This is a genomic window from Streptomyces sp. 184 (genome assembly GCF_045781775.1).
Lineage (GTDB): Bacteria > Actinomycetota > Actinomycetes > Streptomycetales > Streptomycetaceae > Streptomyces.
The window spans coordinates 3,439,370-3,496,426 of sequence record NZ_CP123230.1 but is presented as its reverse complement, the minus strand read 5'-3'; the positions used below and the strand labels follow the sequence as shown (position 1 = coordinate 3,496,426).

Sequence of the window (57,057 nt, the reverse complement as noted above, 5' to 3'; positions counted from 1 at the left end):
TCGGGGGTGGGGGCAGGGGTGGAGGCGGGCGCGGCGGTACGGGTCCGGCGCCGGCGCACCAGGACGTAGGCGAGCAGCGCCGCGAGCAGCACGGCCGCCCCGGTCACGCCCAGCGGCACGGCGGGCGAGGTGGACGACGAGCCGGCCGGCTCCGGGGCGTCCGCGGCACCCGCCTTCTTCGCCGGGCCGGCCGGCTCCGCGCTCGGGCCGGGGTCGCTGCCCAGGTCGGGCAGCGCGGGGAGTTCGGCGTCGGCGTCCAGCGCGACGGCGACGGAGACGGGGTCCATCGCGGTGCCCGCCTCGTACATGCCGCCGAAGGCCCGCGCGCCCTCGGCGGTCAGCTTCGCGGGCGCCTCGGCGACGGCGACGAGGCCGTCCTTCGCCGTCAGCCGCCCGGCCGGGAAGGTGACGACGGGGATGGCCTCGGCCGTGTCCCCGTCGCCGGCGACGTCCGCGACGAGCGTGCCCCTGCCGTCCTCGACGGTCACGGAGACACCGCTCAGCCGCAGGTCGAGGCGCTCGCCGGTGAAGCGCAGGGTGCCGGCGAAGTCGGCGCTGAGCCGCTGCTCCTTCGCGTCGTACGCGCCCTCCGCGCGTCCGAAGCGGAACAGCGCCCCGCCGTCCTCCGCACCGCCGCCGAGCCGCCAGCTCCCCTGCGCCACGGGGCCCGTGACGTAGTCGCGGAAGGTGCGGCGTACGCCCCAGTCGACGGCGCCGTCGACGATCTCGCCGCCGGCCGCCTTCCCTTCGCCCCTGTCGCGCTTCTCGCCGCCGTCCTCGGGCTTCCCCGACGGCGGCGGGTCGTCACCGGACCCGGAACCGGAACCGGAACCGGAGGACGATGCCCGTACATCGACGGAGAGGCTGACCGGGTCGAGCGCGGTGCCGGCCGGGTAGTAGCCGGCGAAGGCGCGTTCGCCCTCGGCGGTCAGGGCGGCGGGCACGCCGTCGAGCACGACGGGGCTGCCGCCCCCGCGCATGTCGAGCCCGCCGAGGTCGAGGCTGGCCAGCGCCGCCTGGCTGGACGTGCTCATCCGCCCCGTCTTGCGGTCCTTGCCGGCGACGTCGGCGTGCAGGGTGCCGCGGCCGTCGGCGATGCGGACGGTGAAGCCGCGCAGGGTCATGTCGAGGCGGTGGGTGCCGTTCTCCTCGTGCCCGGTGAAGCGCACACCTCCGCCGAACGCGGCGGTGAGCGCGCCGGTTTCCGGGTCGTACGAACCGGTGGCGGAGTGGAAGCGGAATCCGGAGGCGGCGCCGTCGAGGAGGGTCCACTCGCCCTGCGCGATGGGGCCGGTGACGTAGGTGAGGAACGACTCCTTGATGCCCCAGTCGAGCCGGCCACCGTCGACGGTGCGCGCCGCCGCCTGGGCGGGCGGCGCGGCGGCGACGTCGGCGCCCACGGCGAGCGTGCCGGTGAGCAACGTGGCCGCGGCGACGGCGACGAGGCGCCGTCGCGATGGCAAGGCGGCGGCGGCCAGGGCACGCAGGTGCCGCAGCATGGATCCCCTCCCGAGCTGGTTTCTTAGGTGAGGCTAACCTAAGCTATCGCCGAGCAGGCCGGAAGCCCCCGGCCGTGCGAGCCCTCTGGAACGCCGAAGGTGGAACCGGTGCCGCGAACTCCCCGTATCTCCCGCACCCTTGTGGCCGCCGCCGCCCTGGCGATCGCCCTGGCCGGCTGCGGAGGCACCTCCGGCGCGGACTCCGGCGACGCCGCCGGGAGCGCGGGTGGCGGTACGGGCCGGGAAGCACCGGCCGACCGCGTCGAGCCGATCACCGACAAGGCCGTACCGAAGCTGCCCGCGAGGGTGCGGTCCGCCGACGGGCGCGACGTCACGGTGGCCGCCGCGGACCGGATCGTGCCGCTCAGCGGCTCGGTCTCCGAACTGGTCTTCTCGCTCGGCCTCGGCGGCCGCGTCGTCGCCCGCGACGTCACCGCCACCTTCGAGCAGGCGAGCGACCTGCCGGTGGTGACGCAGGCGCACGACGTCTCCGCGGAGAGCGTGCTGTCGCTGGAGCCGGACGTGGTGCTGGCCGAGGAGACCACGGGCCCGGCGGAGGCGATCGACCAGATACGGGCCGCGGGCGTGCCCCTCGTCGTCCTCGACCCCGCGCAGGATCTCGACGACGTCGGCAGCCGCATCGACGCCGTGGCCGCCGCGCTCGGCGTCGCCGGGGAAGGCGCGAAGCTGCGCGAACGCACCGAGGAGCGGATCGGCGCCGCCCGCCGGGACATCCCGTCCGGCGGCGAGAAGCCGCGGGTGGCGTTCCTGTACGTCCGGGGGTCGGCGTCCGTGTACATGCTGGGCGGCGCGCGCTCCGGCGCCGCCTCGCTGATCGAGGCGGCGGGCGGCGTCGACGCCGGCAAGGAGTCCGGTCTCGACAAGGACTTCACCCCGATCACGAGCGAGGCGCTGGCGAAGGCGGCCCCGGACGTGCTGCTGGTGATGACGAAGGGACTGGAGTCCGTCGGCGGGGTCGACGGGCTCGTGCAACTGCCGGGTGTCGCGCAGACACCGGCGGCGATGGACCGGCGGATCGCGTCGGTGGACGACGGCGTGCTGCTGAACTACGGGCCGCGCACGGACGCGGTGCTGCGGAGCCTGGTGGCGCAGATCCACGGCCCGGGCGAGGGGCGATGACGTCCTCCGCGCAACTGCCGCCGGGCGGCGGCGGGATCGGCGACGTGGCAGACGAACTGTCCGAGGAGGAGCCGGTCCACGGCGAGCGATCCGGGCGCACGGATGCCGCGCGGCCCGCCGCGGCGAAACGGCACGGGCCACCGGCGACGAGCCGGACCGCCGGCGCCGCACCCGGTGCGGGCCCGCGGGCCGCCGCGGACACCCCGCGCCCGTACCGTACGGGCCCCGCGAGCCGGCCCGCGCCGGCGAAGTCCGCCCCGCCCGCCGCCGTACGCGGCCGGGCCACCGTCCTCACCGCGGCACTCGCCGCCGCGCTCCTGGCCGCCGCCGTACTCGCCGCCGGCGTCGGCGCGTACCACATCTCCCCCGGCGACGTCCTCTCCTCCACCGCCCACCGCCTGCACCTCGGCGGCGACAGCCTCGGCCGCGTCGGCGAGAGCGTGCTGTGGAACGTCCGGCTCCCCCGGGTCGTGCTCGCCCTGCTCGTCGGCGCGTCGCTCGGCTGCGCCGGCGCGCTGATGCAGGGCGTGTTCGGCAACCCGCTGGCCGAGCCCGGCGTCATCGGCATCTCGATGGGCGCCGCGGTCGGCGCGGTCGCGGCCATCGCGCTGGGCATCGACGTCCTGGGCAACTGGACCGTCTCCGCCTTCGCGTTCGTCTCCGGGCTCGCCACCGTGCTGGTCGTCTACGCCCTCTCCCGCTCCGGCGGCCGCACCGAGGTCGTCACGCTCATCCTCACCGGCATCGCCGTCAACGCCTTCGCGGGCGCGCTCATCGGCCTGTTCATCTTCTTCGCCGACAACGCGCAGGTCACGCAGATCACCTTCTGGCAGCTCGGCTCGCTCTCCCAGGCGACGTGGCCGAAGGTGCTCGCCGTGCTGCCCTGCGCGGTCGTCGGCCTGACCGTCGCGCCGCTGTACGCGCGCAAGCTGGACCTGCTCGCCCTCGGCGAACGGCCCGCGCGGCACCTCGGGGTGGACGTGGAGCGGCTGCGGATCGTGCTGGTGCTCGTGGTCGCGCTGCTGACGGCCGCCGCGGTGGCGGTGGCGGGCGTCATCACGTTCGTCGGGCTGCTGGTGCCGCACCTGCTGCGGATGGCGGCGGGGCCCGGGCACCGGTTCCTGGTGCCGGGCAGCGCGCTCGGCGGGGCGCTGGTGCTGGTCGTCGCGGACCTCGCGGCGCGTACCGTCGCGGAGCCGGCGGAGCTGCCGCTCGGCGTGCTGACGGCGCTGGTGGGCAGCCCGTTCTTCTTCTGGCTGCTGCGCAGGACCCGCCGCCGGCAGGGGGGCTGGGCATGATCCGCACGCTGCTCGGCGCCCGCGCGGACCGACGGCTGCCGGAGCCCCTGCCGGCGGGCGCCGTCGCCGCCGAGGCGCGGGACCTGGTCGTCTGGCTCGGGGGCAGGGCGGTGCTCGACGGCGTCGGGCTGACCGCGCGGGCCGGCCGGCTCACCGCACTCGTCGGGCCGAACGGCGCCGGGAAGTCGACGCTCCTCGCCGCGCTGGCCGGCGACCTCCCGCCGGCGGCCGGCGAGGTGCTGGTCGGCGGCCGGGACGTGGCGGCGTGGGCGCCCGCGGAGCTGGCGCTGCGCCGGTCCGTACTGCCGCAATCCGCCTCCCTGGCCTTCCCGTTCCCCGTCGCGGACGTCGTACGGATGGGCCGCGCACCCTGGACCGGCACGCCGGCGGAGGACGCCGACGACGAGGCCGTGGCGTGGGCGCTGGCCGTGACGGAGACCGCCGGCTTCGCCGAGCGGTCCTTCGCCGAGCTGTCCGGCGGCGAGCGCGCCCGCGTCGCCCTCGCGCGCGTCCTGGCCCAGCGGGCGGGGCTGCTGCTGCTCGACGAGCCGACCGCCGCGCTCGACCTGCGCCACCAGGAGCTGGTGCTGCGGCTGGCCCGGGAGCGGGCCGCCGCGGGCGACGCGGTCGTGGTCGTCCTGCACGACCTGGACCTCGCGGCGGCGTACGCGGACGAGGTCACCGTGCTGGCGGGCGGCCGGGTCGCGGCCTCGGGCCCACCGGCGGAGGTCTTCGACGGCCCGCTGCTCAGCGAGGTCTACCGGCACCCGGTCGAGATCCTGGAGCACCCCCGTACCGGCGCGATCCTGGTGGTCCCCCGCCGCGAGCCGTGACCGGCCGCCCGCCCGCGCCGGCGGGAACGCCGCCCCGGGGGTTCAGTCCGGCCGTGCGCATCCGCCCGCGTGCCGGGCCCCGGCGCCCTGCCACGGACCGGGCCGGGACGGGGCGCTCCGGGCCGCGGGCCGGCCCAAGGCCCGTGCGGCCCCCCGCCGTTACTACCCGGGTGCCCCGCCGCCGGTCACCGGCTTCGCGTACCGGTGGCACGGCACCGAGACCGGACCGTCCGGGCCCTCCGCCCGGTAGTCGACCGGCCCCTCGTCCGCCCAGCCCTGCCGGGCGTAGAACCGGCGCGCTCGCGCGTTGCCCGTCACGACCGCGAGCCAGACCCGCCGGTAGCCTCGCGCGGCCACCCGCCGCTCCCCCTCCGCGAGCAGCAGCGCGGCCACGCCCGTGCCCCGGTGCTCCGCGGCCACGAAGAGCTGCTCGACCTCGTCCCCCACGACGGTCACGAACCCCGCGATGCCGCCGCCGGCTTCCGCGACCGCCGTGTCCGGCACCCGCGCCGCCGCCCGGGCGGCGAACGACTCCGGCGTGCGCATCGCCACCAGCTCGTCCGAGACATGCCCCAGGTGGGCGTCCCGCCAGGCGCTCTGCCAGAGGCGCGCCACCTCCGCCGCGTCCCCGGGGCGTGCGGGCCGCAGCGTCGGCTGCGCGTCGTGCGTCGTCATGTCCCCCACGCTAACCGCGGGCTACGACATCCGCCCCCGCGGCCCGCGCCGAAGATCGCCGGCGCGACGTACGGTGGCCCCAGCGGCGGCGAAAGGACACGACCCCATGGCATCCCCCGGCAGCGGGACTCCCGACGCGGACTCCCCCGACGGCGCGCCCGTCCACGCCTTCGCCGACCCGGCCGGGCTGGAGTCCTGGCTCGACGAGCACCACGGCCTTCAGTCCGGGATGTGGCTCAAGGTCGCCAAGAAGGGCTCGGGCATCGACTCCGTGACGATGGCCGAGGTGGACGACATCGTGCTGTGCTACGGCTGGATCACCGGCCTGCGCAGGCGGTACGACGACGACCGCTTCCTCCGGAAGATCACGCCGCGCCGGCCGCGCAGCCAGTGGTCGCGGGTGAACGTGGACCGGGTCGAGGTACTGACGGCGGCCGGGCGGATGCGCGAGCCGGGGCTCGCCGCGGTACGGGCCGCGCAGGCGGACGGGCGGTGGGAGGCGGCGTACGCGTCGCAGAAGGACGCCGAGGTGCCGGCCGACCTGGCGGCGGCCCTGGCGGGCAGCCCGCGGGCGGCGGCGTTCTTCGACGGGCTCGGGAAGACGGACCGCTACCTGGTGATCCTGCGGCTGCTGCGCGCGCGGACGGCCGAGAACCGGGCGGTGCAGCTGGCGCGGGTGATGGCGATGCTGGACGCCGGGCAGCGCCCGTAGCGCGGCGGGCAACGCGACGGGCACGGCGCAGCGGGAACGACGGGGCGGACGCGGCGCGGCGGGCACCCAACGGCGGGCGCGGCGCGAACGGCCGGGCCGGGGTCAGGACTTGTGCGCGACCCCGCCGTAGACGTCCGTGGGCTCCGGATCCGTGTCGCCCTCGGGCCGCCATAGGGGGCAGGAGACTATCCCCGGTTCGATCAGCTCCAGACCGTCGTAGTACACGCTGATCTCGTCCGGCGTGCGCAGCACGTAGGGGACGGCGCCGGTGTCGTCGTAGCCCTGCTGGGCTTCCTGGAGCGCCTTGTCGGTCGCCGTGCTGTCGTAGTGCACGAAGTAGCTGCCGGAGGGCAGGGCGGCCTGGAGGCGGCGCACGATGGACTTGGCCTCTTCGTAGTCCCGGATATGGCCGAGGATCCCCATGAGCATCAGGGCAACCGGCCGGGAGAAGTCGAGCGTCTTGCGCGCCTGCTCCAGGATCGTTTCGGGCTTGTGCAGGTCGGCGTCGACATAAGTGGTCACACCCTCGCGGGTGCTGGTCAGCAGGGCCTGTGCGTGGCGCAGTACTAAGGGGTCGTTGTCGACGTAGACGATGCGCGACTCGGGTGCGAGGCGCTGGGCCACCTGGTGGGTGTTGTCGTATGTCGGCAGGCCGGTGCCGATGTCGAGGAACTGGCGGATGCCGCCCTCGCCGGCGACATGGGTCACGGTGCGGATCAGGTAGTCGCGCGACGCCCGGGCCATCGTCTCGATGTTCGGGGCGATCTGGCGGTACTCGTCGCCGGCCTGGCGGTCGACCGCGTAGTTGTCCTTCCCGCCCATCCAGTAGTTCCAGATCCGGGCCGAGTGCGGCACGGTCGTGTCGATCTTGGAAAGTGCCCCCTCGGCGGGGGTGGACTGGCCTTCTGCCATCGAGTATCTCCTGCCCTGCGGCGCGCGCTTGCCGCCGTCCAACGTACTGTCACTTCGCGGTCGTACGAGGCCGTTTCGCCGGGTCCGCGCGGTGGGGCGGACCGGGGCGGACGAAAGGTGTCCGCCCCGGTCCCTCCCCCGCTGTCGGCGGGTGGTCGGCCGGTCCGTCAGGTGTCCGGTCGGTCAGGCGACCGGTCCGTCAGTCGACGAGGTAGTCGGCGTGGCCCGCCTTGGCGCCCTCCAGGAAGGCGACCATCTCCTCGCGGGTGTAGACGAGGGCCGGGCCGGTCGGGTCGGTGGACTGGCGCAGCGCGATGCTGCCGTCGGGCAGGCGCTTGGCCTCGACGCAGCTCCCGCCGTTGGTGCCGCTCCAGGGCTTCTGCCAGCCCTCGGTGCCGAGTTCGGTCGCCGGGACGCCGCTGCGGAAGGTTGGGGGGTCGGCTCGCATGGTCAGTACTCCTTACGCATCTCCACCAGGCGTGACCTGGTCCGGTCCACCGGATCGGCCTGGACGGCCATCCGGTCGAGTGTTTCCAGATACCCGACGACGTCGTCGGCTTGGTCCACGTAGACCGCGCCGGTGAGGTTCTCCGTGTAGACGATGTCGGGCAGTTCGGTGAAGCCGAAGCGGAAGTAGTGGAACGGACCGAACGCGCCCGGGTGCGGCCCGGCCGAGAACGGCATGATCTGCAACTTCACGTTCGGCAGTTCGATCGCTTCGATCAGGCGGTCTATCTGGGCCCGCATCACGTCCCGCCCGCCGACGGGCCGGCGCAGCACCGACTCCTCCAGCACGGCCCACATCGCGGGCGGCCTGGGTGTGGTCAGCAGGTCCGCGCGGGTCGTCCGCAGCGTCACGCGCCGCTCGATGCCCTCGTCCGTCTCGTTCGGAAAGCCGATGCGGAAGAGGGTGCGGGCGTAGTCCGGGGTCTGGAGCAGCCCGGGGACGTAGTGCGGCTCGTAGATGCGGATGACGGTGGCGTCGCTCTCCAGGCTCACGTACGCCCGGAACCAGTCGGGAAGGACGTTGCGGTACTTGTACCACCACCCCGGTTGGTTGGCCTCCTTGGCCATCCTCAGGAAGTCGTCGGTCTCGGCGCTGGAGACGCCGTAGGTGCGCAGCAGCTCGCGCACATAGGGGATGCGGAGGCCGACCTCCGCCTTCTCCATCCGCCGCACCGTCAGCGGCGTGACGTCGATGGCCTCCGCGGCCTGGTCGAAGCTGACCTTCGCCTGCTCCCGCAGGTGCCGCAGCCGTTTGCCCAGGACCATGCGCAGCACGGTCGGGGCGCTGCCGCCACCCGAGCGTGTTTCGCTCACGTCCTTACCTCCCGGCACGGCTACTTCCCCGGGAGTGTGTCACGGCCCGCCTGAGTGGGACAGGGGGGTCGCACACATTCTGAAATTATCAGGGCGATGCTTGCGGACTGCCGTTGTCGACCGCCATAGTGAGGTGACCTGCCCGCCATGCCGACCGCGCTCACGCCCCCACCGCGGTCCGGTCGCACGGCAGTTGGCGACTCCGGGACCCGTCGGCCGACCACCGCCGGGAGGGGGCACATCCTCGACCGCGTACGAACCTTCCGAGGAGCGCATCGTGAGCAGCAGACTGGGCCTCGGCCTGGGGCACGAACGCCATCCGTTGCTGGGCAAGCTCGTGCTGGACCGGACCTCCGGCCGCACCGGCGTGCTCCGCGCCATCTGCCCCGAGCCCGAGACCCGCTCGGTGTGGTCGGGCCCCGTACTGCGCCAGGTCGCCGGACCGCGGATGGCGTGGCTGGTCCCGGTCGGCGGCGGGGTCGAGTGGACGACGACACCGGACGCCATCGAGGAGACTTCCGCCTGAGCGCGGGCGTCCGGGAGCGAGTTCCGGCGGTCTCGGCCGCGTCCCGGGGGGCGCGGCCGGGTGTGGTGTCCGGTGAAGCGGCGTTCGGTGAAGCGGTGTTCGGGGAGCGCGGCATCCGGTGAGCGTGCCGTCCGGGGGCGGCGAACGGCTCAGAGGTGCCAGACGACGGGAAGACCCGCGCTCGCACCCTCGTCGGTGTAGTCGTGGACGACGTCGAGGAGTTCGGCCATACGGGCCTGCCAGGCGACGTTCACCGGCAGCTGCTCCAACTCGGCGAGCAGGCGGGCGTAGTCGGCGCACTCGATGACGTGGAACAGGTCGGTGCCGCTGCGCCAGATCGTCCAGGAGGTGGCGCCGGCGGCGCGGATGGCCGCGGTCAGCTCCTCGGGGACCTCGCGGTGGGCGGCCTCGTACTCCTCGATGCGGTCGGCGCGGACCTTCGTGCGCAGGGCGACCCTCACCGGCCGGGCTCCGGGGCGCGCAGGCGCAGTCCCTGCATGCCGCCGTCGACGGCCAGTGCCGTGCCGGTGACCGAGGCGGCGGCCGGGCTCGCGAGGTAGGCGATGGCCGCGGCGACCTCCCCCGCGGTGACCAGGCGGCCCATCGGCTGGCGGGCCTGGAGCGCGGCGCGCTCGGCGGCGGGGTCGGGGGCCTGCTCCAGCAGCCGGCCGACCCAGGGGGTGTCCGCCGTGCCGGGGTTCACGCAGTTGACCCGGATCCCCTCGCGTACGTGGTCGGCGGCCATCGCGAGCGTCAGCGACAGCACCGCGCCCTTGGTGGCGGAGTACAGGGCGCGCTGCGGGAGGCCGGCGGTGGCGGCGATGGAGCAGGTGTTGACGATCGCCGGGTGTGCGGAGCGGCGCAGGTGGCGCAGTGCGGCGCGGGTGGTGCGTACGACGCCGAGCAGGTTGACGTCCAGGACGCGGTGCCACTCGGCGTCGTCGTTGTCCTCGACGGTGCCGGCGGCGCCGATGCCGGCGTTGTTGACCAGGACGTCGATGCCGCGCAGGGCGCCGGCCGCGTCGCTGACGGCGGCGGTGACGGAGGCGTCGTCGGAGACGTCCGCGCGGTGACCGCGCAGGGGTTGCGGTACGTCGTCGGCGTTGAGGTCGAGGACGGCGACCTGGGCGCCGCGTTCGGCCAGCAGCCGCGCGGTGGCCAGCCCGATCCCCGAAGCCCCGCCGGTCACGACAGCCTTGAGCCCGTCGAAGTCCTTCATCCTGAAATGGCCTCCTGTCATCCGATGACTCTCCCGGCGGGCACGGGCCCGTCAGGAGGGGCACCCGTTAGTACGCAACACGATCTGCATATTTACCAGATCGATCGACTCCTGCGACACCCCGCGGAACGAAGATCGATGCCTTCGGCGGCAATTGATCGGATCTCTGCTAGCCGAGGCGGCGGGGTGGGCGGGGCGGGTCACGAAGGTGCGCCGACGGACTTTCCGAGGGTGTGCAGGCACAGGCTCAGCGCGTTGTGCTTGGTGTCGCCGCCGCGGTTGCGCTGCCAGGCGACGTACAGCAGCGACCAGAGCACCTGGACGATCCAGTCGGTGTCCAACCGGGTGTCCAGCGCGCCTTCTTCGCGGCCGCGGTCGACGAGCCGGGCGAGCGCGCGGTCGGCCTCGGTCTCCTCCTCCCAGCTCTCCCAGTTCCAGGTCGCGGCCATCGACTCGTCGAAGATGATCGCGAGGCTCTCGCCGAGTTCGAAGTACTCCTGGCAGACCCGCTCCAGCGCGGTGAGCGCGGGGCCGTCGTCGGGGCGGGCGCGGTGGGTGGCGGCGCCGATCTTGTCGAGGACGTCCGCGCCGATGGCGGACACGAGGTCGGAGCGCTCGGCGAAGTAGCGGTGCACCGTGGTCCGCCCGACGCCGGCCGCCGCCGCCACGTCGGCCAGCGAGGCCGCCGGGTTCTGGGCGAGCACCGAGGTGCCGGCGTCGAGGATGGCGCGCCGTGTCCGGGCCCGCGCTCCGGTGCTGCTCACTGCGGTGTCCATGCCCATACCGTACCGCCCTCCCCAGAATGGAACGCGATTGACGAGAATGGAACATGAGTGTTCTACTTCCGGGCATGAGTGTTCCGGAAAGTGTGCGCATCCTCTGGTCGTTCGCCAGGCCCCACCGGCGGGTCCTGGCCCTCGGCCTGCTGCTGGCGCTCGCCGGCTCCGCCCTCGGCCTCGCGTCCCCGATGGTGACGAAGTGGGTGCTCGACTCCCTCGCCGACGACGCCTCGCTCACCGGCCCGGTCGTCACGCTCCTGGTGCTGATGGTCGTCGGCGCGGTCGTCGGGCACCGGCAGTGGGTGCTCCTCGGCACGGTCGGCGAGCGCGTGGTGCTGGACGCGCGCGAGTCGATGGTGCGCCGCTTCTTCCGGGCCACGGTGCCGGGCGTGACCGCCCGGCCGCCCGGCGAGCTGGTATCCCGGGCCGTCTCCGACACGACGCTGCTGCACGCCTCCGCCTCGGGCGCGATCGTCGGCCTGGTCAACGGGGTGGTCATGCTGGTCGGCACGCTGGCGATGATGGCCGTGCTCGACCTCGCGCTGCTCGCGACCACCGTCGCGGCCGTGGTCGTCGTCGTGGTGCTCTTCGCCACGCTCATGCCCGGCATCGCGCGGGCGCAGGAGCAGGCGCAGGAGCACGTGGGCAGGCTCGGCGGGCGGCTCGAAGGGGCGCTGCGCGCCGTGCGGACGGTCAAGGCCGGCGGCGCCGAGGAGCGCCAGGCCGACCGGATAGCGCAGGACGCCCGTGCCGCGCGCGACCACGGGCTCAAGGCGATCCGGCTGGAGGCGACGGTCTGGGTGATCGCCTGGACGGGCATCGAGCTGGCGATCATCCTGGTGCTCGGCATCGGCGCGTGGCGCGTGGACGCCGGGACCCTGGAGGTCTCCGGGCTCATCGCCTTCCTGCTCTACGCCTTCGGGCTGATGGGACCGGTGACCGAGCTGAGCGAGCACACGTCGGAACTCCAGTCGGGCATCGCGGCGGCCAGGCGCATCCGCGCGGTGGACGAGCTGACCACCGAGGACGAGTCGGCCGGCGCGGCGGGCAGCCCGTCACGGAAGGCCGCCACGCCCCCCGGCGCGGCGGACGAACGGGCGGAGAAGGGCTCGGGCGCAGGTGCCGTGCTCGAACTGCGCGGCGTCACCGCCGGGTACGGGCCGGGCCGCGAGCCCGCGGTGCGCGGTATCGACCTCGCGGTGCCGCGCCGGGGGCACACCGCGATCGTGGGCCCCTCCGGCGCCGGCAAGACGACGCTGCTCTCGCTGGTCCTGCGGTTCCTGGAGCCGCAGGAGGGTCTGCTGACGCTCGACGGGCGGCCGTACCGCGAGCTGAGCCACAGCGCGATCCGCTCCCGGCTGGCGTACGTGGAGCAGGACACCCCGGTCGTCCCGGGCACCATCCGCGACAACCTGGTGTTCTCCCGCCCCGACGCCACCGAGGAGGGCCTGCGCCGGGTGCTGCACGACGTGCGGCTTGCGGAGAAGGTCGACAGCCTCGACGACGGGCTGGACACCGAGCTGTCCTCGACCGCCGTCTCCGGCGGCGAGCGCCAGCGCATCGCGCTGGCCCGCGCGCTGCTGCGCGAGCCCGACGTGCTGCTGCTGGACGAGGCCACCGCCCAGCTCGACGCGCTCACCGAGGCCGCGGTCCACGAGTGCATACGCACCCGGGCGCGGGCCGGCGCCGTCGTCACGATCGCGCACCGGCTGTCGACCGTGATCGACGCGGACACCATCGTGGTGATGGAGTCCGGCCGGATCCGCGCCCGCGGCACCCACGGCGAACTGGTCGCCGCCGACGCGCTCTACCGCGATCTCGTGGAGGCCCTGCGCATCGCCTCGGGGGTGTCAGGGGCCGCTGCGCCCGCCGGTCACGCAGCGGCCCCCGCCACCGTCGCCGCTCCCGCTGCGCCTCAGCGCACCGGGTAGGCGTCGACGATGGTCTGGTCGACGGTCCGGCCTTCGGCGGCCGAGCCCTCGACACGTACCGAGACGGCGTCGCCCGCGCGCAGCCGCACCCCGGGCGCCACTGCCGCCACCGACCCGTCGGGCAGCGGCACGGCCAGCATGCGGTGCCAGCGCTCACCGGAGTCGGTGGACACCCACAGCCGCAGCTTCCCGTGCTCCTTGCGCCAGTCGCTCGGGCTCTCGGAGGACACCAGCCGGGCCCCCAGCACCAGCGGCACGCCGGCGCGCAGGGTGCCGTCGTCGCGGGTCGGCGGCCGGTAGTCGACGGTGAGCAGTCGCGGCTTGACGGCCGGCCCGCCGGGCTGCTCCGGCCCGCGGGAGGGGAAGGTCCAACTGGTCTGCGTGCGGCTGCCGATCGGCAGCCGCGCCGTGTCCGGGTGCGCGGTGTGCTCCAGGCGGAACGTCGCGGCCTGTGAGGGGATGTCGAAGTACGAGCTGTCGGGGTTGCGCGGCTGCACCTCGGTGCCGTTGCGGTACAGCCGCAGGCTCTGGTCGCCGAACGCGCTGCGGTCCGGCTCCTGGCCGCTGTGCTCGCCGTCGCTGAGGTCGACGGGCACGGAGAGGCTGGTGTCGTAGTGGTTGCCGGCGACCACCGCCGGTGCCACGCCGCCGAACCACACGGGCGCGTGCCGCTCCCCGTGCTCGTACGCCGTCATCGGCTCGCACAGCGAGAAGCCGCCCGCAGACGGCACGCCCAGGCAGTGCTTCCAGCGCACCTCCGGGCCGGCCGTGACCAGTTCGGTCCTGCGCTGCGGCACGTCCAACTCCTCGCTCATGGAGTAGGAGGCGCGGATCCGGGTGGAGTAGGCGGCACGCGACTCGACGTACCGGTCGGGGCGGCCGAGCAGCGAGCGGTAGTCGGCCGTCAGCCGGGCGAGGTCGCGGACCTCGGCGCGGGAGACGTCGTAGACGGGCGGGTCGGCGACCTTCTCGCCGCCGAGCACCAGCTCGTACGCGTCCGCCTGCCGGCCGCGCTCCGGGCCCGTCGCGTCCAGCCGCCAGCGCGTCTCGAACGCCACGGTGCCGCTGTCGACCGGGCCGGTCGGCTGGAGGAACACCCGTCCGTCGGCGACCTCTTCGCCGCTGGCATAGATGCCGTCCCCGATGCCGTTGCCCTTGGCGGCGTCGCCCCGCTGGTAGTGGACGGAGACGTGCCGGGCCTCGGTCTTCGCCCCCGCGACCCGCGCGGGCCGCAGTTGCTTCGCCTTGCGGGCGTCGATGGTGTACTCGATGTCGCCGTCGAGCATGACCTCCGGCGAGCCGGCGAACGCGACCGTGGCCGGGGAGCCGTCGCGCGCCGGGGTCTCCACCTTCGCCATCACGCTGAGCGACCCGGGCAGCATTCTGGCCGTGCCCTGCCCGTTCCCGTCCAGGTGCACGGTCTGGGAGCCGCCGCCGCTCACCGGGCGGTACTCGTCCATGTTGCCGAGCCACACGGTGCCGCCGGCCCAGGGCTCGCCGTGCCGGTCGAGCACGGTGAGCCGGATGTCGTGCCGGGGCGGTTCGAGGTAGGCGTTGAACGGCAGGGTGACGGTGTCGCCGCCGCCGTCGCGCTCGACCACGACCCCGCCCGCGTAGACGCGCGGCGGCACCGTGCCGGGGGTGAGGGTGGCCGTGATCGTCCGCGTCTCGCCGGGTGCCACGGTGACCCGGGCGGGGCTGACGGTCAGGAGGTCCTCGGGCGCCTCGCCGCCGTAGACGTCGCGGGCGTTGTCGGAGAGGTCCAGGTGCTCGGGCTCGGTGCCGTTGTTGGTGACGGAGACCTCGACGGACCGCGGCTCGGAGCCGTCGGGGTGGCGGAGGTAGCCGAAGTCGACGTTGCCGCGGTCGAACTCCAGGGTGTCGGAGACGGCGCCGGGCAGGTCGAGCATGCCCGCGCCGGTGTACTGCGACTGCGTCTTGCCGGCGTCCCCGTCGGCGGTGGTCATGAGCGCGGTCTTGACCCGCTCCCAGTTCCAGCCGGGGTGCTTCTCCAGCAGCAGTGCGGCGGCGCCGGCGACGTGCGGCGCGGCCTGCGAGGTACCTTCCTTCTCGGTGTACGGATCGGCCGTGCCGCCGCCGGAGCGGGCGCCCGCGATGCCGCTGCCGGGTGCCATCAGGTCGGGCTTGGCGCGGAACGTGGCGTGGGTCGGCCCGACGCTGGAGAAGAACGCCGCCTTGCCGCTGCGGACCGCGGCGCCGACGGTCAGCGCGCTGCGCGCGATGCCCGGCGACTGGATGGAGCCGCCGAACGGGCCCGAGTTGCCCGCCGCCGCGACGAAGAGGGTGCCGGCGTCCGCGGTGAGCGCGTCCAGCGCGAGGGCGACCGGGTCGTCGCCCTCCCCCGGCTGCGCGCCCAGGCTGAGGTTCGCCACCTCGGCGCCCTGCGCGGTGGCCCACTCCATGCCCGCGATGACCCAGGACGACTGCCCCCGGCCCGCGTCGTCCAGCACCCGGGCGTTGAGCAGCCGGGCGCCGTGGGCGACGCCGCGGCGGGCGCCGTCGGCCGCCGCGCCGGTGCCGGCGACGATCGAGGCGACGTGCGTGCCGTGGCCGTGCGGGTCGCCGGTGGAGCCGCTGCCGGTGAAGTCCTCGGCGGCGGCCACCTGGCCGCGCAGGTCGGGGTGGTCGGCGTCGATGCCGGAGTCGAGTACGGCGACGTCGATCCCGGCGCCGCTCAGGCCGCTGCCCCACGCCTCGGGGGCGCCGATCATGCCGAGGTTCCAGTCGAGTTCGGTCGCCCGGACCTCGCGGTCCAGCCACACCCGCGTCACCCCGGCCGCGGCCCGGGGCCCGGCGGGGTCGGTGAGCCGGTCGGCGAACGCGGCGGCGGCGTCCTTGGGTACGGCGACGGCGGTGGCGTCGATGCTGGGCAGCCTGCGGGCGTCGCCGGCCGCGTCCAGCGCGGCCAGCGGGCGGGGGCCGCGGACGATCAGCGGGAGGGTGCCGGTGGCGGCGTCGCCGTAGTCCATCGCGGCCAGCGCGGTGACGTTGAACAGCTCGATGTCCAGGACGCCGGGCACCAGGCCGGCCACCTCGTCGGGGATGACGTACACGTCGCCGCCCTCGTGCAGGGTCGTGAACGACGTGCGTCCCGCGGCGCCTTCGGCGGGCGCGACGGAGACGGTGGGACGGCCGTCGGCGAGGGGGCCGAGGGTGACGGTGTCGCCCGTCACGAGCGTGACCTCGGTGCCCGGTTCCGCCCGGGCCGCGGCACCGTCGTCGGGGCCGGACGAGGGGTCGGCAGTGGCCCCTGGGGCGGACGTGGTTGCCAAGTCGGATGCCGCCGGGTGTGACACTGACGATTCCGGCAGCGCTGTGGCTAGAGAGGGCACGGTGGCCAGCAAGGAGGCGAGGCAGCCGAGCACGGCGACGCGGATGGGCAGATAACGCCGGGGCGAACGATGCATGACTTGGGTTGTAACCCGCTCGTCCGCCGCCCAGGAAGCGGTTTCTGCTGGCGACTTGTCGCCATGTCGGCCATTGGCCAGACAGGGCGTACGGCGGCGGAGACCCGTGCGGAAGGAGCGTGAGAGACGGTGCTGGAGCCGGCGGGTGTCGAACCGACGGAGGAACGCGTGTACCGGCTGCTGGTCGGGCTGCACGGCGCGGACGCGCAGACCGTGGCGGGCGAGCTGGGCCTCGACCGGCCGCGGGCGGAGTCACTGCTGACCTCGCTGCACGAGAAGGGGCTGGTCAGCGGCCCGGAGCAACGCCCGGGCGGATCGGGTCACTTCGTGCCCGTGGCGCCCGACGTGGCGCTGGGGCCGCGGCTGCTGCGCGGGCAGGAGGCGCTGGAGCGGGCCAGACGCGGGGTGACGGAGCTGACCGAGGAGTTCCGGGCGGGCGGCCGGCGCCGCGACGGGCGGCAGCTCGTCGAGGTCGTCACCGGCGTGGCCGCGATCCGGCAGCAGATACGCGACCTCGCGTACGGCTCGCGGAGGGAGGTGCTGGCGCTGTGCAAGGCCGGGCACGTGGCGATGCCTTCGGAGGACAACGACGAGGAGTTCGAGATGCTCGCCAAGGGCGTGCGCTACCGCGTGATCTACGAGCGCGCCCTGCTGGAGGAGCCCGGGATGCTGGGCAACGTCGCCCTCGGCGTCCGCGCGGGCGAGGCGGCGCGGGCGGCGAGCGCGCTGCCGGTGCGGCTGATGATCGCGGACGGGGCGCTGGCGCTGTGCCCGCTGGTGCCGAGCGCGGACAGCAGGTTCGGCGAGCCGACGGTGGCGGTGGTACGCAGCAGCGCGCTGCTGGACGCGCTCATCGCGCTCTTCGAGAGCCAGTGGGCCGCGGCGTCCCCGCTGCACGTGACCGGGGCGGGCGAGCTGGCCGGGCTCGGCGACGGCGCCGGAGCGGCGGGCCCGGCGCTGGCGGAGGACGAGCGCTATCTGCTGTCGCTGGTGGTGGCGGGGCTCGCGGACAAGGCGATCGCGACGCAGCTCGGCATCAGCCAGCGCACGGTGCAGCGCCGGCTGCGGGACATGATGGGCCGGGTGGGGGCGGACACGCGGGCGCAGTTGGTGTGGCAGGCGGCCCGCCGCGACTGGCTGCCGTGACGGCGGCGGCCGGATGCGGGCGTGACGGCGCGGGCGGCTGAGGGCGGGACCCGTACCGTACGGCGACGCACGGCTCACGTGTGCCCGTAGGGCTCACGTGTGCCCGTACGGCGGGAGTGGCCTGCCCGGAGACCTCCCGGACAGGGCTGCCCACCCCGCACCGGTGCGGCCGGATCGCTCCGGCCGCACCGGTGGCGGCGGGTGTCACCTCAGCGCGTAGGCCCGCTTCACCGTCTGGTCGACGCTGTTGCCGGCGTCGTCCCACGCCTTGACGCGCAGCGAGACGAAGCCGCCGTCGTCACCCACCGGGGGGTGCCGCAGCCAGACGCGGTAGCCGCCGTCCCACCAGCGCATCACCACGGCGTCCCGCCAGTTGGCGCCGTCGTCGAAGGAGGCGGAGACCTCCATCTTCCTGATGCGCCGCCCGTCGATGCCGTCCTGGTGGCGCGCCATGACGTCGAACGACGCGAGCCGCCCGCCGGGCGCGGCGCCCCGCGCGTCGGTCGCCACGTCGTAGTCCAACTGCACCAGCGGCAGCAGTTGCTGCTTGCCCGCCGCCGGGCGGTCGGCGGCGAACGACCAACTGGTGCGCGTGCTCACCGACGTGCGCCACTCCGGGGTGGTCCGGTCGACCGCGAGGTCCAGCCGGTACCTGCCCTTCCCGCCGTCGCCGCCCGCGGGGAACGTGCCCCAGGCGACGCGGTCTTCGGCCAGCTTCTCGCCGTCGCGGTAGAGCGCCGCCGACGCCTTGTCCGCCGGGGTGCCGTCCCAGTCACCGCCGTCCAGGCGGCTGTAGTGGCCGTCCTGGGAGTCGGCGAACTCCGGGATGCGGATGGTGAGCTGGTCGCCCTCGCGGTACGAGGTCAGCCCGGCCACGCCGCGGGGGATCGCGGGCCGTACCACGGGCGCGAACCAGGTCTCCCTGACCTGCTGGCCGGCCCGGTAGGTGCGGGCCTCCTGGATCATGCCGCCGGCCAGCGGGTTGAAGGTGTCGTAGGTGTAGCGGTGGTGGACGTTGTGGCGCCAGAGGGTGTCGCCGGCGCTCACGTACTCGGTGCGCTCGTGCGGGGTGGGCACGTGCCGCTGGTACTGGTTGATCGCCGTCCCCATCCACGGCCGCCAGCCGAAGCGCTGCTCCTTCGTCCAGGGGTTGCCGCCGGAGTCGCGGTAAGCGGTCCGGACGGTGGCGGTGTTCGAGCCGTTCACCCGGTGCACCACCCGCTCGGGCACCCGCTGCTCGGCCACCTGCATCACGTCGTACAGGTACGGGCTCGCGGGCGTGCCGCGCAGTTCGACCGTCGCCCGGCCCGCGGCCAGCGCCGCGCGCAACTCCCTGCCCACGTCGTAGCGGACCATCGCGCCCACCGCGGGCAGCCGGTCGCCGCCGGGCCGCCACACGCTCCAGCCGGGCGTGCCCTCCGGGCAGACGACGATGACGTAACGCGCCCCCGCGGCGGCGGCGCGGCGGACCGCGTTCTCGTCCTGCGGGGAGGCGCCGTCGACCAGCACGGCGGCGTCGGAGAGGTCGGTGCCGGCCGGGCCGCCGTCGTCGGCGAGGGCCGCGAAGTCGGCCTCCGTGCCCGCGCCGGCGTCGACCAGCGGCAGCCGCCGGGTGCCGTCCAGGGCCGGGGAGCGGCCCATCAGCCGTACGGCGTCGATGTCCTTGCGCCCGTGCGACCCGGACCCGCGGACGGTGCCGGTCAGCATCGGGGCCTCCAACTGCCAGCGGGAGGAGACCTCGAAGACGCCCTCGCGGGCCTTGCCGGTCGGCGTCACGTAGAGCTTGCGGCCGTCGACGCTGAACTCCATGTGCCCGTGGGAGATGCTGCGGCTGCCGAACTCGCGGTGGCTGTAGAAGCTCATGACGGCTTCCTGCACCGCCGGCTTCGGGGTCTCGATCCTCACCTCGTTGGCCTCGCGGGCGTCGAGGACGACCTCCAGGTCGCGGTCCACCTTGAGCTGCGGGTCGACGACGAGGCTGTCGACGCTGCCGCCGGGGATCTTGTCGGAGATCACCGCGTGCAGGAAGTAGTCGCCCTCCGGCACCCGGACGGTCAGCGACCGGCCCTCGGGGATGTACTTGACGACGTCGTAGCGGTCGTCCTGGCCGAAGAGCGTGACGGGGTTGACGAAGGCGGGCTGCCCGGAGCGGTCGATGCCGCGCAGCGTGACGGTGCGCGTGGGTGCCTCGCGGACGGCGCCGATGGTGGTGTGGGCGACGGTCTCGCCGGCGGTGGCGGTGACGTACCCGCCGTAGCGGCCGGGGCGCAGCCCCGCCGGGTCGAGGGTGACGGGGACGGTCGCGGTGCCGCCCGCGGCGATCTCGACGGTGCCGCCGTCCGGCAGGCCCACGGCGTCGGCCGGGACCGGCTCGCCGTTCGCGGCGCGCAGCGAGGCGTCGAGCGTCAGGGTCACGGCCGCGTCGGAGGCGTTGGTGTACGTGATCTCGCGCCGGACCGGCTCGCCGCCCTCGTCGACTCCGCCGAAGCCGAGGGTGCCGGTGGCGTACACCTGCTGGGCGTCGGCGCGCGCGGCGTCCACGCGCCCGCCGCCCTGCTCGTAGACCGTCAGGTCGTCGTGCCGCCGCGCGGTGCTGACCAGGGCGTCCTTGAGCTGCTGCGCGGTCCAGTCGGGGTGGCGCTGGGCGAGCAGCGCGGCGGCGCCGGCGACGTGCGGCGCGGCCATGGAGGTGCCGGAGGCGGCGGTGTAGAGGTCGTCGACGGGCGTGCCCATGGCGGTGCCGGCCGCGCGGGCGGCGACGATGTCCACGCCGGGCGCGGTGATGTCGGGCTTGACCGCGAGGTCGCCGAAGCGGGGGCCGCGGCTGGAGAAGTCGGCCAGCGACTCGTCGCGGTCGACGGCGCCGACGGTGAGCGCGGCGTCGGCGGAGCCGGGCGAGCCGACGGTGGCCGAGCCCGGTCCCGAGTTGCCGGCCGAGGCGACGAAGAGCGTGCCGGTCTCGGCGGTGAGCCGGTTCAGGCCGAGGCTCAGCGCGTCGGTGCCGTCGGTGGGCGCGTCGGTGCCCAGGCTCATGTTGACGACGTCGGCGCCGGCGCCCGCGGCCCACTCCATGCCGGCGAGCACCTGCGACTCGGAGCCGAAGCCGTCGTCGCCGAGGACCTTGCCGACCAGCAGCCGGGCGCCGGGCGCGACGCCCTTGCGGGAGCCGTCGGAGCCGGCGCCGGTGCCGGCGACGGTGGCCGCGACATGCGTGCCGTGGCCGAAGGCGTCGCCGGTGGTGGGGCTGTCGGAGAAGTTGCGGGCCTCGGCGACCTTGCCGACGAGGTCCGGGTGTTCGGCGTCGATGCCGGTGTCCAGCACGGCGACGGTGACGCCCTTGCCGTCGTGGCCGCCCTGCCAGACCTCGGGCGCGCCGATCTGCGCGACGCTGCGGTCGAGCGAGGCGCTGACCCTGCCGTCCAGCCAGATGCGCTCGATGCCGCCGGCGAGCTTCGGCGCCGCCGCCGTCCGGGCACTCGCGCGGTCGTCGTCGACGGCCTCCCAGAAGCGGTCGGCCTTGTCCTTGCCGGCCTCGACGGCCCGGGCGTTCAGGCTCGGCAGCGCGGCGCCCGCGCGCACCCCGGGCAGTTCCGCGGCGTCGGCGGCGCGGGCGCCCCGGGCGTACGACACGATCAGCGGGAGCCGCTTGCCGTGCTCGTCGCCGTAGCCCTGTGCGACCAGTTCGGTGATGTTGAAGAGGTCGCGGTCCACGGCGCCGGAGCCCACGTAGGGCACCGCGTCGGTGGGGATGACGTGCAGATCGCCGTCGATTTCGAGCTGCTCGAAGCCGCCGCCCGCGTCGGCGCCGGCGCGCGGCGTCACGGTGGCGGCCTGCCGGCCGTCGGGGAAGCGCTCAAGCCGTACGCGGTCGCCGGTGACGAGCGTGACGGTGCTGAGCGAGGAACCTGACGCCTGCTCCGCGACCGCCGCGCCGCCGGGTGAGGCGGCTGCTTGGGTCGCGGATGGCGCCAGGGTGACCAGGAGCGCGCCCGCGGTGGCGAGCGCCGGCAGCTTTACTCGTCGTAGATGCACGGGGCAAGCTTTCGGTCCCTACCGGCCGGCTGTCACGATCTCTGCGGTGCCGGGCTTGCGACATGTCGCCTGTACGACAACGACCGCCCGGCCGCGGACGGGTGGGCCGGCGCCGGGTTCAGCCGGCGCCGTAGCGGCTGCCGGGGCCGTGGACCGCGGGCTCGAAGTGGGCGAGCAGCGCGGCCAGTACGGCCTCCGGCCGCTCGACGGGCGCGAGGTGGCCGGTGCGGGGCAGTTCGACGAGGGCGGCCTCGGCGATGCCGTCGGCCAGGGCGCGGGCGTGCGCGGGCGGGGTCGCCACGTCGTGCCGGCCGGCGACGACGAGGGTGGGTGCGGTGATGCGGTGGAGGTCCGGGCGCAGGTCGAGGGCGGCGAGCGCGTCGCAGCAGGCGGCGTACGCGGCCGGGTCGGCGGCCCGCAGGGCGGCCGTCAGGGTCCGTACGGCCGGGGCGCCGCCGGCCGCGAACTCCGGGGTGAACCAGCGCTCCGCGGCGGTGTCGGCGAGCGGGGCCGTGCCCTTGGCGCGGACCAGGGCGGCACGTTCGCGCCAGCGGGCCGGCGGCCCGAAGCGGGCCGAGGTGCAGACCAGGGCGAGCGCGTCGATGCGGTCGGGGCGGTGCGCGGCGAGCCAGGTGCCGACGGCGCCGCCGAGCGAGATGCCCGCGTAGTGGAAGCGGTCGACGCCGAGGGCGTCCGCGATACCGAGGACGAGGCGGGCGAGTTGCGCCACGGTGCCGCCGGCGCCGAACGGACCGGCCGGCGAGCGGCCGTGCCCGGGCAGGTCCCAGCGCACCACGCGGAACACCTGGGCGAGCGCGGGCACCTGCGCGTCCCAGACGGCGGTGGACGTGCCGAGGGACGGTCCGAGGACGAGCACGGGCCGGCCGGCGGGGCCTTCGACGCGGTGGTGCAGCAGGGTCGCGGTGGTGACGCGGCTCCCGGTCCCGGGTGCCCGGCGGCCGGCGCCGCCCCCGTTCCGTACCCCGGTCACGTCCGTACCCCGGTCACGTTCCGGCCGTACTCAACGGGGCCCGGGAAGCGCGCGGATGTCAAGGAAGACCGTCTCCTTCTCTCCCTGGAGGTGCACGTCGAAGCGGTACGTCCGCTCCCCCTCGGCGCGCGCGAGCAGCGTCGCGCGCAGTTCTCCGGGCAGCGCGGCCACCGGGTCCCCGGCGGGCGGGCCGGCGAGGTAGGCGCGGGTGTACAGGTGGTGGGTCAGGCCGCGGGCGAAGACGCAGACCGCGAGGTACGGCCGGGCCGCGGGCGGCGGCAGCGTACGCACCGTCCAGTGGCCGTCCGCGTCGGTGGCCACGCGCGCGAAGCCGGTGAAGTCCACGCCGTTGCGGCCGAGGAACCCGCCGGTGACGGGGTCGCGGCGCAGCGATCCGGGCCGGCCGGCGAGCGAGCCGCCGGGGGTGGCCTGCCAGAACTCCAGCAGCGCGTCCGGCACCGGTGCGCCGGCGCCGTCGTGGACGCGGCCGTGGACGGTGACGGTGTCCGGGTGCCCGGCGGGGGCGACGTCGCCGCCGCCGGGGAACGGCAGCGCGTAGCCGTAGAAGGGGCCCACGGTCTGGGACGGGGTGGGCTCGTGCATCAGCGGCCGGCCTCCCCCGGCTCGGCCCAGGTGGCGGCGGGCCCGTCGAGGACGACGTCCCAGCGGTAGCCGAGGGACCACTCGGGCACGGACAGCGCGTGGTCGTACGTCGCGACGAGCCGGGCGCGGGCGGCGGGGTCGGTGACGGACTGGAGGATCGGGTCGTAGCGGAAGAGGGGGTCGCCGGGGAAGTACATCTGGGTCACCAGGCGCTGGGTGAAGGCGCTGCCGAAGAAGGAGAAGTGCAGGTGGGCGGGGCGCCAGGCGTTCTCGTGGTTGCGCCAGGGGTACGCGCCGGGCCGGACGGTGGTGAAGCGGTAGCCGCCTTCGTCGTCGGTGAGGCAGCGGCCGACGCCGGTGAAGTGCGGGTCCAGAGGCGCCGGGTGGCGGTCGCGCCGGTGCGCGTACCGGCCGGCCGCGTTGGCCTGCCACACCTCCACGAGCTGCCCGCGCACCGGCCGGCCCCGCCGGTCCCGTACGCGCCCGGTGACGGTGATCCGCTCGCCCAGCGGCTCGCCGGGGTGCTGCCGGGTGAGGTCGGCGTCCGGCTCGGTGACGTCGGTGGCGCCGAAGACGGGGCCGTGCAGTTCGGCGGCGTCGGGGTCGGCGAGCGGCAGCGGCGCGCGGCGGGGGTGGCGCAGGACGGTGCTGCGGTACGGGGCGAAGTCGCGGGCCGGGTGGCGGGGGGCGGGAGCGCCGGCGGCCACGGCGGCGGCGGTGGCCCGGTGGGCGGCGGTGATCTCGTCCGAGACCTGACGCTGGGTCAAGGGTGCTCCGGCGGCCACGGGTGTGCACCTCCCGGGGGCGAGGCGAGGGCCGGCTCCGGCGCGGCTCCCCGGCTGGCGGGGCCGCGCGTTCGCCTGGCGCACGACTGTTCACTTCGGGCTACCCGCCGAGTCTCCGTGCTCGCCCCACCCCTGTCAACGCCCCCGCGTCCGCCGGGTCTTCCCGCCGCGGCGCGCGCCGTGCTCGCGGTACAGCTCCTGGAGCAGCGCCACCGCGGCGTGGGTCGCCGGGTGCGGGTCGTGGCGGCGCCAGACGAGGTGCACCGCGACCGGCGGGGCGTCGCGTACGGGCCGGTAGGCGATGCCGACGCGGCGGTACTGCGCCACGGTGCTCTCCGGGGTGATGCCGACGCGGCGGCCGGTGGCGATGTCCGCCAGCCAGTCGTCGACGTCCCGGGTGTACTCCACCGCCGGCCGCTCCGCCTCCGGCCACATCGCGGCGGTGGTGGTGCCGGTGCGGCGGTCGACGAGCACGGTGCGCTCGCGGACATCGGCCAGGGCCAGGGTGCGGCGGCGGGCGAAGGGGTCGTCGGCGGCCATCGCGCAGTAGCGGCGCTCGTGGCCGACGACTGCGTGGGCGTAGCGCCGCTCGTCGGTGCCGGTGCGGACGATGGCCAGGTCGCAGAGTCCTTCGGCGAGGCCGCCGGTGGCCGAGTTGGTGCGGATCAGGTGCAGCTCCACGTCCGGGTGGCGGTCGGCCCAGCGGCGCTGGAACTCCGCGGTGTGCCGGCCGGCCGCCGACCAGGCGTGCCCGATACGCAGCCGGGTGTGGCCGGTGGTGGCCTCGGCAACGAGGTCGTCGGCCTCGGCGAGCAGGTGCCGCGCACGGGCGAGGACCTGGACGCCGGCGGTGGTCGGGGTGACGCTGCGGCTGGTGCGGTGGAGCAGCCGGACGCCGAGGACCCGCTCCAGCGACAGCAGGGTGCGGGAGGCCGCGGCCTGGGAGACGCCCAGCTCGATGGCGGCGTCGGTGAAGCTGCCGGTGTCGACGATGGCGACCAGGCAGCGCAGGTGCCGTAGCTCCAGATCCATGACTTCAGCGTATAGAACGCGCTTCGCATGCATTTTGCGCATACGAACCGGCGGCGCATGCTCCGTGCCATGACCGCGGACCCGCAGCCCGTCACCGCCGCCCGCCCGCGCGCGGGCCCGCCGGGGGACCCGCCCGGGAGCGCGCCGCCCGCGGGCCGCGCGGCCGGCGTCGCGATGATGCTCGGCAGCGGGCTGTCGAACCAGACCGGCGCCGCCGTCGCCGCGCTGGCGTTCCCCGTCGTCGGCCCGGCGGGGGTCGTCGCCGTACGGCAGTGGGTGGCCGGCGCCGTGCTGCTGGCGGCGGGCCGGCCGCGGATGCGCACGTTCACCCGGGAGCAGTGGTGGCCGGTGCTGGGCCTGGCCGCGGTGTTCGCGGTCATGAACCTCTCCCTGTACACCGCGATCGGCCGGATCGGCCTCGGCCTCGCGGTGACGCTGGAGTTCCTCGGCCCGCTGGCCGTGGCGCTCGCCGCCACCCGGCGCCGTGCGGACCTGGTGTGCGCGCTGGCCGCCGGCGCGGCCGTCGTCGTCCTCACCCGCCCGCGCCCCGCCGCCGACTACGCGGGCGTCGCGCTCGCCCTGCTCGCCGCGGTCTGCTGGGCCTGCTACATCCTGCTGGGCCGCACGGTCGGCCGCCGGCTGCCCGGCGTCCAGGGCCCGGCGGCGGCAGCGGCCGTGTCCGCCCTGGCGTACGTCCCCGTCGGCGCCGTCGTGCTGGCCCACCGCCCGCCGACCGCCGCGGCGATCGGCTACGCCGTCACCGCCGGCGTCCTCTCCTCCGCCGTCCCCTTCCTCGCCGACCTGCTCGCCCTGCGCCGAGTCCCGGCCCGGCTGTTCGGCACGTTCATGAGCGTCAACCCGGTGCTGGCGGCGCTGGTCGGACTGATCGTGCTGGACGAGAGTCCGGGCCCGTACGAGTGGGCGGCGATCACGGTCATCGTCACCGCGAACGCCGTCGTCGTCACCCGTCGCTGACAGGCGCCCGGCCAACGGCCGGTGGTGTGCGCCGCCTTGGCATCCGGCCCGTACGTCGTCATGCTCGCCCCCGGCGGCCGGGCACGTCTCCGGCCGCCGGAGTGACGTGCACCAGCGAGAGGAGCGGCACATGTTTCGCAGGACATCGACGCTCGCACGCACCGCGCTGCTCGCGGCCGCGGTCGTGGTCATCCCCTTCACCGCCCTGGGGGCGGCCGCCGCGCCGCAGCAGGGAGCGGCCGCGGACCGGGCCCCCGCGGCGGGCGGCACCCGCACCACCCAGGATCCGCGGGACTCCGGCGACCCCAACACCTCCGAGCGGGCGCGCGACGTGGTCTTCGCCATCCACGGCGGCGCCGGGACCCTCAGGCGCGAGGACATGACCCCCGAGCTGGAGCGGGAGTACCGCGCCAAGCTCACCGAGGCGGTGCGCACCGGGCAGCGGGCGCTGGCGGACGGGGAGTCCAGCGTCGCGGCCGTCGAGGCCGCGATCAACGTGCTGGAGGACTCGCCGCTGTTCAACGCCGGGAAGGGCGCGGTCTTCACCACCGACGCGGAGAACGAGCTGGACGCCTCCCTCATGGACGGCGCGACCCTCGACACCGGCGCGGTCACCGGCGTGACCCACATCAAGAACCCGATCTCGCTGGCGCGGGAGATGATGGAGCACTCCCGGCACGTGCTGATGAGCGGCGAGGGCGCCGAGCGCTTCGCCCAGCACCGCGGCATGGACCTGGTCACCCAGGACTACTTCTTCACCGAGCGGCGCTGGGAGTCCCTGATGGCCGCCAAGGGCGGCGAGTCGGACTTCGACTTCGGCGAGACCGGCACGGTCGGCGCCGTCGGCATCGACGGCAACGGCGACCTGGCGGCCGGCACGTCGACCGGCGGGCTGACGAACAAGCCCGTCGGCCGCATCGGGGACTCGCCGATCGTGGGCGCGGGCACGTACGCGAAGAACGGCAACATCGCGGCGTCGGCGACCGGCACCGGCGAGCTGTTCATCCGCGAGGCCGTCACCCACACCATCTCCGCGCAGGTCGAGTACCTGGGCCGGTCGGTGGCCAAGGCGTCCGGGGCGGCGATCGACAGGACCGAGAAGCTCGGCGGAGACGACACCGGCGGGGTGATCGCGCTGGACTCCCGCAGGAACCTGGCGTTCACCTTCAACACCTCCGGCATGTACCGGGGTTACGCCACCGCCGACGGCGAGATCGTGGTCAAGATCTTCGCCGACGAGTGACGGCCGGGGCGGCGGGGGCTTGTCTCCCGCCGCCCGCTGCACCAGCCTGGTGCCCGCTGTGCCGGCCGCGCCCGGTCCCCGCGACGGGCCGGACAGCGCAACCCCCCACCGGCCAGGAGGCTTTCATGCGCCAGGGCAAGCACCCGACACCGCAGGACCGGCCCCGTCCCCGTCCCCGTCCGTTACGGGCCCGGGTGCTCGGCGCCGCGACCGCGCTGTGCGTCCCCGTCGCCCTCGCCGGCGGCGCGACCGCGGCCCCGGCTGCTGCTCCCGCTCCCGCTCCGCCGCCCGGCCCCGCCGCGCCGGACGGCGCCGTCCCGCCGCTGGGCGGCACCCCGCCGCGTACGGACGCCGCGGCGCCGCCCGCGCTCACCACGACCACCACCGGCCGCGAGGACGACGGCGTGCTCCTCACCACCCCGGCCCCGGTCGGCGGCGACCTCGCGGGCGCGGCGATCTACGACAACGCCGGCGAGCTGGTGTGGTGGAAGGAGGGCCCGTACATGAACCTGGAGCCCGTCACCTTCCGCGGCGAGCCGGCGCTGAGCGTGTACGACAACACCGACATCGGCGGCGAGTACCTCCTGCTGAACTCCTCCTACCAGGAGATCGCCTCGTACCGGATGAACGGCCACTTCACCGACAGCCACGAGTTCGAGACCAGCCCAGACGGCTCCCGCGTACTGCTGCTCGGCTTCTCCTTCGTCACCCGCGACCTCACCGCGTACGGCGGCAAGGCCGACGCGCAGGTCATCGACGCCGTCATCCAGGAGCAGGACGCGACCACCGGCGAGGTGCTCTTCGAGTGGAGCGCGCTGGACCACATCCCGCTGACGGAGACCCAGGAACCGCTCACCGAGGCGCTGGTGGACCCCGTCCATGCCAACTCCCTGGCGTACGACACGGACGGCGACCTGCTCATGAGCGCCCGGCACACCAGCACCGTCTACAAGATCGACCGGGAGTCCGGCGCCGTGCGCTGGCGCCTCGGCGGCGCGGCGAACGACTTCGCCTTCGCCGGCCCCGGGCAGCGGCCCAGCTACCAGCACGACGCGCGCAGGCTGCCGGACGGGCGGCTGATGCTCTTCGACAACGGCAACAGGAGCGACCCGCAGCGCTCCCGCGGCGCCGTGTACGAGCTGGACGAGCAGGCGATGACCGCCCGGCTGACCGACGACGTGCAGACCCCCGAGCCGGTCTTCACGCTCTTCGCCGGCTCCGCCCGGCAGACGGACAACGGCAACGTCCTGCTCGGCTACGGCAGTTCCGGGACGATGGTGGAGTTCGAAGGCGGCGAGCCGGTGTTCACGGGGACGTTCCCGCAGGGCACGTACAGCTACCGGGCCGTACGCACGGACTGGACGGGCACGCCCGCCACCGGGCCCCGGGTGGAGTGGCGCGAGCCGGGCACGGTCGCGATGAGCTGGAACGGCGCCACGGAGGTCGACACCTGGCGGATCGAGACCGGCCCGTCCCGCAGGACGCTGACCGCGGCGGACACCGTCGGCAAGAGCGGCTTCGTCACGACGGCGGAGGTCGCGGTGCCGGCCGGCGCACAGGTGGTCCGGGTCAGCGCGGTGGACGCGGACGGGAAGGTGCTGGCGAGCCGGACGCTGGCCGCGGACGGTACGGGCTGACGGCGTCAGCGGCTCGTACAGCACGGCGTCGGGGCCGGGGCCTCGAACGGGACCAGCGTCTCCGTCGCCGCCGGGATCGCCGCGAGCACCAGCCGCCCGTCGAGCCACTGCGGGCGCACGTGCCCGCGGGTGACCATCCGGGCGTCCCCCGGCGGGCCGTCCGGCGCGCCGAGCAGCACGACCCGCTCGATCGCCGAGGCGCCCAGCAGCTCCCCGACCGTCATGGTCCCGGTCAGTGCCTCCGCCCCCGGGTACAGCACCGCGCGGCCGACGCTGCGCGCGGCGTGCTCGGCGGCGGCACGGGCCGCCGCCGCGGCGGCCTCGCCGGGGCCGTGGCGGGTGCCGCCGGGCAGCCCCGCGACGGCGTGGCCGCGCGCGGTGAGCCAGCGCCACGCGGCGGCCGCGTCGGCGGCGCCGGCGAGCGCGAGGGAGACGGCGATACGGGGCCGCTCGCCCGCCACCAGGTGGGTGCAGCCGTACGTGGTGCGCGGCAGCCGCAGTTCGCCGGCGAGCGCGTGCAGCAGATGGTCCGCCTCGCGCAGCTCGGTCAGTCCGGGGTCGGCGCCGAGGACGTAGCCGCCGCTCATGCGCGGTGGCGGGTCGCGGTACGGGCGGCGGGGTGCGCGGCGCCGGGATCGCCGCCCGGCCGGCGGTGGTGGTCGTGGTGGCGGTGTCCGTGGCCCATGACGCCCTCCCAGTCGTGCCGGGTGCCGAGTCCTGACGCGGCGGCTGCTGCCGAGGGTCGGTCCGCAAGGTGAACGCCGCACGACCCGGCGGTGATCGCCGAAGGGCCGTACGGCGGCGGCTTCGCGGGAAGGGCGCAGGGGTACGCCGCCGCGGGCGCGGCGGCGTACCGGACGCGGCCTGACGACGGTCAGCCGCCGTCAGCCGCCGGTCAGCCGCCGGGGACGGTGTCCTGGTGGCTCACGCCGCCGGCGCGGTACGCCGCGACCTGCTCGGCGACCTGGGCAGGGGTCAGCGTCTGGTCCTTGGCGAAGTAGACGTAGTCGACCTGCTGGTCGTAGGCGCGCGGGGTGGTGCTGCCGGCGAGGCCGCCCGAGATGATCCAGTGGTTGAGGTTGATCGACATCGGCGTCTCCGGCAGGTACGGCTCGCCGTGCACGGCGAACGGCTGCCCGTCCACGTAGTAGTCGATGGAGTCGCCGTCGACGGTGATCACGAGGTCGTGCCAGCCGGCGTAGCTCTGCCGTGCCGCGGTGTGGGTGTTGACCGCCTCCCAGGGGTCGGGCCGGTAGGTCTCCCAGGAGGTGGCGTACAGGATGTGGGACGACTCGCCCCAGCCGCCGTTGGGCAGGTACTCGAAGTCCAGCTCGCCGTAGTCCGGGTCCATCGGCGCGTCGAGCGGGGTGATGGTGAAGAACGTCTGCACCATCTGGTCGCCGTCCGGGCCGGAGACGGGGGCGTCGCTGAAGCGCACCCGGGCGGCGTACGTGCCCTGCTGGAACTTGCGCTGGTGGTACAGCTCCGTCTGCCGGGTGCCGGCGGCCGTGCCGTCGGTCGAGGTACGCAGGTTGAGCACGGCAGCGGCGCCGTCGCCGGGGAAGGTGACCTGCTCGGGCGCCCAGCCGACGCCGGGCGCACCGGGGCCGCCGCCGCCGGAGCGCACGGTCCAGCCGCGCTGGCCGAGGCGGGCGTCGGTGTGGCCGGTGTAGTCGAAGTCGTCGAAGAGGGCGGGCCCGTTCGGGTCGGGGGGATCGCCCGGATCGCCGGGGTCGTTGCCTTCGGGGGCGGTGCCCCACAGCAGGGTGCCGCCGCGCTGCACGGTGACCTTGCTCCAGTCCGCGTACGCCGTCTGCGCGGCGCCGAAGGAGTAGTCGTCGCTCTGGTTGAGCGGCTGCCAGTCCGTGCGGTGGAAGCGCAGTTGCAGGTCGCCGCTGTTCGCACCGGGAGCGAGCGAGCCGGCGCCCGCGGTGAAGCCGATCTCCAGGTAGCGGTCGGCGGTGGCCGTGGGGGCGGCCAGGGAGCCGAAGGTGCCGGTGACGTTGGCGCAGCCGCGCACGGCCCAGGAGCAGGCGAAGCGGTAGCCGGGCGCGCCGGCGTCGGCCTTGAAGTAGTAGCGGATCGTCAGGCCGCTCAGCGGCACGCTCGTGTCGCCGGTGTTGGTGAGCTTCAGCCACGGCTCGGCCTGCTCGCTGCCGGTGGTGCCCGCGTGGTACTGGGCGGTGAGGTTCCCGGCGGCAGCGTCGGGCGCGCCGGCGGCGGCCGGGGCGGAGACGGCCCCGGCGGCCAGCAGTCCGACGGCGGCGAGGAGAGCGGAGGTGGTGCGCAGCCGCGCGGTCGCGCGCGGAGTCTTGGTCACGGTCGTTCCTCCTTCGTGGGGGTGTACCCGGGGGTGGTGACCGGCGCCGCCGCGCGGCGCCGGAAGTCGGCGAGGTCACGCTCGTGCGACCAGGCGGTCTCGGCCAGGGCGGCCAGCCGCGGGAAGGCGAGGTGGTCGACGTGCGCGGGGGTGGGCGCGTACTCGGTCCAGAGCTGCGCCTGGGTGCCCAGCACGCGGGCGGCGGCGGCCGGTTCCCAGTCGGCGGGAGCCGGCTCGCCCGCGTAGACGTCGGCGAGGGTGACAGTGCCTGGCTGCTGCCCGGGCGGCTCGGCGGGGTCGTCGGACTGGGGGTAGTCGAGGTAGGTGGAGCGGTGCGGGGTCATGACGACGTCGTGGCCGCGGCGGGCGGCGGCCAGGCCGTGGGCGGCGTCGCGCCAGGGCATGACGGTGAACTCGCGCGGCAGCAGCGGCGCGGCGCCGGCCTCCGCCCAGCAGACGGGGACGCGGCCGTGGTCGAGGAGGAGGCGGCCGGCCCGGCGCAGGAACCAGCCGTGCAGGTCGCGCGGCCCGGCGAGGCCGGCGGCGCGGGCGCGTGCACGGGCGGCCGGGGCGGTCTCCCACTCGGCGGTCGGGCACTCGTCGCCGCCGATGTGGACGTACGGGGAGTCGAAGAGGTCGAGGACCGTACCGAACACGGTGCGCAGGAAGTCGAAGACCTCGTCGTGGACGCCGAAGACGCTCTCGCACACCCCCCAGCGCTCCCAGACCTCCAGCCGCCGTCCGGGCACGTTGCCCAGGTGCGGATACGCGGCGAGGGCGGCCCGCGCGTGGCCGGGCAGCTCGATCTCGGGCATGACGGTGACCCCGCGCTCCGCGGCGTAGGCGACGAGGGAGCGCAGCTCGGCCGCCCGGTACGAGCCGCCGTGCGGTACACCGTCGCCGGCGGTCTGCCTGCGCCGGCCGCCGACCTCGGTGAGCAGCGGATAGCCCGCGACCGGCAGCCGCCAGCCCTGGTCGTCGGTGAGGTGCAGATGGAGGACGTTGAGCTTGTAGCCGGCGCAGCGGTCGACGAAGTCGCGGAGGTAGCCCACGGGCAGGAAGTGCCGGGCGACGTCGAGCAGGACACCGCGCCAGCCGAACCGCGGCCGGTCGCTGACCTGGACGCACGGCAGGCTCTCGCCGCCGGCCGCGGCGGCGAGCTGCCGCAGGGTCTGCACGCCGTGCAGCAGGCCGGCCGGGCGCGGGGCGCGCAGGAGCACGCCGTCGCGGCCGACGGTCAGCCCGTAGCCCTCCTCGCCGAGGCCGCGCAGAGCGGGGTCGAGAGCCAGGACGAAGGTGCCGTCCGGGGTGACGGGCAGGTCGAGGCCGAGGTAGCCGCGGAGCAGGGCGGCGGCCCGCTGGGCGCCGTCGCCGGCGCGCAGGGCGGTCCCGGGGCCGAGCGGGAAGCGGCCGGGCAGGCGCACCAGCCGGTGCGGGCGGGGAATCAGCACGTCCGTCCCCTCCCGTCAGCCCTTGACCGCGCCGGTGGCGAAGCCGGCGGCGACGCGGCGTTGCAGGACCAGGAACAGCACCAGCGCGGGCAGCGCGAAGAGGGTCGCGGCGGCCATGGTGGCGCCCCAGTCGGTGCCGAAGGTGTTGCTGAACGACGAGAGCCAGACGGGCAGCGTCCGGTCGTCCTGGTCGGTGACGATGAGCATGTTGGCGAAGGCGAACTCGTTCCAGGCGGTGATGAAGCCGAACAGCGAGGTCGCCAGCAGCCCGGGGGCGAGCAGTGGGAACGTCACGCGGCGGAAGGCCCCGGCCCGCGTGCAGCCGTCGACCTGCGCCGCCTCCTCCAGTTCGACGGGCACGCCGGCGAGGAACCCGCGCAGCACGATGACGGTGAAGGGCAGGGTGACCATGAAGTAGACGAGGGTCAGCATCGACAGCCGGTCCAGCATGCCGGTGTCGCGGGCGATGACGTAGACGGGGACGAGCATGGCCTCCCAGGGCGCCATCTGGGCGATGAAGACCATCAGCACGAAGGCGCGCCGGCCGCGCCAGCGCATGCGGGCGACGGCGAAGGCGGCGCCGAGCGCGACGAGCAGCGAGAGCAGCACGGCGCTCACGGTCACCAGCAGGCTGTTGCGCCAGAACTGCGCGAATCCGTCGGCGCCGACGGCGGTGCGGAAGTGCTCCAGCGTGAGGTCGGTGGGCAGGAAGACGGGTGTCTCGGCGGTGATGTCGGCGGTGGGCTTGAAGGCGGTGACGGCCATCCAGTAGACGGGGAAGAGGGTGAGGGCGAACACCGCGAGTGCGGTGAGGTTGAGCGGCAGCCGGCGCAGCTTCGCATGCCTCACGTCACAGCTCTCCTTCCTGCCGGAACATCTGGCGCAGATAGACGAACAGGGCGACGGCCAGCAGCACGACGGTGACGGTGGACGCGGCGGCCTGGAGGTCGTACCGGTGCAGGGACTGGGCGATCCGGTAGGCGTAGACGGGCAGGGTGGTGGTCGCGTCGTCCGGCCCGCCCTCGCTGATCACCCAGATCTGGGTGAAGCACTTGAAGACCCAGATGACCTCCAGGCACAGCACGAGGCCGAACACGCCGCGCAGCATCGGCAGGGTGACGGAGCGGAACAGGCGCCACGCGCCGGCGCCGTCGATGCGGGCGGCCTCGTACAGTTCGGCGGGGACGGTGACCAGCGCGGAGTACAGCGTGATCGCGACGAACGGCACCGACTGCCAGACGACGAGCAGCACGAGGATGGTGAAGGTGGCGCGGCCGTCGGCGAACCACGCGTACCCGTCGTACGACTCGAAGCCGACCGCCGTCAGCGCCCAGTTGACCACCCCGAGCTGGGAGGCGAAGAGCCACTGGAAGACGGTGGTGGCCGCCAGGTGCGGAGTGGCCCAGGCCAGCGCCAGCGCGCTCAGCACCAGCAGCCGCAGCACCCGGCCGAGGCGCTGGAGCATCAGCGCGACCAGCGTGCCGATCACCATGATCAGGACGACGTTGACGCCGGTCCACACCAGGGTCCGGGCCAGCACCCGCCAGAACTCCCCGCCGCCCAGCAGCTCGCGGTAGTTGGCGAGGCCGGCGAAGGAGGCGCCGCCGCGGATCAGCTCGGCCATGCCGAAGTGCTGCACGGAGATGACCAGGTTGCGCAGGAGGGGGTAGGCCAGGAGGAACGCGGCGCCGAGGACCGTGGGGGCGACCAGCAGATACGGCCACACGGCGGCGGCGCGGCGGCCCCGGCCTGGCCGGCGGGGCGGCGGCGCGGCCGGCGCGGGGGCCGGCCGCGGCCGGGCCGCGGAGAGTAGGGTGGTCATCGGCGTCAGCCGCCCAGCGCCTCGGTGATGTCCGCGGACGCCTCCTCGGCGGCCTCGCGCGGGTCCTTCCCGGTGAGGACCCGGGTCTGGAACTCCTTGATCGGGTTGTCGGCCTCGACGGCCGCCCAATGCGGCGAGTTGGGCGTGGCGCGGCCGTTGGCCGCCGCCGCGGCCATGGCGGCGGCGCCGGGGTCGTCGTCGAGGACCCCGGCGAGGGTGGTCCTGTTGGGGACGTAGCTCATGGTGGTGGCGAGCTTCTTCTGCCACCTGTCGCCGGTGAGCAGCCGCACGAAGTCGTACGCCTCGTCGGGCCGCCCCGACGCCTCCGGGATGATGAGGTCGGAGCCGCCGGTGAAGACGGCGCCCGGCTCGGCGCCGGTGGGGCCGGGGACGGGGAAGAAGCCGAGCTTGCCCTTCAGTTCGGGGTTCGCCTCCTCGATGAGTTTCGCGCCGCCGGGAACGGCGACGACCTGGGCGACGTCGCCCTTCGCGACGATGTCCACCTGCGGCGGCTCGGCCTCGTCGGAGTCCTTGGGCCCCTCCCCCAGCGCCTGGAGCCGGCGGTAGTAGTCCATGGCGGCCAGCGCCTGGGGGGTGTCCAGGGCGCCCTTCCACTCCTCCCCGTCCCGTACGGCGAGGTCGCCGCCCTCGTCCCAGATGAGGCCGGCGAGCAGGTACCAGTTCTGGCCGGGGAGGTAGATGCCCTGGACGCCGCCCCTGTTCAGCCGTTCGGTGACGTCGAGCCACTGGTCGCGGGTCTTCGGCGGCTCCTCGATCCCGGCCTGCTCGAAGAGGTCGGTGCGGTAGATGACGACGCGGTTGGCGGCGTAGTACGGAATGCCGTACTGCCGTCCGTCGATCCGGCCGGGCTCGGCGAGGCCGGGGAGCCAGTCGGCGCCGCCCAGGTCGTCGACCCTGTCGCTGAGGTCCCGCACGCCGCCGCTGGCCGCGTACTGCGCGACCTGGGTGTTGCCGACCTCGATGACGTCCGGTGCGTCGTTGGAGGCGAGCGCGGCGGTGACCTTCTCGCCGATGCCGTTCCACTCCTGGATCTGGATGCGGACGTCGACGCCGGGGTGGCGCTTCTCGTAGTCGGCCGCGACGGCGTCCGAGAACTCCTCGGTGATGCTGTCGCGCATCAGCCATACATCGACGCCGACGGTGCCGGAGCTGCCGTCCGGGTCGCTGCCGCCGCAGGCGGTGAGGCCGACGGCCGCGACAATCGCGGCTGATCCGGCAAGGAGGCGATACGTCTTCATGGGCACCTCGGGGCTGGGGACGGACAGACGAACTTGACCAATTGGTTAGCTGACCACTCTCGCTGCCGAGGTAACGTGGCATAGACCAATGCGGCCGTCAAGAGGGTGCGAACACCCGTCTTTTACGGGCAACTTCCCCATCGGCGGCACCACCTGGTCAGGTAAGTGGTCATCTGTGGTAAGGTCCCGGCCATGGACGGTGACAACTCGTCGAGCGTGCTCAAGCGGGAGCGCGTACGCGACCACCTGCTGGAACTGGTCGAGTCACGCCGCCCCGGAGACGCCATCCCGCCGGAGCGGGCCCTGTGCGCCCGGCTCGGCGTCTCCCGCCCCACGCTGCGCGCCGCCGTGGACGAGCTGGTGAGCACCGGGCTCCTGGTGCGCGAGCACGGACGGGGCACGTTCGTCGCCCCCGCCAAGATCACCCAGGAGCTGGTCTCCGGCGGCCGGCCGCTCACGCTGCCGCAGGCGGCCGGGGCCTGGTCCAGCCGGATCCTGGAGTTCACCCGGGTCCCCGCGGGCGCCCGCGTCGGCCGCAGGCTGCGCGTCTCGCCGGCCGCCGAGATCACGTACGTGGCACGGCTGCGCGTCGTCGACGGGGCGCCCATGGCCATCGAGTACCTGCATCTGCCGGCCGAGTTGGTGCCGGGAGTGACGCCGGAGGAACTGGAGAGCGGCGACTTCTACGAGCATCTGCGCGCGCACCACCGGGTGCACGTGCGCGAGGCCGTCCAGTCCATCGAGCCGACGGTGACCAGCGCGGCGGAGTCGCGGCTGCTGGACGTGCCGGAGCTGTCGCCGGCGCTGCTCTTCGAGCGGCTGACCACGGACACCCGCGGGCGGCCCGTGGAGTACGTGCACTCCGTCTACCGGGGCGACCGCTACCGGCTCCTCTCCCGCCTCACCCTCGGCGCCGCGGCGCCCGGCGGCCCGCCGGACGACGTCACGCACCACCCCGGCATCCCGCCGGGCGAGCTGGGCCAGCGGGCGGCGATCTCCTCGTCGACGACGGGCGACGTGCACGCCTGAACCGGCGCCCGCGGCGCGGCTGTCCGACCGCCGGCCGCACCCCTTCCCCCGCGCCCTCAGCCCCCGACGCCGTCCAGCAGTGCCAGGTCCGGCGGCACCAGTGCCGTCCCCGCCACCAGCTCCGTCAGCAGCCGGTGGTCCGGCGAGCATCCCCGCGGATCCGGCGCCTCCCCGTCCCGTGGCACCGGCGGATACGCGGCCCCGCGCGCCAGCCGGCGGCGTACGTCCTCCACCCGGCGCGCGACCTCCGCCGCGTCCCACCGCTCCCCCGGCCGCAGGAACGCCAGCACCTCCGCCGCCTGCCGGTACGGCAGCGGGCGCGGATCCGGCTCGTGGCGCAGGTACCGCTGCCCCAGCACCACCAGCACCAGCCGCTCGTCGTCCGACAGCGCACACACCGCCGGCAGCGGTGCGCCCCCCGCACCCCCCGGGCCGTCGCCCGGACGTATCGCTTCCCGCCGGACGACGTACAGCTCCACCAGGTGCTCGCGGAAGCCGGAGCCCTTGACGAAGACCGGCGTGTACCCCGCGGCCAGGGGCGAGCGGTCGGAGCCGGGCAGCAGCAGCCGGCCGTGCGGCAGCCGCAGCGCCTGCTGCCCGGTGTTGCGCAGCGCCCAGCCGCCCTCCAGGCACGTCAGCTCGCCGTGCCGCCGGCTCACGCCCTGGTCGCGCCGGCCGACGTACAACTCGACGTCCCCGCCGTCGCCGTCGCCGCCCGGCCCGCGCCCGAAGCGGACGGTCAGCCCGGGCAGCGGCGCCACCTCGATGCCGTCGGTGGCCGTGCGCGCGTGCAGCGTGCCCGGCCGCGCGGGCGCCACTCCACGGGCCAGGCTGTCGCGCCCGCTCATCCCCGGTGTCCTCGGATACGGTCCATCGCAGGTCCCCTCGGCTGCGGCCGGCTGCTGCCGACCGCCCCACCGTGCTCCCTGCCCCCGGGGACCCCTCCCCGCCGCCGGTCACGGGCCCGTACGGGCCGCAGACCTCCGCCGCTTGGGCCCGCCTGGCTCAGATCTTCGGCAGCTCCCCGGCGGCGGTGCCGGCCAGTTCCGTGGCCATCGCGCACAGCCGGTCCGGCGACTCGTCGTCGCCGTCAACGGTGAGGTAGAGGAGTTCGACGGCCTTCTGGCCGTTCTCGTCGGGGTACTCGCGGTACTCGACCCGCACCGTGCAGGTGTCCTCGCCGTCGTACTCGGGGGAGACGACGGCGTCGCGGCCCGCCAGCCGGGTCACCGTGCCGTCGTCGCCGGAGAGCGGCTGGTCGCGGTCGTAGCGCAACTGGATCTCTATGTCGCGGGTGGTGCTGTACCAGTCGCAGTCCCAGTTCCCGAAGCCCACGTCCGGGTCCCCGGCATCGACGCCCGGGACGACCTCCAGCGCCCGCGCGTCGAGCAGCCGGCAGGCGTCCAGCCACAGCAGCGACACGTCCTGCGCGGGCGGGTTGCGGCGCGGGACGGTGCGCTTCTCGGCGCGGGCCCTGCCCAGCGCCTCGCCGGCGGTCCTGGCGGCGATGTCGGCCATGTCGCACAGGGTGTCGGGGCCGCCGGAGTACGTGGCGCCGCCGCCGTCGACGTAGATCCAGATGCTGACGTCGCGGTCCGCCTCGTCCGGCAGGACGAGGGCGCGCGCGCACTCGTCGCCCTCCTGCGGCTCCTCGATGATGCCGATGCCGCCGAACGAGCGCACGGGCGCCGGCGTCTCGGGCGCGGGGCCGGAGTCGAACTGGACCTGGACGTCGATGTGTTCGCCGTCTTCGCCCTGCGGGTAGACCAGCACGTCGCAGCGGTCGAAGTTGCCGTAGTCGCGGTCCCGCTCCGCGCTCCGGCCGAAGCGGGCGAACTCGCCGGGGTCGGTCAGCGCGCACGGGTCCATGGTGCGCTGGTCGCCGATGACGGAGCCGGCGCTCGGCTTGTCCTCGCTCGGGGTGGGCAGGGCCCGGCCGCCCGGTTCGTCGTCGCGGTCGGGGACGAGCCACCAGAACCAGACGCCGGCCAGCGCCACCGCCGTCACCAGCGCGGTACCGGCGGCGAGGGTCGCCCGCGGGTAGCGGCGCGGCGCGGCGAGGAAGGCGAGCCGCCGCGCCCAACTGCGCTGCCCGGCCGCCTCCTCCAGCAGCCGGCGGGCCTCGGTCGCGTCGGGCCGCCGGTCGGCCCGGCGGTGGAGCATCGCTTCGAGCGGTGCGGTGAGCGGCCCGGTGTCGCGCTCGCGGCGCAGCACGCCCTGGCTGACCTTCCACTCGCGCAGGGCGGCCTCGTCCTCCTCTTTCCCGCCGCTGCCGCTGCCGCTGCCGTCGCCGTCGCCGTCCTCCTCGTCGTGGGGGACGCCGGTGACGGCCTTGTAGAGCATCGCGGCGAGGGAGTACACGTCCGAGCGGGGCACGGGCGAGCCGTTGACCACCTCGGGGGCGGCGTAGTCGGGGGTGTAGCTGAGCGGCCGGTCCGGCGAGATGGTCTCGTTGCTGCCGGTGCGCTGGGCGGAGTCGAAGTCCGTGAGCTTGGGAGTGCCGTCGTCGGTGATGACGACGTTGGCGGGCTTGACGTCGCAGTGCACGACGCCGTTGGCGTGCAGCGCCGCCAGCGCCGAGGCGATCTGCGCGCCTATGCGGGCGGCCTTCTCCGGCTCCATCCGGGGCTGCTTGTCCAGGCTGCCGCCGGCGACGCGTTCCATCACCAGCCAGCAGCCGGCGTCCCGGCCGGACTCGATGAACTCCACGTCGTAGAGCGTGGCCACGTGCGGGTGGGTGGCCCGGGCCTGGGCGCGGGCCACGCCGAGCAGCCGGGGGCGCTCACCGATGGACCCGCCGCGTTTGAGCACGACTCTGCGGCCCAGTTGCTCGTCCGCGGCGAACCACACCTCGCCGCGCCCTTCGTCCCCGATCAGCTCTTCGAGCCGGTAGCGGTCGCCGACAAGCTGACCCACGCGCACCGCGACTCCTTTCGCCCGCCAACAGGGCGAAACTTATCTGCTGCGCGCGGCGCTGGCACGACGTCTTCACGACTTCCCCGCCTCAGCCGCGCCGAAGCGGCGAAAACGGCGCTCAGCTCGAGAAATCGTCGTCCAGGAGTTCGAGATCGGGCGGCACCAGGGTCGTGGACTCCACCAGTCCGCGCAGCAGGTTGTGCTTCAGGACGCTGTCGCTCGGGCCGCCGCCGTCGTCGCCCCGGGTCACCTGGTACGGGAATCCGCCGCGCGAGAGCCGCTGGCGGACCGCCTCGACCTTGTGCTCGATGATGCGCTTGGTCCACGCGTCGCCGCCGGGCAGGAGGGCGAGCAGTTCGGCCGCCTGCCGGTACGACAGCGGGCGCGGATCCGACTCGTACTGCAAGTACTGCTGTCCGAGTACGACGAGGACCAGCCGCTCCTCCGGGCTGAGCGTCCAGCGCTTGGGCGGCAGGGTCTCGGCGCGGTGCCGCGGCACCCGGCCGGCCTCGCCGGCGTCGGTGACGTACAGCTCGACGAGGTGTTCGCGGTGCCCCGAGCCCTTGACGAACAGCGGGGTGTAGCCGGCGGCGAGGGGGATCGGCTCGGTGGTCAGGTGCATCAGCCGGCCGCGGGGCAGCCGGACGAGCTGCTGCCCGGTGTTCCGCAGCCACCAGGTGCTGCGCTGGTACGACAGCTCGCCGTGCCGGCGGCTGACGCGCAGGTCGTCCTCGCCGACGCACAGGTCGACCTCGTCCTTGTCGCGCCCGAAGCTCACGACGCGCTCCGCGCCGGGCGGCACCCGGATCCCGCCGGCGACGCTGCGGGCGTGCAGGGTCCCGGGCGGCGACGGCGCGGCGCCGCGCGCCAGGCTCTCTCGCAGGGTCATCGCCGGCCTCCGGGCGGTCGTGAGGGAACGTGCCCCGCCAGTGTGCCGCGTTCGTCCGGGGACCGGTCCCCGAACGGGTGTGACGCGGCGCGAAGCGGCCACGGGATCAGCGGGGAAGCGCCTGGTGCAGCAGTTCCTGGAGGCGCAGGCCGCGGCGGGCGTCGAGGCCGCCGGAGCGGCCGGTGCGGACGGCGGCGGCGAACTCGCGGCGCAGCACGGGCCAGCACTCCTCGTGGTCGAGCCCGGCGGTGTCGAAGACGAGCGGGTCGCCGGGGCCGAACAGCTCGACGCGGGTGCGGGCGGCGGGCAGCCGGACGCTGCCGGACAGCGATGCCTGGCTGACGGCGCCGTTCTCGTGCTCGCAGGTCAGCTCGATCCAGCGGCGCGGGTCGCCGGTGCCGCGGACGGTGGCGACGGGGCCCACGGCGGCGTCGAGCAGGTCGAGCAGGTGCGGGCCGAGGTCGAGCAGCGCGCCGTGCTCCAGCCGCCAGGCGGTGGCGAAGTCGCCGCCGAGGAAGGCGCCGTGCAGGTAGCAGGAGCGGGCGCCGGTGACGTCCGCGGCGGCGGCGCGGCGCAGGAAGTCGCGGGTGGCGGGGTGGTACCGCTTGGTGAGCACCAGCTGCGAGACCACGCCGTGCTCGGCGACGGCGGCGGCGACGGCACGGGCGGCGCCGAGGCCGGGTCCGAGCGGCTTCTCCAGCAGCAGCGCCTTGCCCGCGGCGGCGGCGCGTACGGCCAGCTCGGCCTGGACGGCGGGCGGTACGGCGAAGTCGACGGCCTCGCAGCCGTCGAGCAGTTCGGCGAAGGAGCCGGCGACCGCCGCGCCGTACGGCGCGGCCACCTCGGCGGCGGCCTCCGGGCGGCGGGCCCAGACGGCGGTCAGCTCGGTCTCGGGCCCGGCGGCGAGCATCCGGGCGTGCATGGCGCGGGCCCAGGGGCCGGCGCCGACGAGCCCGACGCGCACCGGAGCCGCCGGCGAGGGTGCCGGCCCGCCGCCCGTCACCGGGCCCCGTTTCCGGTACGGGCCGACAGCCGCTCGTCCGCGCGGCCGGGCGCGTACAGGTGCTCCACCACCAGCGCCCCCGCGCCCGCCAGCCCCGCGCCGTCGCCGAGGCGGGGGGTGACGACCTGGAGGTGCGCGGTGGTGCGCGGCATCGCGCGCTGGTACAGCAACTCCCGTACGCCCGTGAGGAAGGGCGTGCCGGCGAGATCGCCGACGATCATCAGGACACCGGGGTTCAGCAGGGTGACGACCGTGGCCAGCACCTCGCCCACCCGCATCCCGGCCGCGCGCGCGAGCCGCACCGCGTCCGGCTGGCCGGCGGCCAGCAGGTCGCGCACGTCGGAGCCGGAGGTCGCGGGCACGCCCAGCTCGGTGAGCCGGCCCGCCAGCGCCCGCCCGCTGGCGACGGCGGCGAGGCAGCCGTACGAGCCGCAGGCGCAGACGGCGTCCATCCCGTCGTGCAGCCGTACGTGCCCGATGTCGCCCGCGCCGCCGTCGATGCCGCGGTAGATGCGGCCGTCGACGACGACGCCGGCGCCGATGCCGGTGGAGACCTTGACGAGCACGAAGGCGGCGCAGTCGGCGAAGCCGGCGCGCTGCTCCGCGTACGCCAGGAGGTTGGCATCGTTGTCCACGAGCACCGGCACGTCCGCGGGTCCTGCGGCGTGCTTGGCGAAGGAGCGGCGCATGTGGTCCTGGATCGGGTAGCCGTCCCAGCCGGGCATGATCGGCGGCTGCACGACGACCCCGGTGTCGAAGTCCACGGGGCCCGGCACCGAGATGCCGATGCCGCAGACCTCGTCCGCGCCCCGCCCGGCCTCGGCGAGCAGCGGGCCGAACCAGCGCCCCAGCTCGTCGAGGACCGCCTCGGGCCCGTCGCCGACGCGCAGCGCGCCGGTGCGTTCGGCGAGCGGGCGGCCGGCGAGGTCGAGGACGGCGGCGCGGCCGTGCCGGGTCTGGAGGTCGGCGGCGAGCACGACGGCGTGCGCGGTGTCGAACTCCAGCCGCACGGAGGGCCGGCCGCCGGTGGAGACGCCGGCGGCGCCGCGCAGCCAGCCGGCGGCCTGGAGCGCGTCGAGCCGGCCGGAGACGGTGGAGCGGGACAGGCCGGTGGCGTCCTGGAGTTCGGCGCGGGTGGTGGCCTCGCCGGTGCGGATCAGCCGGAGGAGCTGTCCCGCGCTGGCCTGGTTGCGCATACGTCGTCTCTCCGCTCAGCTCTTGTCGGCGCCGCTGGTCAGGCCCTCGGTGAGCAGTCGCTCCGCGGCGAAGAACAGCAGTACCACGGGAATGGTGAGGACCACGGATCCGGCCATGAGCACGGTCTTGGACACCTCGATGCCGTTGGAGAGCTGCGCCAGGCCGAGCGAGACGGTCCAGCTCTCCGGCACGGCGGCGAGGAAGAGCAGGGCGAAGAGGAACTCGTTCCAGGCGATCATGAAGACGTAGAGCCCGGTGGCCATCAGCGACGGCGCGGCCAGCGGCAGCACCACCCTGCGCAGCGTCTGGAGCCTGCTGCACCCGTCGAGCGCCGCCGCCTCCTCGATGGAGGCCGGGATGGTGACGAGGTAGTTCTTCAGCATGTAGATGGACACTGGCACGGTCTGCGCCACGTACACGATCGCCAGGCCCACGAGGCTGCCGGACAGGCCCATCCGCGCGAACATCACGAACAGCGGGACGGCCAGCAGCGTGGCGGGGAAGAGGTAGACGGCCAGGAACATCGCGCTGACCTGGCGGCTGCCGAAGAACCTCAGCCTGCTGACGGCGTACGAACCGGGCACGGCGGCGGCCAGCGTGAGGGCGACGGTGCCCAGCGAGACCAGCGCCGAGTTGAGCATCAGCTTCAGGAAGCCCTGCCCGCCGTCCTCGGTGGGCTTGAGCACGTCCCGGTACGTCGCGGTCGTCAAGTCCTTCGCCGACACCCACATCGACCCGGGGTCGACCAGCAGGGCGTCGATGGGCTTCAGCGACAGCATGACCATGTAGTAGAAGGGGACCAGCGTGATCAGCGCCAGGAACGCGATCACCACCCAGCGGAGCGTGCCGAAGAGGCGGTCCTCGAACTGCGCGCGCGTCATCACGCCTCCTCCTGGACCCGCTTGGCGAAGAACTTGAAGTAGATGCCCAGCAGCACCGTCAGCACGACCGCGAGGACGAGCGCCTGGGCCGCGGCGGCGCCCACGTCGAAGCGCGAGGTGAGGAAGTCGTAGACGCGCACCGCGGCGACGTCGGTGCCGGCGCCGCCGCCGGTGAGCAGGTAGACGTCGTCGAACTTGTTGAACGTCATGATGAAGCGGAGCACGCACAGCAGCGCGATGACGGGCATGAGCTGCGGCAGGAGCACGTGCCGGAAGCGCTGCGAGACCGTGGCGCCGTCCACGGTCGCGGCCTCCTCCAGGGTGTCCGGCACGGCCTGGAGGCGGGCGAGGAGGAAGAGGAAGGCGAAGGGGAAGTAGCGCCAGATCTCGAAGGCGATGACGGTGAGCAGGGCCAGCGGTATGTCGAAGTGCCAGCCGAGCAGGCCCACCTCGTACTGCCGGGTGGACAGGAACGCGATCGGGTCGTCCCAGCCGAAGACGTCCCGGCCCCACTCGTTGACGACGCCGTACTGCGGGCTGAGCGCCACCTCCCAGACGAACGCGACGGCCACGACGGGGGCGACGTACGGCAGGAGCATCGAGCCGCGCAGCAGGCCCCGGCCGCGGAACGGGCGGCGCAGCGCGAGGGCGGCGACGAGGCCGAGCAGCACGGACCCGGCGGTGGCGCCGACGGTGTAGACGAGGGTGGTGACCAGGCTGGACCAGAAGCCGGCCGAGGCGAAGACGTCGGAGAAGTTCTCCAGCGTCCAGTTGCCGAACAGCCCCATGCCCTGGATGTCGACGAGCTTGGCGTCCTGGAAGGCCAGCAGGACCGTCCAGAGGATCGGGACGATCACGACGACCAGCACCACCAGGAACGTGGGGCTGACGAAGGCCAGGCCGGCGCGGTTCTCGCGGCGGCTCGCGGTCATGGGGCGGCGGGCGCGCGGCCGGCCGCCGGCGGGCGGGTGCGGGCCGGTGGGGTCTGCCGCGCCGCGGCTGTCGATCGTGGTCATGTGCGGTGTCCTCGGTGAGGGTTCCTCGGGGGAAGAGGGGCCGGCCGGTCAGTCAAGGGAGGTCTTCAGCGCGTCGACTTCCTCGTACGCCTCGCGCGCGGCCTCGTCGGGACTCGTCTGTCCGGAGGTCATGGCGCCGACCGCCTTGGCGACGGGCAGTTCGCCGTTGGTGGCGCCGACGAGCGGGCCCTCGCCCTGGTCGATGCCCCACCGCTTCATGTCGCCGACGCCGGCGACGAGCTGGTCGAGCAGCTCCGGGGAGAAGACCTCCTCCATGGACTTCCTGGTGTCGACGCCCATGTCGCTGGCGCGCCAGGCGTCGACGTAGCGCTCGGGCTGCTCGGGGGTGCCGGTACGGACCGGGATCTTGCCCTCGGGCGCCATCCCGAACCAGTCCTCGTAGCCGGCGCTCATCATGTACTCGATGAACTGGGTCGACGCCTCGGTCTCGGCGGTCTTGGTGGCGAGCCACGAGGTGATCTCGCCGAACTGGGCGGGCTCGCTGCCGCCGGGGCCCTGGAGCGCGGTGACGATGCCGCTGTTCGACGCCAGGAACCCGGGGTCGTCCTTGCACTCGGCGCAGCTCGGCAGGGCGTCGTTGCGCAGCCCGGCCAGCTCGTCGAGCAGGAACGAGGACCAGACGATCATGCTGGACTGGCCGGCGAAGTAGGTGGCCCGGGTGGTGTCGACGGTCTGGAGCCCGGGCGGGCCGTACTGCCGGGCGAGGGAGTCGTACGTCTCGAAGGCGGTGCGGCACTGCTCGGAGTCCAGCCCGATGTCGCCGGCGTCGTCCACGAGGTCGCAGCCGTTGGCCAGGGCGAGGTCCTCGAAGCTCTGCTGGGTGAAGACGTCGGCGGGGTCGGTGGCGACGGAGATCCCGTCGCGGCCCTTGACGTCCAGCCTCTCGGCGGCCTCGGTGAGGCTCGCGTAGTCGTCGGGGACGTCCAGGCCGGCCTCGCGGAACAGGTCCTCGCGGTACGCGACGATCTGCACCCAGGCGTCGGAGGGCACCCCGAGCCGGATGCCGCCGTCGGCGGTCAGGCCGAGGCCGTTGGCGTCGAAGGTGTCCTTGCCGAGCCGGTCGACGACCTCGGCGGGGATGCGGGTGTTCAGCAGTTCGTTGCTGTACATCTGCCATGCCTGGCCGAGCGGTACGGCGCCGATCACGTCCGGCAGGTCGCCGGCCGCGGCGGCCGACATGATCAGTTGCGGGAGCTGGTTCTCGTCCACGCCGACCAGCTCGACCTCGACGCCGGTCTCGTCCTCGAAGCCGTCGATGACCTTGTCGGTGTGGGCGATGCGGTCGGTCAGGCTCTCCTCCGACCACACGGTGATCTTCCGGTCGGGCTTGCCCGGACCGGAGGCGTCGGTGGCGCAGCCGGCGAGCACCCCCAGGGCGAGGGTGCCCGCGAGCAGGGCCGAGGTCCTCGACCGCCGGGTCCACGTGCGCATGTTCCTGATCCTTTGACTGTTCCTTGGATCGACTTAAGCGTTGGCGGACTGCATCACACCACTACTTTTTCGTGTTGACAAGACATAAGTCTGAGATATCTTCGACGCAAGTCGTTAACAGCCGTGCCCCCCGATCAGCCTCACCGGAGCACCCACCGTGGAACGCGTCGTCCAGTTCACCGCCCCCCGCCAGGTCGAGGTCGCCGAGCACGAAAGTGCCCCGCTGCCCCCCGGCCACCTGCGCATACGTACCCGCTACTCCGGCATCTCCGCCGGCACGGAACTCACCGCCTACCGGGGCACGAACCCCTATCTGACCCGCTCCTGGGACGCCGGGGCCCGGCTGTTCCGCGAGGACGCGGCCGGGCTTTCGTATCCGGTCGCCGGCTGGGGCTACTCCGAGGTCGGCGAGGTCACCGAGGTCTCCCCCGAACTGGCCGGCACCCGGGACCTGCCCGCGGTAGGGGACCAGGTCTGGGGCATCTGGGGCCACCGCAGCGAGGGCATCGTCCCCGCCGAGCGGATGACCGGGCACACGCTGCCCGCCGGGCTCGACCCGCTCGCCGGTTCGTTCGCCAGGGTCGGAGCGATTGCATACAACGCGGTGCTCGCGGCGGGCATCCACGTCGGCGAGGACGTCGCCGTCTTCGGGCAGGGCGTCATCGGGCTGCTCGCCACCCGGCTCGCCGCGCTGAACGGCGGCACGGTCACCGCCGTGGACGCCCTCGACGCCCGGCTGGACCGGGCCCGGGAGCACGGCGCGGCCCGTACGCTCAACGCCCGCGGCGACGCGGTCGCCGAGGAGATCCGGGCGGCGACCGACGGCCGGGGCGCCGACGTCGCGATCGAGATCAGCGGCGCGTACCCGGCGCTGCACGAGGCGGTGCGCGCCGTCGTCGTCGACGGCCGGGTGGTGGCCGCGGGCTTCTACCAGGGCGACGCCGTCGGGCTGCGGCTCGGCGACGAGTTCCACCACAACCGCGTCCGGCTCGTCTGCTCCCAGATCGGCGGCGTCCCGCCGGAGCTGGCCGGGCGGTGGGACCAGCAACGGCTCCAGCAGACGTTCCTGCGGCTCGTCGCCGACGGCCGCGTCGAGGTGCTGCCGCTGGTCAGCCATGTGGTGCCGGCCGCCGAGGCGGCGGGCGCGTACGCCCTCCTCGACGAGCGGCCCCAAGACGCCCTCCAGGTCGTCCTGGAGTTCTGAGGACGCCGTGCCCGAGTCCGGATCCCGCCACGCGCATCCGCGCACACCCCCGCGCAGAAAGGCCACCCGCCCCGCCATGTTCTCCCTTGCGGCCCAGGAACAACTGCTGCCCGGCGACACCCTCCAGCAGAAGTGGGAGTTCGCGCAGGCCGCCGGCTACGACGGCATCGAGCTGCGTGCCCAGGGCGACCTGCGCTTCGCGGCCCGGCTGCCGGAGCTGAAGCGCGCGCTCGCCGACGGCGTCGTCATGCCCACCGTCTGCGTCGAGATGCTGCACTTCTTCGGCGCCTTCGACACCGGGCAGCGCCGCGACGCGGTGGCGCAGATGAAGTCCCAGCTCTCGGTGATCGCCGAGATCGGCGGCGTCGGCGCCCAGACCCCCGCGTCGTACGGGATGTTCTCCCGCCGGCTGCCGCCCTTCACCCCGCCGCGCGACGAGGCCGGCGACCGCGCCGTGCTGCTCGACGGGCTGGCAGAACTGGGCGAACACGCGCGCCGCGAAGGCGTCACGCTCTTCCTGGAGCCCCTCAACCGGTACGAGGACCACATGGTCAACCGGCTGGAGCAGGCCACCGAACTCATCCGCGCCGCCGGCCTGGACAGCGTGCGGATCGGCATCGACAGCTACCACATGAACATCGAGGAGGCCGACCCCGCCGCCGCCGTCCTCGACAACGCGCCCTGGATCGGCCACGCGCAGGTCTCCGACTCCAACCGCTTCCAGCCCGGCGCCGGCCATCTCGACTGGCCCGCCTGGCTCGGCGCGCTGAAGGCCGCCGGCTACACCGGCTGGCTCGCCGCCGAGTGCCGGCTGACCGGCGACCCCGCGGCGGCCGTCGCCGCCGTGCCCGGGTTCCTGCGCAGGGCCGGCGCATGACGGCGGTGCCGGCACGGGGACGGGGCGCGACGGCGCTGTCGGCGGCGCCCGGCGGCGGGTCGGGCGCCGGGGGCCCCGGGCCCGTACGGGCGGACGACCCGTGGCGGGCCGCCGCGGCGGTGCTGCTGGGCAACTGGACCGGCAGCTCCACCGTGCCGTCGCGCACGCTGTACCCGCACCAGTGGAGCTGGGACTCGGCGTTCGTCGCCATCGGGCTGCGGCACCTGTCGCCGCGGCGGGCGCAGCGGGAGCTGGAGATGCTGCTCGGCGCGCAGTGGGGCGACGGCCGGATCCCGCACATCGTCTTCAACCCGGCCGTGCCGCACGCCGCGTACTTCCCGGGGCCGGACTTCTGGCGCTCCGCGGGCAGCGGCGGCGCCGGCAGCTCCGCCGGTACGGGTACGGGCGCGGGTGCGCGGGCCGGCGCCCCGGCGCACACCCAGACCTCCGGCCTCGTGCAGCCCCCGGTGCACGCGCTCGCGGCGCTGCTGGTGCACCGCGCGGATCCGGCGGCCTCCGCGCGCCGCGGGTTCCTGGCGCGCGTCTACCCGCGGCTGCTCGCCTGGCACCGCTACCTCACCGAGGACCGCGACCTCGGCGGCGGCGGCCTGGCCGCGATCGTCCACCCCTGGGAGTCCGGGATGGACAACAGCCCCTGCTGGGACGGCCCGCTGGCCCGGATCGAGCCGGCCCCGGCGGCGTCGTTCCACCGGGCGGACCTCGACCACGGCGACCCGGCGGACCGGCCCACGGACCTCGACTACGGCCGCTACGTGCGGCTCGCCGCCGACTACCGCGACGCGGGCTACGCGGACGCGGGCGTACGGCACGGCTTCGCCGTCGAGGACCCGTGCGTGAACGCGCTGCTGATCGCCTCGGAGGAGGCGATGGCGGAGATCGCAGCGGAACTCGCCGCCGCGGGACCGGCGCCGGCCGCCGCCCCGGGTGCGCACCGGGAGCGCGCCGCGCGGCTGACGGAGGCGCTGGTGGCGCGGCTGTGGGACGCCGGCGCGGGCATCTTCCGCTGCCGCGACCTGCGTACGGACCGGCCGGTCGAGGAGTACAGCGTCGCCGGGCTCACCCCGCTGCTCGCCTCCGGCCTCCCGCCGGCGGTGGCGGGGGCGCTGCGGAACACCCTGGCGGGCGAGCACTTCCGTGTCGGGGAGCTGCCGCTGGTCGCGTCGTACGACCTGAAGGGACGGGCGTTCGACCGCACCCGGTACTGGCGCGGCCCGGCGTGGTTCAACACCGCCTGGCTGCTGGAGCGCGGTCTGCGCCGGCACGGGGCGGACGGGACGGCCGACGCGCTGCGCCGGGCGGTGCTGACCGGGGCGGCGGCGTCGGGTTTCGCGGAGTACGTGGACCCGCTGACCGGGACGGGCCGGGGGGCGCGGGACTTCAGTTGGACGGCGGCGCTGGCGCTGGACCTGGCGGCACGGGACGCGGCGTGGCCGGCGGCGCGCGGCGCATGGCCGGCGGCGGGGCCGCGATGAGCGGCGACGGGGGCGTACTGCTCGCGCAAAACGGCACGTTCGCCGCGCTGAGCCCCGGCGGCGCCATCACGGGCCGCCGCGGCGCGTCCCCGGACGGGCTGTTCCGCCGCGACACCCGGCACCTGAGCCGCTGGCGGCTGACGGTCGACGGGGCGGAACCCACGGTCCTGACCCCGGCCCGCGACGGCGCACTCCCCGCCACCTGCGTCCTGACGCCGCCGGGCATCCGCGACGAACCCGCGCCGTACGCGGTCTTCCGCGCCCAGGCCGTCGCCGCCGGAGTGCTGGTGGAGCACCTGCGCCTGGTCAGCAACCGTCCGGAGCCGGTGACGGCCCGTCTGGAGCTGCTCGCGGACGCGGACTTCGCGGACCAGTTCGAGCTGCGCTCCGACGGCCGCACGTACCCGCGCCCGGCGGGGTCGGCACGCGGGGCCCGGGAGCTGGCGGACGGCGTGGAGTTCACGTACCGGCGCGGCACGCAGTGGTCGTCCCGTACGACGGTCGGATGCGTCCCGCCGCCGGACGAGGTGACGGCGGTCGGGGAGGAGGGCCGGTCGGCGGACGTACCGCGGGCAGGCGACGGGACGGCCCGGCGGCTGGCGTGGACGCTGGCCCTCCCGCCGCACGGCACCGCGGAGCTGACGCTGCGCGTCGAGGCACGCCCGCACGGCGCACCGGACGTCGCGAGCACCGCGACGCCGGCCCAAGCCGCCGCCGAACTCCGGGCCGCCACCGAGGCGTTCACGAACCCGGCGGTCCACACCGCGGAGCCCTCCGGGGCCGCCGGCGGACTCCGCCCCGGCGCAGCGGCGTTCACCGGCCCTTCGGCCGGGACCGCGCCGGAGGCCCCGGGGCGCGACCGCCCCGCCGGGCGGACCGGCTCGGCCGCCGCGACGGCCGGACGCACCCCCGCCGGCGTGACCGCCGCGACGTCCGCCCACCCCAGAGCCGGACACCCTGCCGCGGGCAACCCCGCCCTCTCGCCCGCCGAGCGCTCCGCGCTCGCGCGCGCCTGTGCGCAGGGGCTCGCCGATCTCGCGCTGCTGCGCGTGCCCGCCTCCGGGCCGCGCGGGGAAGCGCTCACCGTGCCGGGGGCCGGGATTCCGTGGTTCCTCACGCTGTTCGGGCGCGACTCGGTGCTCACCTCCCTCTTCGCCCTGCCCTACCGCCCCGCCCTCGCCCGCGACACCCTCCTCGCGCTCGCCGCCACCCAGGGCACCCGCCACGACGCCTTCTCGGCCGAGCAGCCCGGCCGGATCGCGCACGAGCTGCGGCACGGCGAGCTGGCCGCGTTCCGGCAGGTGCCGTACGGGCGTTACTACGGGTCCGTCGACGTCACCCCCCTCTTCCTCGTCCTGCTCCAGGCGCACGCCGAGGCGACCGCCGACACCCGCCTCGCCGCGCGGCTGGAGCCGCAGGCGCGGGCGGCCGTGGCGTGGCTGCTCGGCGACGGCGGGCTGGCGGAGCGCGGGTGGCTCGTCTACTCCCCCGACCCCGGCGGGCTGGTCAACCAGAACTGGAAGGACTCCGCGGGCGCCATCTGCTTCGCGGACGGCACCCAGGCCGAGGGGCCCGTCGCCGTCGCCGAGGCGCAGGGATACGCGTACGACGCCCTCGTACGCACCGCGCGCCTCGCCCGCGGCGTCTGGGGCGACGTTCCCTACGCCGACCACCTCGACGCCCTCGCCGCCGATCTGCGCGACCGCTTCCACCGCGCGTTCTGGCTGCCCGCGCAGGACTTCCCGGCGCTGGCGCTGGACGGCCGCGGGCGGCAGGCCGACGCGCTCGCCTCGGACGCGGGACACCTGCTGTGGTCCGGGATCCTGGACCGGGAGCGCGGCGAGCGCACCGGGCGGCGGCTGCTCGCCGGCGACTTCTTCTCGGGGTGGGCGGTACGAACGCTGGCGGCCGGTCAACGGCCGTACCACCCGCTGTCGTACCATCGCGGGAGCTGCTGGCCGCACGACAACGCCGTCATCGCCCTCGGCCTGGCCCGCTACGGTCTCGACGCCGAGGTCCGCACGCTGACCCGGGGGCTCCTTGCCACCGCGGAGGCGCACGGCTGGCGGCTGCCGGAGGTCCTGGCCGGTTACGCACGCAGTGACCACCCGGCACCCGTACCGTATCCACACGCCTGCTCCCCGCAGGCGTGGGCGGCCGCCACGCCGCTGGCGCTGCTCACCGCAGTCTCCGGGGGCGGCGGAACCTGACGCCCGCCGCCCCCGGTCCCCCACCCCCGTGCCCCGCGCGGGCCTCACCGCCCGGCGCGGCGCTCACGCCTCCTGCTCGTCCAGCGTCACCCGGTCCCGCGCCGCCCGTACCGCGGCCGACAGGCTGCCGATGTCGTACGCGCCGTGGTGGCGGCGCCCGTTGACGAAGAACGTCGGCGTGCCCGCGACCCCGCTGAGGTCCGCGGACTCCATGTCCTCGGAGACCCGGCCCGCGCCGCTGCCGGTGTGCAGCGACCGGCGGAACAGCTCGACGTCGAGCCCCAGCTCCGTCGCGTGCCGCAGCAGGTCGCGCGGCGCCAGCCGGTCCTGGCCGGCGAGCAGCCGGTCGTGCATGGGCCAGAACGCGTCCTGCTCGGCCGCCGCCTCCCCGGCCTCGGCGGCGAGCTGGGCGCGCGGGTGCACGTCGGTGAGCGGCAGGTGGCGCCAGACGTAGCGGACGTCGCCGAAGTCGGCGAGGAGGTTGCGTACGACGGGCTCGGCCCGGCCGCAGTACGGGCACTCGAAGTCGCCGTACTCCACGACCGTGACGGGCGCCTCCAGCGGCCCGCGGATGTGGTCGCGGTCGGGGTCCACCGGGACGGCGAGGTCGACGATGACGGGCGCGGTGCCCAGGAGCGCGCGGGTGCGCAGCGGCTGCCGCAGCCGGGCGGTGGCGAAGGCGACGAGCGCGGTGACGGCGCCGGAGCAGACGACGGCGGAGAGGATGCCGATCTTCGCCTGCGCGAGCTGCTCGCCGTCGAACGCCTTGGTGGCGATCAGCAGCGCGACGGTGAACCCGACGCCGGCGATGGTGCCGCCGCCGGCGACGGCGGCCCAGCCGACCGGCGGGCGCATCCGGCCGCGGCTGAGCCCCGCCGTCAGCGCGGTGGCGCCGAGGATGCCGAGCGGCTTGCCCACCACGTACGCCACCAGGATGCCCAGCGTGACGGGCGAGGTGAACGCGCGCGACAGCAGCCCGCCGTCGAGCTGGATACCGGTGTTGGCCAGGGCGAACAGCGGCACGATCAGATAGCTGCTCCACGGGTGGTACATCCGCTGGAGCCGCTCGTTCGGGGAGATCGCCGAGGCGATGCCCTGCCGCGCCTCGCGCTCCAGCTCCGGGGTGGGCTGCTCCCGGAACGAGCGGAAGAGCCCGCTGGCCCGCTCCAGCTCGCTGCGCGGCGCGGGGTAGGCGAAGGTGGCGAGACCGATGAGCAGGCCGACGACGACCGGGTCGATGCCGGACTCCACGAAGGCGACCCACATCGCGATGCCGAGCAGCGCGTAGACGGGGCCGCGGCGGCTGCCGGCGGTGCGCAGGACGATCATCGCCGCGAAGCACGCGACCCCGGCGAGCAGCGCGGGCCAGGTCACGGAGTCGCTGTAGACGAGGGCGATGACGGCCAGGGCGACGAAGTCGTCCACGACGGTGATGGTGAGGACGAAGGTGTGCAGCCGCCGCGGGAACCGCTTGCCGAGCAGCGCCAGCATGCCGAGCGCGAAGGCGGTGTCGGTGGACATCGCCACGCCCCAGCCGGAGGCGGAGGAGTCGCCGGCGTTGAGGGCCAGGTAGATGAGCACCGGTACGAGCATCCCGGCGACGCCGGCGACGAACGGCAGCGTCATCCGGTGCCGCTCGCGCAGCTCCCCCATGTCGAACTCGCGCCGCGCCTCCAACCCGACGACCAGGAAGAACAGCGTCATCAGCCCGGTGTTGACCCACTCGCGCAGATCCATGGCCAGGCCGCGGTCGCCCAACTCGACGGACAGGTGGGTGTGCCAGAAGTCGGCGTAGCTGCCGGGCGCGGCGTTGGCCCAGACGAGGGCGGCCACGGCGGCGGCGACGAGGAAGGCGGCGCTGCCGGTCTCGGTGCGGATGAACGTCCACCGGGCCGAGGTGGTCGGACGGTCGCACATCGTCCGGTCGGCGGGCGGCGCGGCGTCCGGCTGCGGCATGCTCGGTCTCTCTCGTCTCACGAACCGTGGTCGGCGCGAGGACGTGGGGCGCCGCCGTGGCCCGATGTTACGCTCCGCGCACGCGCCCGCCGGGGTGCGCGCCGCTCCGGCACGGCGCCGGGTTCACCGCTGGTCAGGGCTGTGCGCGTCCTCGATCCAGCCCATGGTGCGTTGGACTGCTTTGAGCCAGTTGTGGTATTCGCGGTCGCGGGTTTCGTTGTCCATGCGGGGGGTCCATTCGGCGGCGCGGCGCCAGTTGGCGCGCAGGGTGTCGGTGTCCGGCCAGAACCCGACCGCCAGCCCCGCGGCGTAGGCGGCGCCCAGACACGTGGTCTCCGCGACGAGGGGGCGGACGACGGGGGCGTCCAGGACGTCGGCGAGGGTCTGCATGAGGAGGTTGTTCGCGGTCATGCCGCCGTCGACCTTCAGCGCGGCCAGTTCGACGCCGGAGTCCTTGGTCATGGCATCGACGATCTCGCGGGTCTGCCAGGCGGTGGCTTCCAGAACGGCGCGGGCGATGTGGGCTTTGGTGACGTACCGCGTCAGGCCGGCGATCACACCGCGGGCGTCGTCGCGCCAGTAGGGGGCGAACAGGCCGGAGAAGGCGGGCACGAAGTAGGCGCCGCCGTTGTCCTCGACGCTCAGCGCGAGGGTCTCGATCTCGGCGGCGGTGGAGATGATGCCCATCTGATCGCGCATCCACTGCACCAGGGCGCCGGTGACGGCGATGGAGCCTTCCAGCGCGTAGACGGCGGGCTGGTCGCCGATGCGGTAACCGACGGTGGTGACCAGACCGTTCTCGGAGTGGACGGGTTCACCGGCGGTGTTCATCAGCAGGAACGTGCCGGTGCCGTAGGTGGACTTGGCCTCGCCCTGGGCGTAGCAGGTCTGCCCGAACAGGGCCGCCTGCTGGTCGCCGAGTGCGGAGGCGACGGGGATGCCGGTCAGGGTGCCGGAGGTGGCGCGGCCGTAGACCTCGGCGGAGGAGCGGATCTCGGGCAGGACCGCGGCGGGGACGTCCATCGCGGCCAGGATGTCGGTGTCCCAGTCGAGGGTGTGCAGGTTCATGAGCATGGTGCGGGAGGCGTTGGTGACGTCGGTGACGTGGACGCCGCGGCCGGGTCCGCCGGTGAGGTTCCAGATGACCCAGGAGTCCATGGTGCCGAAGAGGATGTCGCCGGCTTCGGCGCGGGCACGCAGGCCGGGGGTGTTGTCCAGGAGCCAGCGGATTTTGGGGCCGGCGAAGTAGGAGGCCAGGGGCAGGCCGGTGGCGGCGCGGAAGCGGTCCTGGCCCTGGGTGCCGCCGAGTTTGCGGCACAGTTCCGCGGTGCGGGTGTCCTGCCACACGATGGCGTTGGCGACGGGTTCACCGGTGTTCTTGTCCCACAGCAAAGTCGTCTCACGCTGGTTGGTGATGCCGATGGCCTTGACGTCGGCGCTGGTGATCCCGGCCTTGGCGACCGCGCCGTCGACGACCTGCTGGACATTGCGCCAGATCTCCGTGGCGTTGTGCTCGACCCACCCCGGCTTGGGAAAGATCTGCTCGTGTTCCTTCTGATCCACCGACACGATCCGGCCATCGGTGTCGAACACAATGCACCGGCTCGAAGTCGTCCCCTGATCGATAGCCGCAATGAACGGGCCGGGGCGCTGCGGGGAGGGGGCGCTGTAATCCACGGTCACGATCTGCTCCTGCTCCGAAACGTCGCATCGGTCGCCGGGACCGTGCCGCTGCGCCGGCACCCCGGCCCGTGCTGAGTACATGACCAGCGCAGAATCCCGGCGTCAACGATGTCCTGCCGACATTGTCGAACGAATCTCCTGCACCCCGCTTTCACCGGCGGGGCACGGAGGCTTATGGTCGGCGCGTGCCAGGTCCGGTTCAGTCGGTTGAACGCGCGGCGGCGATACTGCACTTGCTGGCGCGTGGTTCCGGCCGTCTCGGTGTCAGCGAGCTGGCCGCGTCGCTGGGGCTGGCGAAGGGCACGGTGCACGGGCTGCTGCGGACGCTCCAGCACGTGGGGTTCGTCGAGCAGGACCGCGACACCGGCAAGTACCGGGTCGGCGACGCGCTCCTCGACCTCCGCTCCGGCCACGTCGACGCCAACGAGCTGCGCTCCCGGGCCATCAACTGGGCCGACGGGCTGGCCGCCAGAAGCCGCGAGGCCGTGCGCATCGGCGTCCCGGCGGACGGCCGGGTCCTCGTCGTCCACCACGTCTTCCGGCCCGGGGACCCGCAGCAGACCCTCGACGTGTCCGTGATGCTGCCGGCGCACGCCACGGCGCTGGGCAAGGTGCTGCTCGCGTACGACGTGAACATCCCCGCGGCGCTGCGCTCGGTGCCCCCGGCCCCGTACACCCCGCGGACGCTGACCGTGCCGGCGGTGATCCAGACGGAGCTGCGCCGGGTGCGCGAGTCGGGGTGGGCCGGTGAGCGGGGCGAACGGCGCCTGGAGGAGGCGGGGATCGCGGCGCCGCTGCGCGGCCCGGGCGGGCTGGTGGTGGGGGCGCTGGGCATCTCCGGTCCGGCCGAGCGGCTGTGCGAGCGCTCCGGCACGCTGCGCGAGGACCTGGTGGGGCTGGTGCTCGGCACGGCCCGGTCGGTGTCGCGGGACCTCGGCGCGTCCCGCAGGTGACGGCGGCGCCGGACGGGGCGGACGAACCAGACGGACCGGAACGGCCGGGCGAACGTTGCGGAACAGACTGACCGGACGGCGCAGAAGGTACGGAGCGGACAGGATCGACGGAACGGGGGCGGCGCGGTGCAGCGGTACGTGATGTCGGTGGACCAGGGCACGACGTCCACCCGGTGCATCCTCTTCGACGCCCAGGGCCGGATGGTCTCGGTGGTGCAGCGGGAGCACAAGCAGTACTTCCCGCGGCCCGGCTGGGTCGAGCACGACGCCGTGGAGATCTGGCGGAACCTGCGCAGGATCGTGCCGCAGACCCTCGCGCAGGCGGGCGCCGACGCCGCCCAGATCGTCGCGCTGGGCATCGCCAACCAGCGGGAGACGACGGTGCTGTGGGACCGGCACACCGGCCGCCCGGCCGCCCGCGCCGTCGTCTGGCAGGACACCCGCACCGACGAGATGACCGACCGGCTCTCCCGGGACCCGCGCGCGGACCGGGTGCGCGCGCTGTGCGGGCTGCCGCTGGCCACGTACTTCTCCGCGCCGCGGATCCGCTGGCTGCTGGACACGACCCCCCGGCTGCGGGAGCGGGCGGAGCGCGGCGACGTGCTGTTCGGCACCATGGAAAGCTGGCTGATCTGGAACCTGACCGGCGGGCCCACGGGCGGGCTGCACATCACGGACGTCACCAACGCCAGCCGCACCATGCTGATGAACCTGCGCACCCTGTCGTGGG

General features: G+C 74.7%; 47 protein-coding genes (2 of these 47 only partly in view). 17 read left to right on the top strand and 30 right to left on the bottom strand.

Going from position 1 to position 57,057, the window contains the following annotated elements:
• Positions 1–1,499: the 5' portion of an HtaA domain-containing protein gene (locus tag QBL21_RS14745; protein ID WP_407562637.1), read on the bottom strand. 40 nt of this gene lie to the left of the window's left edge; only the first 1,499 of its 1,539 coding nucleotides appear in the window; the start codon lies at positions 1,497–1,499; its stop codon lies off the left edge, out of view.
• Positions 1,500–1,607: 108 nt separating this feature from the next.
• Between QBL21_RS14745 and QBL21_RS14740 the strand changes: the two genes are divergently transcribed.
• From QBL21_RS14740 to QBL21_RS14730, 3 genes are read left to right on the top strand one after another with little or no spacing between them, the layout of a single operon-like run.
• Positions 1,608–2,639: a hemin ABC transporter substrate-binding protein gene (locus QBL21_RS14740; RefSeq protein ID WP_407562636.1), complete on the top strand. Its 1,032-nt coding sequence runs from the start codon at positions 1,608–1,610 to the stop codon at positions 2,637–2,639.
• On the top strand, positions 2,636–3,937 hold the full coding sequence (locus QBL21_RS14735; RefSeq protein WP_407562635.1) for a FecCD family ABC transporter permease: 1,302 nt from the start codon (positions 2,636–2,638) through the stop codon (positions 3,935–3,937). The genes QBL21_RS14740 and QBL21_RS14735 overlap by 4 nt, the downstream gene beginning before the upstream one ends.
• Positions 3,934–4,770: a heme ABC transporter ATP-binding protein gene (locus QBL21_RS14730; protein WP_407562634.1), complete on the top strand. Its 837-nt coding sequence runs from the start codon at positions 3,934–3,936 to the stop codon at positions 4,768–4,770. Before QBL21_RS14735 ends, QBL21_RS14730 begins: the two co-directional genes overlap by 4 nt.
• 162 nt (positions 4,771–4,932) lie before the next feature.
• On the opposite strand, the gene QBL21_RS14725 is transcribed toward QBL21_RS14730, so the two are convergent.
• Positions 4,933–5,445 (bottom strand): GNAT family N-acetyltransferase, encoded by a 513-nt coding sequence (locus tag QBL21_RS14725; protein WP_407562633.1) that lies wholly within the window; start codon positions 5,443–5,445, stop codon positions 4,933–4,935.
• A gap of 106 nt (positions 5,446–5,551) precedes the next feature.
• On the opposite strand from QBL21_RS14725, the gene QBL21_RS14720 reads away from it, so the two are divergent.
• Positions 5,552–6,157: a YdeI/OmpD-associated family protein gene (locus tag QBL21_RS14720; RefSeq protein WP_407562632.1), complete on the top strand. Its 606-nt coding sequence runs from the start codon at positions 5,552–5,554 to the stop codon at positions 6,155–6,157.
• Between the two features lie 102 nt (positions 6,158–6,259).
• Here the strand turns inward: QBL21_RS14720 and QBL21_RS14715 are convergent, their stop codons facing one another.
• From QBL21_RS14715 to QBL21_RS14705, 3 genes are all read right to left on the bottom strand, one after another.
• Entirely contained in the window at positions 6,260–7,069 is an 810-nt protein-coding gene (locus QBL21_RS14715) for an SAM-dependent methyltransferase (RefSeq protein ID WP_407562631.1), read from the bottom strand.
• Positions 7,070–7,268: 199 nt separating this feature from the next.
• A complete protein-coding gene (locus QBL21_RS14710) occupies positions 7,269–7,517 on the bottom strand; it encodes a DUF397 domain-containing protein (protein ID WP_407562630.1) in 249 nt (82 codons plus the stop codon).
• Positions 7,518–7,519: 2 nt separating this feature from the next.
• The gene (locus tag QBL21_RS14705) at positions 7,520–8,341 is read right to left on the bottom strand and encodes a helix-turn-helix domain-containing protein (protein ID WP_407566424.1); all 822 of its coding nucleotides are present in this window, start codon (positions 8,339–8,341) and stop codon (positions 7,520–7,522) included.
• 325 nt (positions 8,342–8,666) lie between these two features.
• On the opposite strand from QBL21_RS14705, the gene QBL21_RS14700 reads away from it, so the two are divergent.
• Positions 8,667–8,915, top strand: coding sequence for a hypothetical protein (locus QBL21_RS14700; protein WP_407562629.1), 249 nt, complete (start codon positions 8,667–8,669; stop codon positions 8,913–8,915).
• 149 nt (positions 8,916–9,064) lie between these two features.
• On the opposite strand, the gene QBL21_RS14695 is transcribed toward QBL21_RS14700, so the two are convergent.
• From QBL21_RS14695 to QBL21_RS14685, 3 genes are all read right to left on the bottom strand, one after another.
• Positions 9,065–9,376, bottom strand: a complete 312-nt coding sequence (locus QBL21_RS14695) for an L-rhamnose mutarotase (RefSeq protein WP_407562628.1) — start codon at positions 9,374–9,376, stop codon at positions 9,065–9,067.
• The gene (locus QBL21_RS14690) at positions 9,373–10,134 is read right to left on the bottom strand and encodes an SDR family NAD(P)-dependent oxidoreductase (RefSeq protein WP_407562627.1); all 762 of its coding nucleotides are present in this window, start codon (positions 10,132–10,134) and stop codon (positions 9,373–9,375) included. The genes QBL21_RS14695 and QBL21_RS14690 overlap by 4 nt, the downstream gene beginning before the upstream one ends.
• A 200-nt stretch (positions 10,135–10,334) precedes the next feature.
• A complete protein-coding gene (locus QBL21_RS14685) occupies positions 10,335–10,910 on the bottom strand; it encodes a TetR/AcrR family transcriptional regulator (protein WP_407562626.1) in 576 nt (191 codons plus the stop codon).
• Between the two features lie 74 nt (positions 10,911–10,984).
• Here QBL21_RS14685 and QBL21_RS14680 point away from each other — a divergent pair, with 74 nt between their 5' ends.
• Positions 10,985–12,844 carry an ABC transporter ATP-binding protein gene (locus tag QBL21_RS14680; RefSeq protein WP_407562625.1) on the top strand — a complete coding sequence of 620 codons (1,860 nt, stop codon included), beginning with the start codon at positions 10,985–10,987 and terminating at the stop codon, positions 12,842–12,844.
• Here the strand turns inward: QBL21_RS14680 and QBL21_RS14675 are convergent.
• Positions 12,829–16,038, bottom strand: coding sequence for a S8 family serine peptidase (locus tag QBL21_RS14675; protein ID WP_407562624.1), 3,210 nt, complete (start codon positions 16,036–16,038; stop codon positions 12,829–12,831). The two genes, QBL21_RS14680 and QBL21_RS14675, sit on opposite strands and share 16 nt — an antisense overlap.
• A gap of 363 nt (positions 16,039–16,401) precedes the next feature.
• Between QBL21_RS14675 and QBL21_RS14670 the strand changes: the two genes are divergently transcribed.
• A complete protein-coding gene (locus QBL21_RS14670) occupies positions 16,402–17,418 on the top strand; it encodes a helix-turn-helix domain-containing protein (protein WP_407562623.1) in 1,017 nt (338 codons plus the stop codon).
• Positions 17,419–17,622: 204 nt separating this feature from the next.
• Here QBL21_RS14670 and QBL21_RS14665 read toward each other — a convergent pair whose 3' ends face one another.
• The 5 genes from QBL21_RS14665 to QBL21_RS14645 all read right to left on the bottom strand — a co-directional run bounded on the left by QBL21_RS14665 (position 17,623) and on the right by QBL21_RS14645 (position 24,861).
• Positions 17,623–21,450: a S8 family serine peptidase gene (locus QBL21_RS14665; protein WP_407562622.1), complete on the bottom strand. Its 3,828-nt coding sequence runs from the start codon at positions 21,448–21,450 to the stop codon at positions 17,623–17,625.
• Between the two features lie 118 nt (positions 21,451–21,568).
• Entirely contained in the window at positions 21,569–22,327 is a 759-nt protein-coding gene (pcaD, locus tag QBL21_RS14660; protein WP_407566423.1) for a 3-oxoadipate enol-lactonase, read from the bottom strand.
• A 144-nt stretch (positions 22,328–22,471) separates the two neighbouring features.
• Entirely contained in the window at positions 22,472–23,044 is a 573-nt protein-coding gene (gene pcaG, locus QBL21_RS14655; protein WP_407562621.1) for a protocatechuate 3,4-dioxygenase subunit alpha, read from the bottom strand.
• Entirely contained in the window at positions 23,044–23,829 is a 786-nt protein-coding gene (gene pcaH, locus QBL21_RS14650; protein WP_407562620.1) for a protocatechuate 3,4-dioxygenase subunit beta, read from the bottom strand. Before pcaH ends, pcaG begins: the two co-directional genes overlap by 1 nt.
• A gap of 135 nt (positions 23,830–23,964) precedes the next feature.
• Complete coding sequence (locus tag QBL21_RS14645) at positions 23,965–24,861, bottom strand: LysR family transcriptional regulator (RefSeq protein WP_407562619.1); 897 nt, start codon at positions 24,859–24,861, stop codon at positions 23,965–23,967.
• 57 nt (positions 24,862–24,918) lie between these two features.
• On the opposite strand from QBL21_RS14645, the gene QBL21_RS14640 reads away from it, so the two are divergent.
• The 3 genes from QBL21_RS14640 (at position 24,919) to QBL21_RS14630 (ending at position 28,716) form a co-directional block, all read left to right on the top strand.
• Positions 24,919–25,836, top strand: a complete 918-nt coding sequence (locus tag QBL21_RS14640; RefSeq protein ID WP_407562618.1) for an EamA family transporter — start codon at positions 24,919–24,921, stop codon at positions 25,834–25,836.
• 130 nt (positions 25,837–25,966) lie between these two features.
• On the top strand, positions 25,967–27,079 hold the full coding sequence (locus QBL21_RS14635) for an isoaspartyl peptidase/L-asparaginase family protein (RefSeq protein WP_407562617.1): 1,113 nt from the start codon (positions 25,967–25,969) through the stop codon (positions 27,077–27,079).
• Positions 27,080–27,204: 125 nt separating this feature from the next.
• On the top strand, positions 27,205–28,716 hold the full coding sequence (locus tag QBL21_RS14630) for an arylsulfotransferase family protein (protein ID WP_407562616.1): 1,512 nt from the start codon (positions 27,205–27,207) through the stop codon (positions 28,714–28,716).
• A gap of 5 nt (positions 28,717–28,721) precedes the next feature.
• On the opposite strand, the gene QBL21_RS14625 is transcribed toward QBL21_RS14630, so the two are convergent.
• From QBL21_RS14625 to QBL21_RS14600, 6 genes are all read right to left on the bottom strand, one after another.
• A complete protein-coding gene (locus QBL21_RS14625) occupies positions 28,722–29,303 on the bottom strand; it encodes a hypothetical protein (RefSeq protein WP_407562615.1) in 582 nt (193 codons plus the stop codon).
• Positions 29,304–29,611: 308 nt separating this feature from the next.
• Positions 29,612–31,036, bottom strand: a complete 1,425-nt coding sequence (locus QBL21_RS14620) for a cellulose binding domain-containing protein (protein WP_407562614.1) — start codon at positions 31,034–31,036, stop codon at positions 29,612–29,614.
• Positions 31,033–32,487: a beta-N-acetylhexosaminidase gene (locus QBL21_RS14615; RefSeq protein ID WP_407562613.1), complete on the bottom strand. Its 1,455-nt coding sequence runs from the start codon at positions 32,485–32,487 to the stop codon at positions 31,033–31,035. Before QBL21_RS14615 ends, QBL21_RS14620 begins: the two co-directional genes overlap by 4 nt.
• A 15-nt stretch (positions 32,488–32,502) precedes the next feature.
• Positions 32,503–33,336, bottom strand: coding sequence for a carbohydrate ABC transporter permease (locus QBL21_RS14610; RefSeq protein WP_407562612.1), 834 nt, complete (start codon positions 33,334–33,336; stop codon positions 32,503–32,505).
• Between the two features lies 1 nt (position 33,337).
• Positions 33,338–34,309: a carbohydrate ABC transporter permease gene (locus tag QBL21_RS14605; protein ID WP_407562611.1), complete on the bottom strand. Its 972-nt coding sequence runs from the start codon at positions 34,307–34,309 to the stop codon at positions 33,338–33,340.
• Between the two features lie 5 nt (positions 34,310–34,314).
• Positions 34,315–35,568, bottom strand: coding sequence for an extracellular solute-binding protein (locus tag QBL21_RS14600; protein ID WP_407562610.1), 1,254 nt, complete (start codon positions 35,566–35,568; stop codon positions 34,315–34,317).
• Between the two features lie 192 nt (positions 35,569–35,760).
• Here QBL21_RS14600 and QBL21_RS14595 point away from each other — a divergent pair, with 192 nt between their 5' ends.
• Positions 35,761–36,597 carry a GntR family transcriptional regulator gene (locus tag QBL21_RS14595; protein WP_407562609.1) on the top strand — a complete coding sequence of 279 codons (837 nt, stop codon included), beginning with the start codon at positions 35,761–35,763 and terminating at the stop codon, positions 36,595–36,597.
• 56 nt (positions 36,598–36,653) lie between these two features.
• On the opposite strand, the gene QBL21_RS14590 is transcribed toward QBL21_RS14595, so the two are convergent.
• The 8 genes from QBL21_RS14590 to QBL21_RS14555 form a co-directional block, all read right to left on the bottom strand.
• The gene (locus QBL21_RS14590; protein WP_407562608.1) at positions 36,654–37,445 is read right to left on the bottom strand and encodes an FHA domain-containing protein; all 792 of its coding nucleotides are present in this window, start codon (positions 37,443–37,445) and stop codon (positions 36,654–36,656) included.
• A 157-nt stretch (positions 37,446–37,602) separates the two neighbouring features.
• Positions 37,603–39,513: a protein kinase domain-containing protein gene (locus QBL21_RS14585; protein ID WP_407562607.1), complete on the bottom strand. Its 1,911-nt coding sequence runs from the start codon at positions 39,511–39,513 to the stop codon at positions 37,603–37,605.
• Positions 39,514–39,631: 118 nt separating this feature from the next.
• Entirely contained in the window at positions 39,632–40,402 is a 771-nt protein-coding gene (locus QBL21_RS14580) for an FHA domain-containing protein (RefSeq protein WP_407562606.1), read from the bottom strand.
• 106 nt (positions 40,403–40,508) lie between these two features.
• Positions 40,509–41,366 carry a Gfo/Idh/MocA family protein gene (locus QBL21_RS14575; RefSeq protein WP_407562605.1) on the bottom strand — a complete coding sequence of 286 codons (858 nt, stop codon included), beginning with the start codon at positions 41,364–41,366 and terminating at the stop codon, positions 40,509–40,511.
• 35 nt (positions 41,367–41,401) lie between these two features.
• Positions 41,402–42,601 (bottom strand): ROK family protein, encoded by a 1,200-nt coding sequence (locus tag QBL21_RS14570; protein ID WP_407562604.1) that lies wholly within the window; start codon positions 42,599–42,601, stop codon positions 41,402–41,404.
• Between the two features lie 15 nt (positions 42,602–42,616).
• The gene (locus tag QBL21_RS14565; RefSeq protein ID WP_407562603.1) at positions 42,617–43,483 is read right to left on the bottom strand and encodes a carbohydrate ABC transporter permease; all 867 of its coding nucleotides are present in this window, start codon (positions 43,481–43,483) and stop codon (positions 42,617–42,619) included.
• Positions 43,483–44,499 carry a carbohydrate ABC transporter permease gene (locus QBL21_RS14560; protein ID WP_407562602.1) on the bottom strand — a complete coding sequence of 339 codons (1,017 nt, stop codon included), beginning with the start codon at positions 44,497–44,499 and terminating at the stop codon, positions 43,483–43,485. The genes QBL21_RS14565 and QBL21_RS14560 overlap by 1 nt, the downstream gene beginning before the upstream one ends.
• A gap of 48 nt (positions 44,500–44,547) precedes the next feature.
• On the bottom strand, positions 44,548–45,951 hold the full coding sequence (locus QBL21_RS14555) for an ABC transporter substrate-binding protein (RefSeq protein ID WP_407562601.1): 1,404 nt from the start codon (positions 45,949–45,951) through the stop codon (positions 44,548–44,550).
• Positions 45,952–46,108: 157 nt separating this feature from the next.
• Here QBL21_RS14555 and QBL21_RS14550 point away from each other — a divergent pair, with 157 nt between their 5' ends.
• From QBL21_RS14550 to QBL21_RS14535, 4 genes are all read left to right on the top strand, one after another.
• Positions 46,109–47,155 carry a zinc-binding alcohol dehydrogenase gene (locus QBL21_RS14550; RefSeq protein WP_407562600.1) on the top strand — a complete coding sequence of 349 codons (1,047 nt, stop codon included), beginning with the start codon at positions 46,109–46,111 and terminating at the stop codon, positions 47,153–47,155.
• A gap of 76 nt (positions 47,156–47,231) precedes the next feature.
• Positions 47,232–48,032, top strand: a complete 801-nt coding sequence (locus tag QBL21_RS14545) for a sugar phosphate isomerase/epimerase family protein (RefSeq protein WP_407562599.1) — start codon at positions 47,232–47,234, stop codon at positions 48,030–48,032.
• A complete protein-coding gene (locus QBL21_RS14540; RefSeq protein ID WP_407562598.1) occupies positions 48,029–49,525 on the top strand; it encodes an MGH1-like glycoside hydrolase domain-containing protein in 1,497 nt (498 codons plus the stop codon). Before QBL21_RS14545 ends, QBL21_RS14540 begins: the two co-directional genes overlap by 4 nt.
• Entirely contained in the window at positions 49,480–51,735 is a 2,256-nt protein-coding gene (locus tag QBL21_RS14535) for a glycogen debranching N-terminal domain-containing protein (protein ID WP_407562597.1), read from the top strand. Before QBL21_RS14540 ends, QBL21_RS14535 begins: the two co-directional genes overlap by 46 nt.
• Before the next feature lie 63 nt (positions 51,736–51,798).
• Here the strand turns inward: QBL21_RS14535 and nhaA are convergent, their stop codons facing one another.
• Entirely contained in the window at positions 51,799–53,691 is a 1,893-nt protein-coding gene (nhaA, locus tag QBL21_RS14530; RefSeq protein ID WP_407562596.1) for a Na+/H+ antiporter NhaA, read from the bottom strand.
• Positions 53,692–53,814: 123 nt separating this feature from the next.
• Positions 53,815–55,368, bottom strand: a complete 1,554-nt coding sequence (gene glpK / locus QBL21_RS14525; RefSeq protein ID WP_407566422.1) for a glycerol kinase GlpK — start codon at positions 55,366–55,368, stop codon at positions 53,815–53,817.
• Between the two features lie 191 nt (positions 55,369–55,559).
• Here glpK (QBL21_RS14525) and QBL21_RS14520 point away from each other — a divergent pair, with 191 nt between their 5' ends.
• Together QBL21_RS14520 and glpK (QBL21_RS14515) are read left to right on the top strand one after the other, a co-directional pair.
• Positions 55,560–56,327, top strand: a complete 768-nt coding sequence (locus QBL21_RS14520; protein ID WP_407562595.1) for an IclR family transcriptional regulator — start codon at positions 55,560–55,562, stop codon at positions 56,325–56,327.
• 141 nt (positions 56,328–56,468) lie between these two features.
• Positions 56,469–57,057 carry the start of a glycerol kinase GlpK gene (gene glpK / locus QBL21_RS14515; RefSeq protein ID WP_407566421.1) on the top strand. 1,388 nt of this gene lie beyond the right edge of the window, so 589 of the gene's 1,977 nt are visible here — the first part of the coding sequence; it begins with the start codon at positions 56,469–56,471; its stop codon lies off the right edge, out of view.

Excerpts from the sequence above, each read along its gene's own strand:
- QBL21_RS14735 (WP_407562635.1), top strand. The coding sequence starts at position 2,636 with ATGACGTCCTCCGCGCAACTGCCGCCGGGCGGCGGCGGGATCGGCGAC.
- QBL21_RS14730 (WP_407562634.1), top strand. The coding sequence starts at position 3,934 with ATGATCCGCACGCTGCTCGGCGCCCGCGCGGACCGACGGCTGCCGGAG.
- QBL21_RS14725 (WP_407562633.1), bottom strand. The coding sequence starts at position 5,445 with ATGACGACGCACGACGCGCAGCCGACGCTGCGGCCCGCACGCCCCGGG.
- QBL21_RS14720 (WP_407562632.1), top strand. The coding sequence starts at position 5,552 with ATGGCATCCCCCGGCAGCGGGACTCCCGACGCGGACTCCCCCGACGGC.
- QBL21_RS14715 (WP_407562631.1), bottom strand. The coding sequence starts at position 7,069 with ATGGCAGAAGGCCAGTCCACCCCCGCCGAGGGGGCACTTTCCAAGATC.
- QBL21_RS14710 (WP_407562630.1), bottom strand. The coding sequence starts at position 7,517 with ATGCGAGCCGACCCCCCAACCTTCCGCAGCGGCGTCCCGGCGACCGAA.
- QBL21_RS14705 (WP_407566424.1), bottom strand. The coding sequence starts at position 8,341 with ATGGTCCTGGGCAAACGGCTGCGGCACCTGCGGGAGCAGGCGAAGGTC.
- QBL21_RS14690 (WP_407562627.1), bottom strand. The coding sequence starts at position 10,134 with ATGAAGGACTTCGACGGGCTCAAGGCTGTCGTGACCGGCGGGGCTTCG.
- QBL21_RS14685 (WP_407562626.1), bottom strand. The coding sequence starts at position 10,910 with ATGGACACCGCAGTGAGCAGCACCGGAGCGCGGGCCCGGACACGGCGC.
- QBL21_RS14680 (WP_407562625.1), top strand. The coding sequence starts at position 10,985 with ATGAGTGTTCCGGAAAGTGTGCGCATCCTCTGGTCGTTCGCCAGGCCC.
- pcaG (WP_407562621.1), bottom strand. The coding sequence starts at position 23,044 with ATGCACGAGCCCACCCCGTCCCAGACCGTGGGCCCCTTCTACGGCTAC.
- QBL21_RS14645 (WP_407562619.1), bottom strand. The coding sequence starts at position 24,861 with ATGGATCTGGAGCTACGGCACCTGCGCTGCCTGGTCGCCATCGTCGAC.
- QBL21_RS14640 (WP_407562618.1), top strand. The coding sequence starts at position 24,919 with ATGCTCCGTGCCATGACCGCGGACCCGCAGCCCGTCACCGCCGCCCGC.
- QBL21_RS14635 (WP_407562617.1), top strand. The coding sequence starts at position 25,967 with ATGTTTCGCAGGACATCGACGCTCGCACGCACCGCGCTGCTCGCGGCC.
- QBL21_RS14630 (WP_407562616.1), top strand. The coding sequence starts at position 27,205 with ATGCGCCAGGGCAAGCACCCGACACCGCAGGACCGGCCCCGTCCCCGT.
- QBL21_RS14625 (WP_407562615.1), bottom strand. The coding sequence starts at position 29,303 with ATGAGCGGCGGCTACGTCCTCGGCGCCGACCCCGGACTGACCGAGCTG.
- QBL21_RS14605 (WP_407562611.1), bottom strand. The coding sequence starts at position 34,309 with ATGACCACCCTACTCTCCGCGGCCCGGCCGCGGCCGGCCCCCGCGCCG.
- QBL21_RS14600 (WP_407562610.1), bottom strand. The coding sequence starts at position 35,568 with ATGAAGACGTATCGCCTCCTTGCCGGATCAGCCGCGATTGTCGCGGCC.
- QBL21_RS14595 (WP_407562609.1), top strand. The coding sequence starts at position 35,761 with ATGGACGGTGACAACTCGTCGAGCGTGCTCAAGCGGGAGCGCGTACGC.
- QBL21_RS14590 (WP_407562608.1), bottom strand. The coding sequence starts at position 37,445 with ATGAGCGGGCGCGACAGCCTGGCCCGTGGAGTGGCGCCCGCGCGGCCG.
- QBL21_RS14580 (WP_407562606.1), bottom strand. The coding sequence starts at position 40,402 with ATGACCCTGCGAGAGAGCCTGGCGCGCGGCGCCGCGCCGTCGCCGCCC.
- QBL21_RS14570 (WP_407562604.1), bottom strand. The coding sequence starts at position 42,601 with ATGCGCAACCAGGCCAGCGCGGGACAGCTCCTCCGGCTGATCCGCACC.
- QBL21_RS14565 (WP_407562603.1), bottom strand. The coding sequence starts at position 43,483 with ATGACGCGCGCGCAGTTCGAGGACCGCCTCTTCGGCACGCTCCGCTGG.
- QBL21_RS14560 (WP_407562602.1), bottom strand. The coding sequence starts at position 44,499 with ATGACCACGATCGACAGCCGCGGCGCGGCAGACCCCACCGGCCCGCAC.
- QBL21_RS14555 (WP_407562601.1), bottom strand. The coding sequence starts at position 45,951 with ATGCGCACGTGGACCCGGCGGTCGAGGACCTCGGCCCTGCTCGCGGGC.
- QBL21_RS14545 (WP_407562599.1), top strand. The coding sequence starts at position 47,232 with ATGTTCTCCCTTGCGGCCCAGGAACAACTGCTGCCCGGCGACACCCTC.
- QBL21_RS14540 (WP_407562598.1), top strand. The coding sequence starts at position 48,029 with ATGACGGCGGTGCCGGCACGGGGACGGGGCGCGACGGCGCTGTCGGCG.
- nhaA (WP_407562596.1), bottom strand. The coding sequence starts at position 53,691 with ATGCCGCAGCCGGACGCCGCGCCGCCCGCCGACCGGACGATGTGCGAC.